We start from the raw sequence: 44,310 nt of genomic DNA, 5'->3' as shown, positions 1-44,310 counted from the left end.
GGTTGTCCTCGCGCTTCAGATAGACCGGGTTGCGCAGCCGCGCCGACAGGTTCGGCGCGCGTTCGAGTTCGGTCTCGCGCGCCACGTCGTAGACGCGCGCGGTCAGGGTCTTTTTCAGGTAGTCGTGAGACGGCGCGACGCGCCCGGCCGCTGCGGCGGCCTGTTCGAGTTCGTTTAACAGCACGGCAAGCTCCTGGGTGGCAACATTCGATACAACAACGCATCAACGGCGATCGACATCGAACGATAGCAATCGCGGCATGTTCGCCAGGAGGCAGGCAGAGAATGAACCTGAAAGCGGACATAAAAAAACCCGCCTCGTTTGGCGGGTTATGTGTGACTGCAAGTCGACGCGCACTAACCCACCATTCGATGAATGATGCTAGTAATCAGCGCAATACGGATGTCGAGGCAGTTCATGTCGGCGATCTTCGTCGACTCGGCAAGCTTTGTCAATCTCCGCGCAGTGCGGCAGTGCCAGACAAGAAAAACGGGGCGCACCGGCAAGCGCGCCCCGCAGAGACGACCAACACCGACATCAATCGCGCACGCCGCTCTGCTTTTTGAACGCCGCGAGAATGCGTTGCTCGAGCGCGTTGTAATCGCGGCCAAAGTGATGATCGCCGGTCGTGCGGATGACTTCGACGCCGGTTTTGTCGAGCGCCGGACACAGCGTGTCGGTCTCGCTCTCGCCATAGAAGCATTGAACGATCGACGGCGGCACATGCGTCAACTCGGGGCGCACGTTCAGCGCCTTGTCGCTCGCGGGCATGCCGAGCCAGCCGCCGACGCGGATCTGGAAATCGGCGTCGGGCGCGAAGCCGAGCAGCGAAATCAGCGACACCTTATCGCGCTGCGCCTGCGGCAGACGGTTATACGCGAACGGCAGCACGTCGGCGCCGAACGAATAGCCGATCAGCGCGATATGCTGCGCGTGCCAGCGCTCGCCATAGGTTTGCATCACGCGCGCGAGATCGCGGCTCGTTTGCGCCGGCGGCTTCTCGCTCCAGAAATAACGCAGGCTGTCCCAGCCGACCACCGACACGCCATCTTTCTGCAGTGCCTGCGCGATCGTCTTGTCGAGATCGCGCCAGCCGCCATCGCCGGAAATCACGATCGCCATCAAGCCGTTCGGATGCGCGGCCGGCAATTCGATCAGCGGCAGGTCGGACACGTCGTCGGCGCTGATCGAGACCGGCTGCAGATGCGGCGTCAGCAATGCAACGAGACGCGCGCGATCGGCATTGCCCGTGCTCGCCTTTTCGACGAAGCCCGGCACCTTGTCGCGAATCACGGTCGGGTCCGGCGGACACGGCTCGAAGCGCGCGTCGAGCGTGTGATCGGCGTCGACCGACACCGCGCCCGCGATCGTATTGGACGGCGCCTGCTCGAGCACGTGCATCGCGAGCGTCGCGCCCTGTCCCGTACCCGCGACGATCGGCGCGAAGTAGCGGCTCGACTGCGACTGCCGTTCGAGCTGATGGCTGAGCGCCTCGGCATCGCCCACCAACTGATGACAGGTTTCCTTTTTCGCGGCAAGGTTGGCCGCGTAGTGCGCGGTATCGACGCCGACCGTCATCGCGCCCGCTTTCGCGAGCGCATCGGCGCTCTGCTGATCGGCTGCGCTCCAGCCGCTTGCCTGCGAATACAGCACGACGAAGCCGCGCAGCGGCCCCTCGGGCTGCGTCACGCGCACGTCGCCATAGCGGCCGCCGGGCACGGTGGTGGTGGCCGCGTGCGCGCGCGCGCCGCAACTCAGAACGCTCGCCGCGACGGCGAGCCGGAACAACGGATGCAATGTCATGAACGCCGGCCTCCTGCCAGCAGCGACAGGTCCGCGAGCGTGAAGAACACGCCCGAACCGGATGCAGCGAGATAACGCGGCTCCCAGCGCGGCTGGAACTTGCTCTTGAAAGCACGCAGTCCGCGGAAGTTGTAGAAGCGGCCGCCGAAGCGCCACACGATGCCGGCCAGCCGATGCCAGCGCGACGCGAGCGGCGTCGGCTGCACGCCGGAGAGCGGCGCAATGCCGAGACTGAGCGAGCGGAAACCCGCCTGTTTCAGATGCAGCGCGAGCTGCGTGAACAGATATTCCATCGCATACGGCGACGCGCTTTCGACGTGACGCATGACGCCGACGGTCGCCTCGGTATTCATATCGGTCGTCATGAAGGTCACGAATGCGACCGGCTCGCCGTTCTGGCGCACCAGCATCACCGACTGCGCGGCCAGGTATTCGTCATGGAAAGCCGCGACCGAGAAGCTCTTCTCGCGCGCGTCGCGGCTGTCGAGCCAACCGTCGGAAATGCCGCGCAGCGTTTCGAGCGAGGCCGGCACATGGGCCTGATCGATCACTTCGACGCTAAAGCCGTCGCGCTCGCCGCGCTTGAGCGCATAGCGCAGATGCGCGCGATGCGAGCCCTTCAGATCGAAGTCGTCGAGCACGACGTGCGCTTCCTCGCCGAGCTTCATCAGCGTGAGGCCAGCGTCGAGATACAGTGGCAGCGCATTCGCGCGCACCTGGTAGAACGCGGCGCGGCCGCCATGTGCATGCGCGAGCGCGACGAACTTGCTGATGAGACCTGCCCACTCTTCGCGCGGCCCCACCGGATCGTGCAACGCGGCCCACGTGCGGCCGTATTTCGCGTACATCAGGAACGCTTCGCGCGACTCCGAAAACAGGAAGCTCTTGTCGCCCATCAATGCGAGACCGGCATCGCTGCGTTCCTGCGCGCGCACGATGCGCGCGGCGTCGTGCAGATCTTCGGGCGCCGGCTTCACGAAGCGGCCCGGCGCCGGACGCAGCAATTGCCAGAACGAGAAGGTCGCGGCGAATACGCTCGCGGCGAGCGTCGCGCGCAGCGCGCGCGGCGCGCGCTCGTCGAACGCGAATTGCCACCACAGATCGCCCGTGTACGGCACGTCACGGAAAGCGAACAGCATGACCCACGTCGCGAGCATCAGCACCATCGCGACCGACACGAGCCAGCCGGCCGTGAAACGCTCCGCGAACAGCGACGAATGACGGTTGAAGCGCTTGCGCGTCGCGAGCAGCAGCACGATCAGCATGCCGAGCACACCGGCTTCGACGAACGCGAGACCCTTGGTCAGCGACAGCGCGAGGCTCAGCAACGCGAGCGCGAGCGTCATCCACCATGCCGCATCGAGCCGCCGCAGCAGGCCGCGCGCGACGAACAGCAGCAGCACGCCGAGCACGCTGCATAGCATCTGCGAGCTTTCGAGCACCCACAGCGGCACCAGGTCGCGCAGCATATGAATGCGTTGCCAGAACGCCGGCGTCGCGCTCGAAATGACCAGCATGCCGCCGACCACGAACGTGACGAGGCTCAGAAACAGCGGCGCGAGTTCCGACACGCGCTGCGCCTGCAACATCGACAGACGATTCTTCAGCGCGCGCCCCTCGAAGCCCGCGAGCAGCGCCGCGGAGACGATCAGCGGCACGCCGAAATAGATCGCGCGATACGCGAGCAGCGCGGCGACCATCTGATGCATCGGCAAGCTGCCGCTCAGCGTGAACACCATCGCCGCTTCGAACACGCCGACGCCGCCTGGCGTATGGCCAATCAGGCCGAGCAGCATCGCGGCCGCGTAGACGGTGATGAAGCCGACGAAGCTCACGTTCGCATGCGGCAGCAATGCCCACAACGCGAGGCCCGCGGCGACCACGTCGAGCAGCGCCAGCGCAACCTGCGCGAGCAGATCGCGGCGCGCTGGAATATCGAACGAGAGCCACTGCCAGCGCGTGCGGATCGGCCGGGTTTGCCGACGGCACGCGGCCGCGGCGAGCGCCAGCCCGAGCAGCAGCGCAGCGCCGCTCCAGCGCAGCGCGACTGGCGACAGATGCAGCATCGGCGCGAGCTGGCCCGCCATGCAGACCATGCCCAGCGCCGTCATCAAGACGAGGGCGAGCGCGAGCGACACGCTCGTAAACACCGTCATGCGGCCGATCTGCGCGGGCGTGATGTTCGCGACACCGTACACGCGCGCGCGCACCGCTCCGCCCGTCAGCGCGCCGAAACCGGTCGCATTGCCGAGCGCCGAACCGGCCGTCGCGCCGACCCACAGCGCCGCGCGCGGCACGCTCGCGCCGAGATAGCGCAGGCCGACCGCGTCGCGCCCGACCAACGCGACGTAGCTGAGCGCGGTCGCGCCGAGCGCACCGATCCACTCGCGCGCCGACAACTGGCGCAGTTCGCGGATCACCGAACGGTAATTCACTGCTTCGGACAGATGCTGCAGCACGACCAGCAGCAACCCGCAAATGACGAGCGCGAGCACGGGCGACAGAAGGCCCCGGCTGCCAAGCGCTTTCGATGCACGGCCGAGCAGCGCGGGGAGGCGCTCGAAGCTGTGTTGAAGTCGGTGGAACATGGTCAATGCGGGCCTTGCGAGGAGCGGTCGCGGCGACGGGTCGTCACGCGCGGTATCGCCTGTGGCGGCGATTACAAAGTGATAACGGCAAAACGTGCAAAAGGTTGACAGCATTAGCAATTTTGCCGTCGGTTCACTTGCGCGTCGCGTGTCAAAAGCGCGCGATTGTAATGCTTCCTCGCGTGATGCGAGGCATCGGGCCGGCGCAACCGCGGCATCAAGATCACGGCTGGGCGTGCCGTCATCAGGAGCGGAAGCACGATATCAGGAAGGGAAACGGCGATGGCAGCCGGGAATTGGCTGACGGCGGGCGTCTATCTGGTGGGACTGGGGAGCCGACTCGCTGAACGTGCTCCGCTTGACGGGGCCAGAAAGCACAATGCCCGCTACTCGAGCGGGCATTGACACGACAGCAGGGGCTTGCGGGGCCCGCGCGGGAAACTCGCGCTTAGTTCGGGCGACGGTACGCTTCGGCGATCACTGCGCAGTTCCGCAGATGCAGGTTCAGCGCATGCAGCGCCAGCGCGCGCAGCTTGCCGAAGAACGTGTTGGCAGCGGGGGTGGAACGGACGGCATTCGATGCGGTGTTCATGGCGACTCCTGATCAGGGTTTATACCTACGGAATAACCCGATTATAGCGATCTCGTGCCGCAGCGCAACAAAACAATATTTTTGGCGACGTCGCGATGCCAACGTCGCGTACCGGATACGGAGAATTCGTAAAGGGGCGGCATCGGTCGTGCAGGTATTAACAATCCGCACCGTACAGGTGCATAATGCCCCCTTTGCCTGCGACGCTTCGCCGCGGGCTCGCCGATATGACCGTCGCCCAGACCCAAAAAGCTCTGATTGCGCCTCTTATCGTCGCGTGCGCGATGTTCATGGAAAGCGTCGACGCCAACGTGATCGTCACCGCGCTGCCGGCCATGGCACGCGATTTCGGGCGCGATCCGGTCACGCTGAAGATCGCGGTGACAAGCTACGTGCTCGGGCTCGGCGTGTTCATCCCGGTATGCGGCTGGCTCGCCGACAAGTTCGGCGCGCGCACGGTATTTCGCACCGCGATCGGCGTCTTCGTGACGGGTTCGCTGTTGTGCGCCGCGTCGAACTCGCTTGCCACTTTCACCGTTGCGCGTTTCATCCAGGGCGTCGGCGGCGCGATGATGGTGCCCGTCGGGCGCATCATCATCTTTCGCGTGGTGGAGAAAGCCGACTTCATCCGCGCGATGAATTACCTGAGCGTGCCCGCAATGCTCGGCCCCGCCGCCGGTCCGCTGCTCGGCGGCTTCATCACCACGTATCTGCACTGGCGGCTGATCTTCTTCATCAACGTGCCGATCGGCATTCTCGGCATCTATCTGACCAATCGCTATATCGCCAATACGCGCGAGCCCGACCCCGGCCCGCTCGACTGGATCGGCTTCCTGCTGTCGGCGGCGGGCGCGGTGCTGCTGTTGCTCGGCTTGTCGCTGGTCGGCGGCGAACTGATTTCGAATACGGACGCGTTCGGCATGTGCGCGCTCGGCGCGGCGCTGCTCGCGATCTACGTCGCGTATGCGCAGCGGGTCGCACTGCCGCTTCTGGATTTGCGTTTTTTCAAGGTGCCGACTTTCCAGGCGAGCGTGCTTGGCGGCTCGCTATTTCGCATCGGTCTCGGCGCGTTGCCGTTCCTGCTGCCGCTGCTGCTGCAGGAAGGTCACGGCATGAGCGCGTTCCAATCGGGGCTGATCACCTGCGCGTCCGCGTTCGGCGGCATGTTCATGCGCACGATCGCCTCCACGGTGCTGCGCCGCTTCGGCTTTCGCCAGGTGCTCGTGTTCAACGCCGCGCTATCGGGCATTTCGATCGCCGCGTGCGGGCTGTTTTTCCCGCACACGCCGACGTGGATCATCTGGATCGTCGTGTTGCTCGGCGGCTTCTTCCCCGCGTTGCAGTTCACGAGCCTCAATTCGCTGACCTACGCGGAGATCGCGAGCCGCGACGTCGGCCGCGCGACGAGCCTCGGCAGCGTCGTGCAGCAGATGTCGCTCGGCCTCGGCGTGACGGTCGGCGGCATCGTGCTGCAGATTTCGCGCGCGCTGCATGGGCATCCGAGCATCACCTGGTCGGATTTCTGGCCCGCGTTTCTCGTGGTCGGGCTATGCTCGTTCGCGTCGATTCCAGTCACGCTGCGCCTGCCGCGCGGCGCGGGCGCGGAGATTTCGCGAGGCGGGCGCGGCTGAGCCGGTTACCGTGTCACCGCGCGAGCGCCCCGCTCTTCACGGGTTCGGGCGCTCACGCGCGCTTGCGAATCACGCTCACTTCGCCATTGCGTTCGAGAATCGCGGCGGCCACGTCGTCCATCGAGCGCGAGCCGGTTTTCTGCCGCACGCTTTCCTCGATGTCGGTGCGCGTGACGAGCGCCGCGTGCATTTCGTTCGCGTGGAACTTGCCGTCGCTGAACACCTCGCGCTCGGCGCCGCCCACCAGCAGCTCGAAGCGGCGCGAGCGTATGAACGACCACGCGAGCACCCGGTGACACACGACGATCGCGAACGACGCGACGACGGTCGCGATAAACGGCGACGCACCGACGATCGCGCGGCTCAGCGTCGCGCCGAGCAGAATCACGACGACCGAATCGAACGGCGAGCGCTGCCCGAATGAACGGCGCCCCGAGACACGGATCAGCGCCAGCGCGATCACGAACACGGCGATCGAGCGCATACCCATCTGCAACGGATCGAGCTCCCTGCCTTGGCCGAATAGAACGAAAAACGCGTCCATCATGTTCGTCCTCCCCGCGGCGGATTGCCGTGCGAATGTTCTGGTGTCCGGATAGTTGCGAGCGAGACGAGCCCGCGACGCATCGCCGTCGCTCAGGCCAGCGCGCCGTCCGTCGCCCATGAGATGAGCGTATCGCCGAAACCGCCGCGCACGCGGGCCACGGTGCGCGCGCTCGTGGTCACGCGCGGCGCGGCGCTCCACGCGATGCGCGCGCCAGTCGCGATCAGGCGATCGACGAGCGCGGCATCCTCGCTGCACTTGAGCGGCGGAAAGCCGCCCGCGCGCCGATAGGCGTCCGCGGAAACGCCGAGATTCGCGCCGTGCACATGACGATGTCCGTCGGCGTCGACATACGTCTTGCGAAAATATTCGCGCACGCTGTGCGGATGCGCGCTCCAGTCGTCGACGGCGATCGAGCCGCACACCGCATCGGCGCCGAGCCCCAATTGCGCGGCCAGCCAACCGGGCGACACGCGGCTGTCGGCATCGGTAAACGCCAGCCAGCGCGCGCCGTGCGCGAGCAGCAGCGACGCGCCGAGCGCCCGCGCGATCCCGACGTTGCGCGCCTTCAGCGTCAGCGTCTGCACGCCGTAAGCGCGCGCGATCGCTCCGCTGAAATCGCTGCACGCGTCGAGCGCGACGACGATCCGCACCTCCTCGCCGGCGAGCGCTTCGTGTCGCGACGCTTCGAGCAAGGCCGCGAGGCACCGTGCGAGCAACGTCTCTTCGTTATGCGCCGGAACGATCACGCCGATCATAGAAGCCCCTCGCGCTGCGCGACCGAACGTGCGTCGCGCGACCACACGTCGATCAGCAAGTCGGCTTCGTCGTGATGCGCGAGACGCGCGAGACCGCAGCGCGCATCGAATAGCGCGTGCGCATGGTCGGCGGATTCGCGCGCTTCGGCGAACGACCGGCGCCAATGACAGGCGAGCAGCGTGCCGTCCGGCGTCAGCGACCCGGCGATGCGCGCGGCCAGCGTTTCGAGCTCGGCCGCGTCGAGGTAGTACGCGAACTCGCTGATCACGATCAGATCGAACGGCCCGTGCTCCGTCGGCCAGTCGCGCGGCACCCTGCGCTGCTCGATCCGCACGTTCGATGCGCCCGCCACGCGTTCACACGCAAGCTCGACGGCGCGCGCGTGCAGATCGGCGGCGAGCAGCGCGTCGCAGCGCGTCGCGAGCCCGGCCGTCAACTCGCCGTTCGCGCAGCCCGGTTCGAACGCGTTGCGATAGCGCGCCCGCGGCAGCAACGCGAGCGTCAGCGAACGCTTGCGGCGTTCGTACCAGCCTTCGCGCAAACGCCACGGATCGTCGCTGCGTCGGTAGAGTTCATCGAAGTACGGCGCCGTCGAGTTCATCTCAGCGATCCTCCCAAGGCAGGGGGAAAAAAGTCATGGCGTCCACGGCGCGAGTGTTTGCGAAGACGCCTGATGCGATGCCGGCGCGGCAGTCGTGTCAGCGGCCTCGACGAGCCGTTCGCCGAGCGCTGCGAGGTCGCGTTCCGCGTGGCTCTGCCGCAGAAACACCGGCAGGTCGGCAAGCGCCCGCGCGAAGCGCGCGTCGCGGCACAACGGGCCCGCGCCGAGCGCGCGTGTCGCGTGCTCGATCACGGCGCTCGCGGCCTGCTCGACGGCCAGACGCGCGCGCAACACGCGCGTCGCTGCATCGGCCGACGGCTGCGCGTCGATCCACGCGGCGGTTTCGCGCAGCAGCGCGGCGGCCGACTGCAAGGCGACATCGGTCGCACCGAGATGAGCGAGCCGATGCGCGTCCGCGTGCCGGGCGCACGCGTCGCGCAGCGTGCGCGCGATCTGCGCGGCCGCGCCGTACCAGCACGCGGCGATACCGGCGCCGCCATGCCAGAAGCCCGCGCGGCGCAGATACGCATGCGGCGCACCGACGAGCGTCGCCACGGTGTCTTTGAACGTGACATCCGCGCTCGCGGTCGCCTGCATGCCGACGGCCTGCCATTTCGATGTATCGATCGAGATCGAGCTCTGGTCCAGCGCGAGCGCCGCGAGCACGGGCTCGTCGTCGCGCCATGCGCTCACGAGCGCATGGGTGAGCGCCTGCGCGCCGGAGCACCAGGCTTTGGTGCCGGACAGGCGCACCTGCGCGCCCTCGCCGGCAACGGTCTGGATTCCTTCGTCGATGGCGCGCACCCGCGCGTGCGGCGCTTCGGCGGCCCACACGCCCCAGCGGCTTGCCGCGGGCGGCAGCGGACCATTGAGCTCGGCGAGAATCGCAAGCGCATCGGTATGGCCTTCGAACAGTTTGACGAGGCCGAGGTCGCATGCGGCAACGGCGGCCAGCGCGCGCCAGCGCACCAGCGTCTCACCATGCCCCGGCCATGGCAAGGTCGGCGCGCGATCGTAGCCGCGCTCGATCAGATCAGCGAGCAGTGCTCCGAGGGCAGCGGGATCGTTCGCATCGAAACGCGCGTCGCGCAGAAAATCGTCGAGCGAGATAGCAGGCTTGCCGGGCTGCGGCGCGCGGGCGCTCGCGCGTAGTGCGCGGCCACCGTGTTGATTTGAGACCTGCCGTGACTGGGCCTTGAAGCTGGCCGCGTGGTCGCGTATGTCGAGCATCGTGCCTCCCTGCACCGGTTCGATCCACGGCCCGCCGAGCGGCGGACCGGAACGTATGCAGAGTGGCAGCAAACACCGTGCCCCGGCTGGCGAGGCGGCCGCGCAGCGAAACAGCGGCTACGTCCCGCCGCTTCCGCTCAGACGTCCATCCGCCTTCACGAGCAACGCGTCGAGGACCGCCATCTCGACCGGCTTCACGAGGTGCGCATGGAAACCCGCGTGGCGAGTTCGATCGAGATCGCTCGCATGGCCGAAACCCGTCATCGCCGCGTACATCGTGCGCGACATCTCGGGCCGCGCGCGCATCGCCGCGAGCGTCGCATAGCCATCCATCTTCGGCATCGCGAGGTCGATCAGCGCGAGATGCGGCGAGAAGCGTGGCGAGATCTGCAGCGCCTGCTCGCCCTCGTAGGCGATACGCACCTCGTGGCCCTTCAGTTCGAGCAGCATCGCGAGGCTGTCGGCCGAATCGCGATTGTCGTCGACGAGGAGAATGCGCAGCGGCTGCACGTGGGGCGCGGCATCGATCGTGCCGCTCTCCGCGGTGTCGGACTGCGCGGAGGCGAGCGGCAGACTCAGCGTGAACGTGCTGCCGAGTCCCAGTCCTTCGCTGCTCGCGACGATGCTGCCACCATGCATTTCGACGAGCGACTTGCACAGCGTCAGGCCGATCCCAAGGCCGCCCTCGCCGAAACTTTGCCCTTCCTTCTCCTGCGCGAACAGTTCGAAGATCTTGTCGAGCGAGCGCACCGGAATGCCGCAGCCGGGGTCGCGCACTTCGAGCACCGCCATGCGAAAGTCGACACGTCCCTGCATCTCGATCGCGCTGCCGTTCGGCGAAAACTTCGACGCGTTGTGCAGCAGGTTTTGCAGGACCTGCACGAGCCTCGTCATGTCGCCGCGAATCGTCACGGGGGCGTCGGGTACATGCGCGACCACGCGCTGCTCGCGCGAGTCGGTGAACGGCCGCGCCGCTTCGATCGCGCGCGCGACGAGCTCGGCGAGATCGACGCGCGCAATACGCAGTTCGACCTTGTCGGACATGATGCGGCCGATATCGAGCAGATCGTCGACGAGTCGCGTCAGGTGGGTGACCTGGCGATCGATCAGATCGCGCGCCCGCGCGACCACCGGGCTCAGATCGGTTTCCATCTGCATCGTGCCGACCGCGTTGCGCACCGGCGCGAGCGGATTGCGCAGTTCGTGCGCGAGCGTCGCGAGAAATTCGCGCATGCGCTCCCCGGAGCGCTCCAGTTCCTCGCGCCGGCGCCGCTCGGTCAAATCGCGCGTGACCTTGGCGAAGCCGCGCAAGCGTCGCGATTCGTCATAGACGGCCGTGATGATCACGTTGGCCCAGAACGTCGAACCGTCCTTACGCATGCGCCAGCCTTCGTCTTCGACGGCGCCGATCTGGCGCGCGATCGCGAGCTCGCGCGCGGGCTTGCCGGCCGCGGCCTCCTCGGGCACATAGAACTGCGAGAAGTGCCGGCCGACGATTTCGTCGTGCGTATAGCCCTTGATGCGCGCGGCGCCCGAATTCCAACTGACGACGAAGCCTTGCGGATCGAGCATGAAGATCGCGTAGTCCTTCACGCTATCGACGAGCAGACGGAAGCGCTCCTCGCTCTGGCGCAGCGCTTCGAGGTATTCGCGCTGCGCGGTCAGGTCGCGCGTGATCTTCGCGAAGCCCGTGACCGCGCCCTTCTCGTTGCGTATCGCGGTGATCACGACGTTCGCCCAGAACGTCGTGCCGTCCTTGCGCACGCGCCAGCCTTCATCTTCGAAACGGCCGGTCAGCGCAGCCTGTTCCAGCTCGTAGGTCGGCCAGCCGCGCGCGACGGCTTCCCCGGTATAGAAGCGCGAGAAATGCTGACCGACGATCTCGCTTTCCGCGTAGCCCTTCAGCTTCTGGGCGCCGGCATTCCAGCTGACGATGTTGCCCTTCGCATCGAGCAGAAAGATCGCGTAGTCCGAAATCGCCTGCACGAGCGACAAATAATCGACGCCGACGGGCGCTGACGGCGCGGCCTCGGCCGGCACTCGAGCGCGCTCGGCGTGGTCGTGGGAAGAAGAAGCATCGAGCTGGGTCATGGCGGACATGTCATTGGAACTTTCGTTTTGAGCAAACCTCGCGCCTGGCCCGCGGCGAAGCCGTCGCGCAAGCGGTTGCGCGGTCCACGGAGGGGCCGGGATGCGTCGCCAAGGGCGCTCGCGCGCCGGCTGATAAGGCGCCAAGCTTATAACGGCGAGCCCCGCGATAGCTAGCGGGTCATGACGGAAAACGTCGCCGCGCTGCGGTTTCGGCTTTCCGTTTTGCCCTTCGTTGGCAAAAACAGGCGTGTCAATTGAAAAAGGTATTCACGACGCGGCGGGCTGCGCGATCGGCCACCATGAGGCCAGCAAGAAAGACAAGGCCGCGAGTCGACCCGCTGGAAAATACTGGCTGCCGCGAGGAACACGAGCAGATAACAGCGGGCCGACCGTCGCGTGATGCCAACGGCCGGCCCGGCTCGACATCGCTGCAAATCGGCACGCATCGCCAATCGAAACTGCTGCTGCGCTGGCGCGCCCGTCAAGCCGCCGCGTTGATCTTTTCCGCGAGCTTCGCGTCGTAGCTCGAATGGACATGCACGCGTTTCCTGTCGGGATACGCGTACGCGTACGCCTTGCGCAGCGCGAGCGACGCCTCGTGAAAGCCCGACAGGATCAGCTTCTGCTTGTTCGGATAGTTCGCGATGTCGCCGACGGCGAAGATGCCCGGCCGCGAGCTTTCGTAGTTCGAAGTATCAACGTCGACGCGCCCGCCATGAATCGTCAGTCCCCATTGCGCGATCGGTCCGAGATCGGCGACGAGTCCATACAGCGCGATCAGATGGTCGGCTTCGAGCTGTGTCTCGCCGTTGACCTGCCGCAGCGTCAGCGAACGCAGCGTGCCGTCTTCCACATCGAGCGCCGCGATCCCGCCGACGACGAAGTCCATCTCGCCAGCGTCGACCGCGCGCCGCATCAGCTCGACGCTCGAATCGGCCGCGCTGAAGCCGGCGCGCCGATGCACGAGGGTCACGCGCCGCGCGACCTTGCGTAGTGCCAGCGCCCAGTCGAGCGCCGAATCGCCACCGCCCGCGACGACCACGTTTTTGTCGGCGAAATCGGCGAGGCGCGGCACGCTGTAGTGCACGTAGCGCTTTTCCAGCGGCACGGCCTCGGGGAGCGGGAGCTTTTGCGGGACGAACGCGCCGTTACCGGCGGCCAGCAGGATCGCCGCGACGTCGAACACGAGGCCGCGCTGCGTGCGCACGGTCCAGCGTCCGTCGTCGCGCTGCTCGACCGTGTCGACGCGCTGTTCGAGATGAATCGGCACATCGAACGGCTTGCATTGCGCGACCAGTCGCTCGACCAGTTCGCGCGCGGTGCACGCCGGAATCGCGGGGATATCGTAGATCGGCTTCTCGGGATACAGCTCGATGCATTGGCCGCCGACCCGTCCGAGTATGTCGACGATCTGACAGGTGAGGCCGATCACGCCGGCCTCGAATGCCGCGAACAGAGCCACGGGACCGGCGCCGACGATCAGGACATCGGTGCGGATCGGCGAGGTGGGCACAGCGGACGGATCGGTGGCAACGGTCATGGGGCAGGTCTCCGGATCACGGTGAAAGGCGCAATGGAAGCGTCGATGACCCACCATACCGAATCGGCCCGCACGCGGCAACGATGCCATCGTCGACGGTAAGGGTGCTGGGCGTGCCCGCTCAACGCCCGAAAGTGGCTACCTGAAAATACCTGGAATCGGCCATTCTTATGATCCAAACGACGGACTAAGCTAACCCCAGTCCGATGCATCGCATCGTCCAACCCTCCCAGGAGCCCATCATGGAACAACGTCTCGACTTCTACAAAGCCAATCCCGCCGCGATCAAATCGCTGCTCGGCGTCGAAGAGCGCATCGGCAAATCGTCGCTCGAAAAATCGCTGACCGAACTGGTGCGGTTGCGCGCGTCGCAGATCAACGGCTGCGCGTATTGCGTCGATATGCATACGGCGGACGCGCGCAAGGGCGGCGAAACCGAGCGGCGTCTCGCGACCGTCGTCGTGTGGCGCGAAACGCCGTTCTTCACGGACCGCGAACGCGCGGCGCTCGAGTGGACCGAAGCGCTCACGCTGGTGTCGCACGATCATGTGCCCGACGCGGTATGGCAGGCGGTGCGGCCGCATTTCAGCGACGAGGAACTGGTCGACCTGACGCTGCTCGTCTCGGCGATCAATGCATGGAACCGCTTCGCGATCTCGTTCCGGAAGATGCCGGCCTGAGCGGCGGCATAACGGCAGCATGAGGCGACGCACTGCCCGCCTCACTCCCCGATCCACGACCCGCGCAGATCGCTGTCATGCAGCAATTGCAGCAGCGTGCCCGCCGGGCGACTCAAGCGCTTCGCCGCCAGCGCGATGAATTCCACCGACGGCAGCGTCGGCAGTCCGGCCGCATTCAACGGCGGCGCGAGGCCGCGCGCGGCCAGATACTGCGGCCGCACGGTGATGCCGAGTCCGCCGCGCGCGGCCGCGATACAGCCGGAATGACTGCTGCTCGTGCAGACGATCTGCCAGCTCGCGCCGGCTTCGGCGAGCGCATCGAGCACGACCGCGCGCGTCACGCTCGGCTCGGCGACCAGAATCAGCGGCAGCGGCTGACTCAGATCGACGAGCGTACCGGTCCGCGCGAGCCATTCGAGGCGCCCGGTGAAAAGCGCCACGCCGCGCCGGTCACCGAGCCGGCGCTTGCCGACCAGCAGATCGATCGCGCCCGCGTCGAGCAACTCGTAGAGCCTGCCCGTCATGCCGATCGTGATTTCCAGTTCGACGTCGGGATGCGCGTTGCGAAACGCCGCGAGCACGGTGGGGAGCGGGCCGAGCGCGATGTCGTCCGACGAGCCGAGCCGCACGCGCCCCTTCAGACGCGGCGCGCGAAACTGCGATTCCGCGCGCGACAGCGCCTGCAGGATCACGCTCGCATGCGCGAGCATCGCTTCGCCGTCGGGTGTCATCGCGAGCGAATGGGTGTCGCGCACGAACAGGCGCCGGCCCACGCTCTGTTCGAGGCGCCGGATATGTTCGCTGACGCTCGACTGCGTCAGGTCGAGCCGCCGCCCCGCTTCGGTGAAGCTATGGCAAGCCGCGACGGTCGAGAAGGTCTTGAGCCAGATTGGATTGAGCATGCGTGATTGTGGCGCTGCTTATCGGCATTGTCGATAACAGTCAGCGGGCTTAGTGGGGTTCCCGATTGACGAGGATGTCAATAAGATGACGGAATTCCGCCTGGCCCCGCTCTGGCGGCGCTTTGCCGCCGCCGCGCCCACTGTCGAAAACATGACCAAGGATTCCTCTCAAACTGCCCTACTATGGATCGTCGCCGCCGGCTTCTTCATGCAGTCGCTCGACACGACGATCGTCAACACCGCGCTGCCGTCGATCGCGAACAGCCTGCGCGTCGCGCCGCTCGCGATGCAACCGGTCGTCGTCGCCTACACGCTGACGATGGCGATGCTGACGCCCGCCTCCGGCTGGCTTGCCGACCGCTTCGGCACCCGCCGCGTCTATTTCGCCGCCATTCTCGTATTCGTGCTCGGCTCGATCTGCTGCTCGAGCGCGCACACGCTCGGCCAGCTCGTGATGGCGCGCGTGCTGCAAGGCCTCGGCGGCTCGATGCTGCTGCCGATCGGACGCCTCGCGGTGCTGCGCAGCGTGTCGGGCGAGCAATACGTGTCGGCGCTCGCGTTCATATCGATCGCGGGGCAGCTCGGCCCGATCGCCGGGCCAACGCTCGGCGGCTGGTTCGTGCAGGCGATCACGTGGCACTGGATCTTTCTGATCAACGTGCCGATCGGCGCGCTCGGTCTGTACGCGGTGCATCGCTTTCTGCCGTCGCATGACGAGGCGCAGGCGCCGCCGTTCGATGTGATCGGCTGCGCCCTGCTGTCGTCGTGCATGATCGCGTTTTCGCTCGCGATCGACGCGCCGGTCCCCTCGCATCGCGCGGCGTGGTCGGCGGGGCTGTTCGCGTTGGCCGTCGCCAGCGCGCTCGCCTACATTCCGTACGCCAGAAACCGCCGCGATCCGCTGTTCAAGCTGTCGCTGTTCGGCGAGCCGAACTTCAGCGTCGGCCTGATCGGCAACCTCGTATGCCGGGTCGGTTCGAGCGCGGTGCCGTTCCTCGTGCCGCTGCTGCTGCAATTGCAGCTCGGCTACTCGCCGCTGCACTCGGGTCTGATGATGCTGCCCGCGGCACTCGCCGGCACGCTCGCGAAACGCTGGATTGCGCCGCTCGTGCGCCGCTACGGCTACGACACGTTCCTGCTCGTCAACACGGTCATCGTCGGCTCGGCAATCGTCGCGTTCTCGCTGATTTCGCTCGGCACACCGCTCGTGATCGAAATCGCGATCCTCGCGGTGTTCGGCGCGGCCAACTCGATGCAGTTCGCGGCGATGAACAGTGTCACGCTGAAGGACCTGTCGCACGAAGACGCCGGCATGGGCAATAGCCTGTTCTCGATGGTGCAGATGCTTGCGATCGGGCTTGGCGTGTCGATCGGCGGCGGGCTCGTCAATCTGTTCGCGGCGCAATGGTCGGCGGCGCTCGGCTTCCGGCTCGCATTCGTGTGCGTCGGCGCGATCACGCTCGTGTCCGCGTGGATCTTTCGCCACCTCGACGACCCGTCTGGCACGCGCGTGATTCGCGGCCAGGCTGCGCCGAGCGCGGCGCGTTGAGACCCGACGCGTTTCATCGCGTGCCGGCGCATGCATTCGAAAGGTCTTAGCGTTAGCATGTCGGGCATCCATGGCTACCAGGCAGGGAGCCCCGATGCCATTTGATGAGCGCGTGCTGAACGGCATGGGCGTCCTGACTGCGATCGTCGATTGCGGCAGTTTCGCGGCCGCCGGTGAAGCGCTCGACATGTCGCAATCGGGCGTAAGCCGCTCGGTCGCCCGGCTCGAAGCACGCCTCGGCATTCGTCTGTTCGACCGCACCACGCGCTCGGTCACGCTGACCGACGAAGGCCGGCGTTTCTACGAGCAGATCGTGCCGCTGCTCGGCGGACTCGAGGAAGCGGCCGCCTCCGCCGCGCACGGCGCGACCGCGGTGCGCGGGCGTCTGCGCGTCAACATGGACCCGTTCTTTTCGCGGCTGGTGCTCGGGCCGCGCCTCGGCGGCTTCATCGACAAACATCCGGACCTGCAGCTCGAACTCGTCACGCGCGACCAGTTGGGCGACATGGTCGGGGACGGCTTCGATGTCGCGATCCGCTTCGGCGACCCGCCGGTGTCGACGCTCGTCGCCCGCAAGCTGCTCGATACGCGCATCCTGACCGTCGCGGCGCCGTCGTATCTGAAGAAGCATGGCAAGCCGGCGAATCCGGGCGAGCTCGAAGACGGCCGGCATATCTGCATCAAGTTTCGCGATCCGCTCACCGGTTATCCGTTCAGCTGGGAATTCCATCGCGGCCGCAAGCAGCTCGCGCTGACGCCGCAGGGGCGGCTGACCGTCAACGACGTCGGCACGCTGCATAGCGTATGCATCGCGGGCCAGGGCATCGCGCAGATTCTCGCGCTCGGTGCGGAGTCGCTGCTTGCGAGCGGCAAGCTGATCGAGCTCTTTCCGGATTGGGGCGACGAGGTGTACCCGCTGTATGCGCTGTATCCGTCGCGGCACCATCCGCCGGCCAAGGTGCGCGTGTTTCTCGACTTCATCATGTCGCTGACGGGCGGCAGGCCGCGCCACGCGGTTGCCTGAGCGCGGAACGTCTGTTTGCTCCCGCCCGGGTCCGCCTCTTGCTGCCGGAGGCTTGTCTTCCCTCCAGGAGAGCAGCGATGAGCAAAACGACGGAAAAATCCCAAGGCGAAGCAAAAAGCGCGGCCGACAACGAATCGAAAAGCGAGGCCAGCGCCCAGACCGAGGATTTCGCGCATCCGCACCGCGCCGTGCATAGCGACAACGCGAAGAGCAAGATGCCCGAGCGCCACGACGAAGGTCACAAGCAGTCTCCGGCGGACCGTCCGGGCAAAAAGCCCGGCGAGGGCGAACCGTCAGTCGGTTGAAAAAATAGAACCCTATATCGGAGCGGCCTTGGCTGCGTCGTGCATCCGGGCCGCATCACTTTTCCCTTCCAGCACCTTTCTGTAAGCAAACATTTCTTCCTCATTTTTACCGAATATTTTTTTGACGCCTTGGACTATTTTGCTGCTTGCAGCAAGGTGTGCGCCCTGCGAACCGGCTGCCGCTTTCCGCCGGTTTTGGCCGCTTCCGATCGATAAAAGGCGTCATCATGTCCAACGCGTCAAGTTCTCCCCTCGCCCGTGCGGCGCTCGCCCATGTGTCCGTCTGCGTGCCCACCTGCAATCGTCCCGACCTGCTGATCGAATGCGTCGACTCGTGCCTCGCGCAAAGCTATCCGCATGTCGAAATCGTGATTGGCGACGATTCGACGGACGCGCGCTCGCGGCAACTGGTCTTGCAGCGTTACCGCGACGAGCCGCGCGTGCGCTACGAGAAGCACGAGCCGCCGCTTGGCCAGGCGCGCAATGTGTCGAGCCTGTTCGAGCGGGCGCGCGGCGACAAGATCCTGCTGATCCACGACGACGATCTGCTGACGAGCGACGCCGTCGACAAACTCGTGTCGTTATGGCAGCGCTATCCGCGGCTCGATGCGGCATTCGGTGCGCAATACGAAGCGGATCACGACGGCGCGATCGATCTCGCCGCGAGCGCGCGCCTGAACGAGGCGTTCCGGCGCACCGAGGCCCGCGAGGGTCTCCAGCCGCTCGCGGGCCGCACCGGCCTGATCCAGATGTTTCCGAACAATGGCTGGATGGCCGACGCGCGGCTCGTCAAGCGGGTCGGCTACGACGCGCGGTATGGCGTCTGCTGCGACTACGTGTTCGGCACCGAGCTATGCCTGGCCGCGCGCGAGGTGTTTTATCTGCACGACTACGTGTCGGTGTATCGGAAGACCGCGACGTCGGTCTCGCACAGCTCGCGCGGCACGAGCATGGCCGCAACGTTGAGCGCCTATGCGTTCGTGAAGTCGCTGCGTCTGGCGGCGCCGCTCGAACCGTCGCGGCGGCAGGCGCTGCGGCGGCTCGTACCGATCGTGGTGTCGATTCACGCGAGAAACGGCGAGGCGCGCGCGGGCTGGCGCATCGCGCGCGCGCATCTGTTCGCCTACAACTACGGCTTTAGCGCGCGGCTTTACTACCATCTGCTGATGCTGGCGCGCGCGGCCTGGCGTGGCCGTCTGCCGATGCCGCGCGCCGCGGCCGATGCTGTCGCCGGCGTAGCGGCGACGCCGTCGATGGCGACCGTCGCGGCGGTTGGCGCGGTCACGGTGAATGAGGCCGCGAGGGTCGATGAGTTCGTCGACGATGGAACAGGCCGAGAGCTTGCGCGACCTGCTGCATGCGTGGGGGACACGGATCGTCGTCAATTAAGCGAAGCGCGCTGCTCCTCGCTTGCGGATTGACGCGCAAACGTCGATGCCATGAAAAACGGCGGCCCGGTTGCCCTGGACCGCCGCCTGAACGCTGCCATCGCGGCACGACGTTTCGCCGTGTCCGACTAGCGGTTCACGGCTCGTGCCGCAGATACCCTTCCGACGAGGGATCGCGCATGCGCAGCGACACGATACCCGCGAGTGCACACAGCGCCGTCACGTACCAGAAGAACATCGTCTCGACACCGGCGGACTTCAGCCACAGCGCGACATATTCCGCCGAGCCGCCGAAGATCGCATTGGCGAGCGCATACGACAGCCCTACGCCAAGCGCACGCACTTGCGGTGGAAACATTTCCGCCTTGATCAGGCCGCTGATCGACGTATAGAAGCTGACGATCGCGAGCGCCACCACGACCAACGCGAAGGCCGCATACGGGCTCGTCACGTCTTTCAGCGCATGCAGCAGCGGCACCGTGCCAAGCGTCGCGAACAGGCCGAAACACAGCATCGAGCGGCGCCGCCCGATGCGGTCCGACAATGCGCCGAACGCCGGCTGCATCAGCATGTAGACGAACAACGCGGCGGTCATCACCGAGCTCGCGGTCTTCGCGTGCATGCCGGCCGTGTTGACCAGGTACTTTTGCATGTAGGTGGTGAACGTATAGAAGATCAGCGAGCCGCCGGCCGTGAAGCCGAGCACCGTCATGAACGCGCTCTTGTGCTCCCACAGCCCGCGCAGCGTGCCCGCTTCCTTGCGCTGGCGCATCGCCGCGGTGGTGGTTTCATCAAGGGATTTACGCAGATAGAGCGCGATCAACGCGGCGAAGGCGCCAATCACGAACGGCACACGCCAGCCCCACGCCTTCAGCTCTTCGGTCGTCAGCGTCTGTTGCAGGGTCACGAGCACGAGCAGCGCGCACAGTTGGCCGCCGATCAGCGTCACATACTGGAACGACGCGAAAAAGCCACGCCGGCCCCTCAACGCGACTTCGCTCATATAGGTCGCGCTGGTGCCGTATTCGCCGCCCACCGACAGCCCCTGCAACAGCCGCGCGAGCAGCAGCAACGCCGGCGCGAGCGCGCCGATCTGCGCGTAGGTGGGGAGCATCGCGATCACCAGCGAGCCGCCGCACATCATGAATACCGACACCATCATCGCGGTGCGGCGACCACGTTTGTCGGCGAGCCGCCCGAAGAACCAGCCGCCAATCGGCCGCATCAGGAAGCCCGCAGCGAACACGCCGGCCGTGTTCAGCAACTGCGTGGTCGTGTTGCCGCTCGGGAAGAACGACGGCGCGAAGTAAAGCGCCGTGAACGAATACACATAGAAGTCGAACCACTCGACGAGATTGCCCGATGAAGCGCCGACGATTGCAAAAATGCGGCGCCGTGTGTCGTGCGCCGAGGCCACGACGTATTGTTCGGTTTGGTCGTTCATGCTGGTGTCTTTCCTTATTTAAACGAGGAGGACGGTCGTGGCGCCGCCTTGATGTCGCGCGCCCAGCCTGAGCGGCCGTCGCGGGTGCGCGAATTTTACATAAATGAAAGCACGGGAAGGTTCTTTGTCAGCGTGGCCTGATGAAAGCCCTGGGTCGGCCGGATTTGCGCACCAGAAGAACGAAGCCCCTGCCAGTTGGGGACTGGCAGGGGCTTGACGGGCGACACGGACCGCTCAGGCGGGAGTCAGGCGGCGCTCATATTCTCACGGACGGCGGCATATAGCGGCAGTCGTAGCGTTTTCTGACGGTACCGTTTTCGTCGACGCTCTCGAGGTACACGTCGAACTGCCACAAGCGCGCCATGTGCTTGAGCACCTCTTCGCTATCCGACGACAGGTGCCGGTTATCGCTCATGAAATGCCGCAACGTCAGGCTGCGATCGCCGCGTGTATTGACGGCCCACACCTGAATGTTCGGCTCACGGTGATGCATGTCGTACTGCCGCGACAACGCCTGGCGCACGTACTGGTAGCCGCTATCGTCGTGAATCGCCGACACTTCGAGCGCGTCGCGCATGTCGTCGTCGAGCACCGAGAACAGGCGCATTTCGCGGATCAGATGCGGCGACAGATACTGCGCGATGAAGCTCTCGTCCTTGAAGTTGCGCATCGCGTAGTGCATCGCGGGCAGCCACGGACTGCCGGCCAGATTCGGAAACCACTTGCGGTCTTCGTCGGTCGGCGCTTCGCAGATGCGCCGGATATCGCTCATCATCGAAAAGCCCAGCGCATACGGATTGATGCCGCTGTAATACGGCTTCGTGACCGGCGGCTGATAGACGACGTTGCTGTGTGAATGGAGAAACTCCATCATGAAGCCGTCTTCGAGCTTGCCCTGGTTGTACATCGTATTGAGCAGCGTGTAGTGCCAGAACGTCGCCCAGCCTTCGTTCATCACCTGGGTCTGCCGCTGCGGATAGAAGTACTGACCGATCTTGCGCACGATCCGGATCACCTCGCGCTCCCACGCTTCGAGCAGCGGCGCGTTTTTCTCCGCGAAATACAGCAGGTTTTCCTGCGGCTCGGGCGGATAGCGCCCCTCGACCTCTTCGGGCAGCGGCGTATGGCGCGTGGGCAACGTGCGCCACAACTCGTTGACCTGCGACTGCAGATACGCCTCACGTTCGCGACGCGCGGCGAACTCCTTCTGGAGCGACAGCTTCTGCGGCCGCTTGTAGCGGTCCACGCCGTAATTCATCAGCGCGTGGCACGAGTCGAGCAATTCCTCGACGCGATCGAGCCCATAGCGCTCCTCGCATTCCGCGATGTAATTCTTTGCGTAGACGAGGTAGTCGATGATCGCGTGCGCGTCCGTCCATAAGCCGAACAGATAGTTGCCCTTGAAGAACGAGTTGTGACCATAGGCCGCATGCGCGATGACGAGCGCCTGCATCGTCATCGTGTTCTCTTCCATCAGATAGGCGATGCAGGGGTTCGAATTGATGACGATTTCGTACGCGAGCCCCATCTGGCCGCGGCGATAGCTTTTTTCGGTAGCAAGGAAATGTTTGCCGAACGACCAGTGACGGTAGTTCACCGGCATGCCGACGGACGCATAGGCATCCATCATCTGTTCGGCGCTGATGAGTTCGAGCTGGATCGGATATACGTCGAGTTCGTATTGCTCCGCAACGCGGGCAATATGCGAGTCGTACTCTTCGATCAATTCGAAGGTCCAGTCGGACGGGCACGGCAGAGGCCGTCTATCGGCTACGTTCATACGGACTTCCCTTTGCCCTCGTTGGGCGTTCCGGTGTGTCCCGTGCTGCAGCATCGCGGACTGCTCCGGCGTGAGCGGCTCCCGTGCTGGCCGCTCACGCCTCGGCATGCCCCGACTGTCGCTGCGGCACGCCTTTGTTGCGCTGCGGCGCGATCATACGGCGGGTCACCCCTTGTCGTACGAATCGCCGCGCGCTTCGTCGTTCAGGCGCTTCGTGCGCCACCAGTATCCCATCAGGAAGTCGCCGCCTGCTTCTCGAACAGCTCGCGAAACACCGGATAAATATCGGCCGCGGTTTCGACCTTCTTCATCGCCATGTGCGGTTGCGACAGCGCCAGTTGCGCGTATTCGAGCCACAGATTCTGCTCTTCGGGCGTCACCTGAATATACGCAAAATACCGCACCTTCTCCAGGATGTCATCCGAGAGTATTTTGCGGCACTTCGGCGAGTCGTCGGTCCAGTTGTCGCCGTCGGACGCCTGGGCGCCGTAAATGTTCCATTCAGTCGGCGAGTAGCGCTCGTCCATCACCTTGCGCATCAGTTCGAGCGCGCTCGACACCACGGTGCCGCCGCTTTCGGTCGAGTGGAAAAACGTGTCTTCGTCGACTTCCTCGGCGCGCGTGTGGTGGCGGATGAACACGACTTCGATGCGCTCGTAGTTACGCTTCAGGAACAGGTACAGCAGGATGAAGAAGCGCTTCGCGAGATCCTTGCGCTGCTCGTCCATCGAACCGGACACGTCCATCAGGCAGAACATCACCGCCTGGCTCGACGGCGTAGGCTGCTTCACGCGATTCACGTAGCGCAGATCGAACGGATCGATGAACGGGATCCGCCAGATGCGTCCTTTCAGATGGTGGATGTCGTCTTCGAGCAGCTTGATCTCGTCGCGGCGATCGGCGGGATCGGCCTTCAGCTCTTCCAGCTGCCGCTCCATTTCGTGCAGCTGGTTGACGAGCGGCGCGCCGAGCGCGATGCGCCGGCCGAGCGCGCTGCGCAACGAGCGCACCACGTCGATATTGTTTGGCGTGCCCTCCGCGGCCCAGCCCGCGCGGACGCTTTTCCACGTCGGCACGGCCATCAGATGGGTCTTGACGAGACGCGGCAGTTCGAGGTCGTCGAAGAAATACTGCATGAACTCTTCGCGGCTCAGCTCGAACACGAAGTCGTCCTGACCCTCGCCCTCGTTGCTGGCCTGACTGCCTCCGCCGCCGCCACCGCCTTGCGGGCGCTGGATCTTGTCGCCGCGGATGTAGTCCGAGTTGCCGGGATGCACCATCTCGCGCCGGCCGCCCGGTCCATGACGGAACGACGGCTCCGCGATGTCCTTGCGCGGAATGGTGATGCTCTGGGTGTTCTGGATGTCCTTGATGCTGCGATCGCGCACCGCCTCCGAAACGGCACGACGAATATAGCTTTTGACGCGGCGCAAAAAGCGCTCACGGTTCGCAATACTCTTGTTCTTGCCTGCCAACCTGCGGTCGATGATTTGATGAAGCACGCCCGGTCTCCCGTCCATGCAACCGCGATTCCCTGCGGCCGCACTAATATTTCGGGTGCGCGAGACGCCCGCCGCGCAGTGCAATGCTATGCGGCTTGCGCCTCGCCGGTTGCCCGTACGGTCGAACCGTACGGGCGGCACACCATGAGTATCATGCGCGCATCATGACGACTTGCGCACGCGCAGATACCAATCGCACAGCAAGCGCACCTGCTTCGGCGTATAGCCCTTCGCCACCATGCGATTGACGAAGTCTTCATGCTTGCGCTGCTCTTCGGCCGAGCCTTTCGCGTTGAACGAGATCACCGGCAACAGCTCTTCCGTGTTCGAGAACATCTTCTTTTCGATCACGACGCGCAGCTTCTCGTAGCTGATCCACGCGGGGTTCTTGCCCGCATTCGCAGCCCGCGCACGCAGCACGAAATTCACGATCTCGTTGCGGAAGTCCTTCGGATTGCTGATGCCCGCGGGCTTCTCGATCTTCTCCAGCTCGGCGTTCAACGCGGCACGGTCGAAGCTTTCGCCGGTGTCGTGGTCGCGGAACTCCTGATCCTGGATCCAGAAGTCCGCGTACGTGACATAGCGGTCGAAGATGTTCTGACCGTACTCGGAGTACGACTCCAGGTACGCGGTCTGAATCTCCTTGCCGATGAACTCCGCATAGCGCGACGCGAGCACGTCCTTGATGAAGGACAGATACTTCTGCTCGGTTTCCGGCGGGAACTGCTCGCGTTCGATCTGCTGTTCGAGCACGTACATCAGATGCACCGGATTGGCCGCGACCTCGGTCGAGTCGAAGTTGAACACGCGCGACAGAATCTTGAACGCGAAGCGAGTCGACACGCCGGTCATGCCTTCGTCGACGCCCCCGAAGTCGCGATACTCCTGATACGACTTCGCCTTCGGGTCCGTGTCCTTCAGATTCTCGCCGTCGTAGACCTGCATCTTTGAGAACAGGCTCGAGTTCTCCGGCTCGTGCAAACGCGTGAGCACGGACAACTGCCCCATCATCTTCAGCGTGCCCGGCGCGCAGACCGCGCTGGCGAGCGACGAGTTGCGCAGCAGCTTCTCGTAGATCTTGACCTCTTCGCTATAGCGCAGGCAGTACGGCACCTTGACGACGAAGATCCGGTCGAGCAGTGCCTCGTTGTTACGGTTGTTGCGGAATGCCTTCCATTCCGATTCGTTCGAGTGAGCGAGGATGATGCCGTCGAACGGAATCGCGCCGAAGCCTTCCGTGCCCTTGAAGTTGCCTTCCTGGGTCGCCGTGAGCAGCGGGTGCAACACCTTGATCGGCGCCTTGAACATTTCGACGAACTCGAGCAGGCCCTGATTGGCGAGGCACAGGCCGCCCGAGTAGCTGTACGCGTCGGCATCGTCCTGCGCGTACTGTTCGAGCTTGCGGATGTCGACCTTGCCGACCAGCGACGAAATGTCCTGATTGTTCTCGTCGCCCGGTTCGGTCTTCGAGATAGCGATCTGGCGAAGGATCGACGGATAGCGGCGCACCACGCGGAACTTGCGGATGTCGCCGTTGTACTCGTGCAGGCGCTTGACCGCCCACGGACTCAGAATGCCTCGCAGGTAGCGACGAGGAATGCCATATTGCTCTTCGAGGATCGGACCGTCTTCCTCGTAGTCGAACAGACCGAGCGGCGATTCGTTGACGGGCGAGCCCTTGATCGCATAGAACGGCACGCGTTCCATCAATTGCTTCAGACGTTCCGCGATCGACGACTTGCCGCCGCCGACCGGTCCTAACAGATACAGGATCTGCTTCTTTTCTTCGAGCCCCTGGGCCGAATGCCGGAAGTAGGCGACCACCTGCTCGATCACCTCTTCCATTCCGTAGAATTCACGGAATGCGGGGTATACCTTGATGACCTTGTTCGCGAAGATACGCGATAAACGCGGATCGTTGCGAGTGTCGATCTGTTCCGGTTCTCCGATTGCCGTCAACATGCGTTCGCCCGCAGTGGCGTACGCGGCGGGATTGTCTTTGCAGAGCGCGAGATACTCCTCGAGCGAGAGTTCGTCCTCCCGTGTTTTCTCGAAGCGGGTCGCGAAACTGCTGTAGATATCCATGCTACCTCCTCGCCGAAGTCTGGGGCGATGTCGTGCGCGGCGCGCTATTCGGAAACGACATCGCTCGAATTCATCCTAAACCCTTTTAAATTTTTTTTCACGGACTACGTTGCGAAAATCGCGCCGTAACCGCCACCGCTACAATCCTCACTTGGAAACAGAGATTCGACCACCTACAATTTTTTTTACTCATGCAGCAACCAGTCACATCATCTGCTGCACCGCTGTATCGCTACTTTCTTCAGCACCGCATCGCTAGTCAGTGCTCCTGCACGACTTCGCCGGACCGCTGCATCGCGTCAAGTCACCGCGTTGCTATTGCACATCCCGTACCCGCACCGTCGACCCTCCGCCAAAATGCGGCTGTCTGCGCACGCACACTTCGTCACCAAAAGCATGCACGTGACGAACTCGCGGCGCTCTCATAGGTGTGGAAGCGGCAAAGTTGCAACAAATGCATTCGAACAGGTTGACGATTCAAAGACTGCCACCGTTTCAAATTCGCCAAAATAAAAACGGCTGCACGCGGGCAGCCGTTTGGAATCAAGCGTTGTAATTTGCGGTTACAAGCGCCGCAGCATCCGATCAGGTCAGTTCAATTTCCACTTCACCCAATCCGTCGATATGACCACGCACGATGCCGGGTTCGTCGATCTTGTGCGCGCCGACGTATGAACCGGTGGTCAAGGTCCAGTTGCGCTCGATCGTGATGCCCATCGCCGCGCAATGGTTGACGAACCACACGAGCAGCTCGCGCGGATCGCCTGCCGGATTGCCGGTCACTTCCGGTATCAGCGAGCGGCCGTTGAAACTCAGCTCCAGTTCCGGCGATACGAAGTCGAAGCCGCGCGCGAGGCTCGCATAGACGGCCGGATGGCCGGTGATCAGCGCGCCGTTGTTCTGCGCGTCGGCCAACTGCGCGAGCGGCGCGACGTTCGGCCATTCGGCGAAGCGGCTGTCGACGATCTCGATGGCCGGCAGCACGGCGCCGACCTTCGATAGTACCTCGTCGCGCGCATACGCCTGAGCGCGCGGCTCGATCGTCACGTCGAAGCGGAACGCGATCTCGAGCTCCACCAGCACGCGAAAGAAGCCGTCATGCGCGAGCCTCGCTGGCGACGGCATCACCAGCGAGGCCGGAATCGGTGCGCCCGACGCGGCGCCGCCCGGCGACTTCGCGCCGATCTTCCAAGCGCCGGTCGACTCGCCGAGGCCCTCGATCACCGCCTGCTGGATCGCGTAGGCGGTCGCCGCGTCGGGCGGCAGGCTGTCGGGTGCGGGCGCGTCGATCGGCCGGCGCTGCCGGCGCGCCTCGACGAGGCGTTGCGCAAGATCGTATCGCGTCATGTCGGTTCTTTGTGGCTGGCGCATGGCAGGGTTCGCAGGACGTAGCAATATGTGGGAACCACCTGTTGGAGGTGCGGGCAGCCGCGCGCCGCGCAAACGGATCGGGGCCGTGCCCGTCAATGTACCGGATCGCGACACGCGCCGGTGAAAGGCGGCGCCGCGCAAACGTTAATTCTTGCCGGAGCTGAAAAAAAACCGCGCATGGGGTGTCCAGGCGCGGCTTTTCGCGAAGCGATCGTCGCGGGTGCGACGCGGATGCCGGACAGCTAGCGAACGGGAACGCGAACGGCTGTTGCGCCGAACGTCGCGTCTCGACTCACCTGACGCACGACAGCGCCGCCGCCCATGTACACCTGATCCGAGCCAGCTCAGAAGGTCTCCCAATCCTGGTCGCTGCCGGCCGTCGCCGCGGACCTGGCCGGCGCGCGCGTGGGCGTGGGCGCGGCCGCTACCTGCGGCGCGACAGCGCCCCCGGCCGGGTTCGATGCCTTCGCCGGCAACGCCGCCTGCGCGGTAGCCGGCGCGAGCTTGCGTGCGCGTGTAGCGACCGGGCGCGTGGACACCGGGCGCTTCGGCGCCGCAAGCGCCGACGCCGCTTCGTGACCGCCACGGCCGCTGTCGTCGACCTGGAACACCGCGACCGCGCTGCGCAGCCGCGCCGCCTGCTCCTCGAGCGACGACGCGGCGGCGGCCGCTTCCTCGACAAGCGCCGCATTCTGCTGCGTGACCTCGTCCATCTGCGTGACCGCGCGCGCGACCTGGTCGATGCCGCCGCTCTGCTCCTCCGACGCCGCCGCGATCTCGCCCATGATGTCGGACACGCGCTGCACCGCGCTGATGATTTCGCTCATCGTGCGGCCGGCCTCGTCGACGAGCGCCGAGCCCGACTGCACGCGCTCGACCGACGTATCGATCAGCTCCTTGATCTCCTTGGCCGCCGCCGACGAACGCTGCGCGAGGCTGCGCACTTCGCCCGCGACGACCGCGAAGCCGCGCCCCTCCTCGCCGGCGCGCGCCGCCTCGACGGCTGCGTTCAACGCGAGGATGTTGGTCTGGAAGGCAATGCCCTCGATGATCGAGATGATGTCGGCGATCTTCGCCGAGCTCTGGTTGATGTCGCCCATCGTGCCGACCACCTGGCCGACCACCGCGCTACCCTTGTTGGCGATCTCGGACGCGTTGGCCGCGAGCGCGCTCGCCTGGCGCGCGTTGTCGGCATTCTGCCGCACCGTACCGGTCAGCTGCTCCATGCTCGAGGCGGTTTCCTGCAGCGCCGACGCCTGCTCCTCGGTCCGCGACGACAGGTCGATGTTGCCCGCCGCGATCTGGCGCGTCGCGGTCGCGATCGACTCGCTACCGCCGCGCACGCTGCGCACCGTTTCGGTGAGGCTGCGCTGCATTCTGGCGATTCCTTCGAGCAGTTGCCCCATTTCGTCGCGCGATGTCGCGATCACCGGACGACGCAGATCGCCGGCCGCAATCGCATCGAAGTGGCCGAGCGCTTCGTCGAGCGGACGCGCGATCGCGCGGCTCAGCGTCAGATACGACAGCGCCGCCGCCAGCACGCCGACCACCAGCGCGCCGATGCTGACCACGCGGAACGTCTGGAAACTGCTCTGCGCGGAGTCGTAGCCCTGCCTGGCCGAATCGAACTGGTATTTGCGCAGCGCGTCGTCGGCGCCGACGAGGTCGTTGAAGACGACCTGCAGATTCTTCGCGTGCTCGACCAGCTTGCCCTGATCGTTCGCCGTGATCGCCGCCGCGAACGTTTCGAGTTGCTGATGCAGCGCGTTGCGCTTCGCGGCGACGTCCTGCGCAAGCCGGTCTTCGTCCGCGTCGCGTGGCAAATCGAGATATTTTTTCCACCACGTGTCGGACGTGCCCCCGAGCATGCGCCCGCGCTCGATGGTGGTGGCCGCTTCCGGTGTGCCGACCAGGAACGCGGCGCGGTCGAGCGCGAGTCGTTCGCGCGCCGCGTAGATTTCCGCGTTGCCGATGTTCACCGCGCCCGGCATCGCGTTGGTGAACGTGTCCTCATAGGCGTCGTTCGAACGGCTCATGCCGAACAGACCGAAAACGCCGATCGCAACCAGCAACGCGGCGAGGAACGCCATCGTGAGGCCAATTCGCGCCTTGATCGTGATGCCTTTATTCAACATGCTTGGTCCTGTGTGCTGTACTCAATGAGAGGCTGCTGCCTACGCAGCGTGGGAGCGGCGTGTGTTGGGTCCGGCGCTTTTTTGAAAGAGCGCTCTAATTTCGTTTACGGCAGCGCACTCATAGACTTGAAGCATTTAAAAGTATGAACAAAGACGTTGTAAGACGTTGAAAGCAAGTTGACTGGAAATGAGTGTGTTCGCGGCGCGCAGGGAAACGCGGCGATATTCGTCAAAGCACGATTTTTGACGTTGTGTTGGCGGGAATGGGTGGAGATGCGAGCCGTTCGGAGTCGCCCGAAGCGGTGGCAGGACAGTTCGATCAGGCAGCGTGCGCGGTGCCAATGCCGCCGCGGCGTCAGTCCGATGCGTCGACCTCGGAGCGCGTCGGAATCGATGGCTGTGCGCCCGCGCGCGTCACCGATAGCGCGGCGGCGCGCTGCGCGAAGCGGATCGCCGCATCGACGCTCGCGCCCTGCGCGAGCTGCGCCGCGAAGCCGCCGATGAAGGTGTCGCCGGCCGCGGTCGTGTCGACCGCCTCGACGCGCGGCGCGTCGTACAGCGTCGCGGCCGCGCCTTCGAGCGACGCATGCACGCCGCGCGCACCGAGCGTGACCAGCACGTTGCGCGCGCCGGCCGCGCGCAATGCGGCGGCGGCCCGTGCGGCGTCCTCGGGCGAGTCGACGGGGAGACCGCTCAGCGCGGCGGCTTCGAGTTCGTTCGGAATCAGGTAGTCGATCAGCGGCAGCCAGTCGGCCGGCAACGGGCCGGTGGCGGGCGCCGGATTCAGGATCACGGTCTTACCGAGCCGCCGCGCCGCCGCCAGCGCCGCGCGCACTGATTCGGGCGGGGTTTCGAGCTGACAGATCACGACGGCGGCGGCGGCGAGCGTCGCTTCGTGTCGCGCGATGGTGGCCGGCGTGAGCTCGCCGTTGCTGCCCGCGACGATCACGATCGTGTTCTGGCTCGCATCGTCGACGACGATCAGCGCAACACCGCTCGGCTCCCTGCCGGTTTCGAGCGCGGCGCAGTCGATGCGCTCCGCTTCGAGGCCCGCGCGCAGCTGCGCGCCATTCGCATCGGCACCGACGCAGCCGAGCATCGACACCTGCGCGCCGAGCCGCGCGGCCGCGACCGCCTGGTTGCCGCCCTTGCCGCCCGCGACCTGCGCGAAGCCGCGGCCGGCCAGCGTCTCGCCCGGTTGGGGCAGGCGTGGCGAACGCACCACGAGGTCCATGTTCAGACTACCGACCACCGTGACGCGTGCGCGCGTTGGGTTTCTTGCCATTCGAGTGTCCTCCGTTGCGCGACGGGTCGCGTCGCGATTGCGCGCGCGTCCTTCGAGCACCCCTCATGCGTCCTTGATCCGGCGCATCAGGCCGCCAGATCCCGCCGTTCCTCGCCCGCCCATGTCGCGGTGGACTCCCGCACGATCAGCCGCGGCGACACCACGCGGCGGCGCGCAGGCGCTCGCGTGGTGCTGTTCGACGACGCCTCGGCGATCCGGTCGATCAGCGTCTGCGCGGCCGTGTCGCCAAGCGCGCGCACCGACTGTCCGACCGTCGACAGCGACGGGAACGTGAAGCGGCCCAGCTCGATATCGTCGAAACCGATGATCGAGCAATCGCGCGGCACGCTGATATTGCGCTCCGCCGCCGCGCGCAACGCGCCGATGCCCATCATGTCGTTGCCCGCGAAAACCGCCGACGGCCTGACCGTATCGAACAGCTGCGCGGCCGCGCGATGTCCGCCCGTCCCCGAAAAATCGCTTTCGACGATCGCATCGGCCGGAATCTCGATGCCACGCTCGGCCATCGCGCGAATGAAGCCGTGCACCCGCATCGCGCTGACCGCGGTCTGCACCGGCCCCGTGATGCAACCGATCCGCACATGCCCGAGCTCGAGCAGATGACGGGTGGCCAGATACGCGCCCTTCTCGTGATCGATCTGCACGAGGTCCGCGCTGACTCCCTCGATGTTGCGGTCCACCACCACGAGCGGCTCGCGCGCGTCGGCGAGCGCCTGCGCGAGCACGGCGTCGTCGCCGGCCGACGCGACGATCAATCCGTCGATGCGTTTTTCCTGCAGCACGCGCAGATAGTTGCGCTGCTTCGCGGGGTCATCGTCGGAGTTGCAGAAGAACACGCAGTAGCCATTGCGCGCGCAGCCGTCCTCGATGCCGCGCGCGAGCTCCGCGAAATACGGGTTCGTGCTGTTCGGCACCACCAGTCCGATCGTCGCTGTCGAGCGCGCCTTCAGCGAGCGCGCGACCGCCGACGGCACATAGTGCAGTTGACGGATCGCGTGCTCGACTTTCGCGCGCACATCGGCCGACACCGGCCGCGAGTTGTTCACGACGTGCGATACCGTCGTGAACGACACGCCCGCCACCGCCGCTACATCCTTGATCGTCGTCATAACCTGTTGCTCTCCTGTCGAACGGAGTTAGCGCTTTAGCGCTTACTCCGATCCCATGCAGTTTCATCGCGGTCGAACGGAGTTAGCGCTTTAGCGCTTACTCCGATCCCATGCACTCAATCATCGTTGCGCCGCGGCTCCCATCTCAGGCGCGTTTGCGACGGCTGCGGTACGTATCGAGCACCACCGCCACCACGATCACCGCGCCCGTGATCATGCGCTTGGTCGGCTCGTTCGCGCCGATCTGCGCGAGGCCCGCCGCCAGCACCGAAATGATCAGCACGCCAAAGAACGTGCTGATAACCGAACCACGCCCGCCCATCAGGCTCGTGCCGCCGATCACGACCGCCGCGATCACCTGCAGCTCCAGGCCGACACCCGCATTCGGATCGGCCGCCTCGAGCCGCGAGATCTGGAACAGCGCCGCGAGTCCGGACAGCGCGCCCATCAGCGCGAACACGATCACCTTGTACGGCCGCGGATTGACGCCCGCGAGCCGCACCGCTTCCTCGTTGGTGCCGATCCCGACCAGATAGCGCCCGAACACCGTGCGCGTCAGCACCAGTTGCGCGATCACCATCACCGCGACCGCGATCAGAAAGGCCGGCGAGATGCCAAGCGCGATCGGGTTCGACAGAAAATCGAACGCATCGCCGATATACGCGGTGCGCGAATTGGTCATCTGATACGCCATGCCGCGCGCCGCCTCGAGCACGCCGAGCGACACGATGAACGACGGAATTCGCCAGCCCACCGTCACCGCGCCGGTCACGGTGCCGGTCAGCGCCGCGACCGCGACCCCGAGCAGCGCGCCGGCAGCTGGCCCCCAGCCCCACTTCAGCGTCACCACGCTGACCACCGACGCCCCGAGCGCGAGCACCGAGCCCACCGACAGATCGATCCCCGCGATGATCAGCACGAAGGTCATGCCGACCGACATCACGACGAGATCCGGAATCTGGTTCGCGATCGTGCTGAACGTGTCGTAGGTCAGAAAGTGCGAACTCAGCAGCGAGAACAGCACGATCATCGCGAGCAGCGCGCCGGCGAGGCCCAGGTAGTTCGAAAAGCCGAGCCGCGTGCCGGCCGGCTTGCCGCTCGCGAGCGGGGCCGACCGATCGGCGGGCGGCGTCACGGCGGGCGCGTCCGGCGCACCGCCTTGCTTGCCGTCCTGCTTGCCGTCCTGCTGGCCGTCCAACTTGCCGTCCTGTTTGACACCCGCCGCCTCGCGCCACGATTGATCGGTCATCACAGACTCCCTGCTTCGTTGACGCCGTGCGTGTGCAGCAGCGCGTCACGGCCGCGGTAGCCGGCGAACGCAGCCGCGAGCAGCGCATCCTGGCTCCAGCTCGCGCGCTCGAACACGCCTGTCATGCTGCCCGCCGACATCACGCCGATCCGGTCGCAGATCAGCATCAGTTCGCGCAGATCGCTCGACACCACGACGAGCGCGCGGCCGTCGCGAGCGAGCGCGCCCATCAGGCCGTAAATATCGAACTTCGCGCCGACGTCGATGCCGCGCGTCGGTTCGTCGAACAACAGCACGCGGCAGTCGCGCGCGAGCCAGCGGCCGATCACGACCTTCTGCTGGTTGCCGCCCGACAGCTCGCCGACAACCTGCGCGGGCCCCGAGCTGCGAATCCGCATCGCGGCGATCTGCTTGTGCGCCAGCGCGTTCTCGCGCTTCGCGTCGACGAGGCCGTGCCGCGCGACGCTGCCGAGATTGCCGAGCGACAGGTTGGCCGCGATCGGTTGCGGCAGCAGCAGGCCTTCGCCCTTGCGGTCTTCGGTGATCAGCGCGATACCCGCGCGTACCGCGTCCGCCGGCGAGTCGATTCGCACCGGCGTAGGCGGCGCGCCCGGCGTCGCGGCGAGCGACACGCTGCCGCCGTCCTTGCGGTCGGCGCCGTAGATGAGCCGCATCAGCTCGGTGCGGCCCGCGCCGATCAGTCCGCTCACACCGAAAATCTCGCCCGCGCGCACCTCGAACGACACGTCGCGCACGAGCTTGCCGCGCGCGAGCCGCTCCACTTTCAGGAGCGGCGCGCCGATGTTGCGCTCGCCGAGATCGATATGCTCGCCGAGCTCGCGGCCGACCATCCACGTGACGATCTGCTCGCTCGTCAGGTTCGCCATCGCGTCGACATGCACGAGGCGGCCGTCGCGCAGCACCGCGACCCGTTCGGCGACCCGCGCCAGCTCTTCGAGCCGGTGCGAGATATAGACGAGCGCGACGCCGCGAGCCTTGAGCCGCCCGATCTGCTCGAACAGCAGATCGACCTCGCGCGCGGTCAGCATCGCGGTCGGCTCGTCGAGGATCAGCACGCGGCAGTCGTCGATCAGGTTGCGGGCGATCTCGACCATCTGCTGATGACCGATGCCCAGTTCGCCGACCAGCGTGTCGGGATCGATCGCGTCGAGCCCGACCTGCGCCATCGCCTCGCGCGCGTTCTCGCGCAGCTTGCCGCGATCGATCCAGCCGAAGCTGAACGCGCCCGCACGCGGCAGCCGGTTCAGGAACAGGTTCTCGGCGACCGACAGCGTAGGCAGCAGATTCAACTCCTGCATGACCATGCGCACGCCGAGCGCCTCGGCCTCGGTGCGGCTCGCGGGCGCGTACGGCGCGTCGGCAAGCCGCATCGTGCCCGCGCTCGCTTCGACCAGCCCGCCGATGATCTTCGACAGCGTGCTCTTGCCCGCGCCGTTCTCGCCGGTCAACGCCAATACCTCGCCCGCTCGCAGCGACAGCGATACGTCGGCGAGCACGGGTTCGGCATAGGTCTTGCCGATGCCGCTGACGCTCAGTACGACAGGCAAGGCGTCGTGGTCGGTCGAATCCATCGCGCTCCTGGTTACATGGCGCTTCTGGCGCCTTCGTGGCGCCCCACTACGCGGAATGCACAGCTGCTCATGGCCGCGCTCCCTCTCACCACGCGAGCCGCCGTCATGACGCTTATCTCTGGGATTAACGGCGGTGCGGCGGGATTCTTGAGCGTTCGTTGAATAAAAGCGGATCGCTGGGTGGTGGCTTGCCTCTAAAACACGCTATCCATAATTCGTGGTGATTTTTGCGGCTTCGCGTGCGCTTTTCCGGCTGCGCCCGGCTCGTGCTTCACGCCGGGCACGGCGCGCTTACTTCAGGGTGTCCTTCGTCACCAGAACGACCGGCGTTTCGACGACGCCCGACAGCTGCGACTGCTTCTTGTTTTCGCTCAATGCCTTCAACGCGGTATCGATCCCGAACACGGCCTGCTTCGCCGCGAACTGGTCGGCGGTGGCGAGCACGCGGCCGTCCTTCAGCATCGGATGGATCGCGTTGATGTTGTCGTAGCCGACCACCAGCACCTTGCCCTGCTTGCCGGCCGCGCGCACGGCCGACACCGCGCCGATCGCCATGTTGTCGTTGCCGGCGAGCAGCGCCTTCAGGTTCGGATACTCGTTGAGCATCGCCGATGCGACCGCGTTGCCCTTGTCGATTTCCCACTCGCCCGACTGCACCGACACCACTTTCGCGCCGACTGCCTGCATCGCGTCCTTGAAACCCGCGGTCCGCTGCTGCGCGTTGGTGGTGGTCGACACGCCTTCGAGGATGCCGACCTCGTCGCCGGCCTTCAGGCGCTTCGCGAGGTAGTCACCGACGAGCCGCGCGCCCTTGCGATTGTCGGGGCCGACGAACGGCACGTTCAGGTCTTTCGACTTCAGCACGTCCGGATCGAGCCGGTTGTCGATGTTGACGACGATGATGCCCGCGTCGACCGCCTTCTTGACGACCGGCACGAGCGCCTTCGAATCGGCCGGCGCGAGCACGATCGCGTCGACCTTCGACACGATCATCTGCTCGACGATGCGGATCTGGTTGGCGGTGTCGGTTTCGTCCTTGATGCCGTTGGTGATCAGGTCGAACTTGCCGGGGTTCTGCTTCTGATAGTCTTTCGCCCCGGTCTCCATGGTCAGGAAGAACTCGTTGGCGAGCGACTTCATCACGAGCGCGACCTTCGGCTTATGAGCCGGGGCGTTCTGCGCGTGGGCGGCGGAAAAAGGCAGGACGGCGGAGGCGGTGGCGAGAACTGCGGCGGCAAGAATGCGACGACGGGTTCGATGGCTCATGCGTATCTCCAAGGTTGTCAGGCTCGCGGGCGAGCCGTATTTTTTGTGATGCGCAAACGTTTGCGAGGGCCATTCTCAGCGCAAGCTCTTCGGAATGTCAACGATTCGCGCTGTTGCAACGCACCGGCGCGCAACATCTGCGGCGCCGCAATGCGCTCGATCGATCCGGGCAGCGTGTGGCAAGGTTCCCTCGCTCAGTTCGTGCAGTCGATGACGCCTGTGCGTCGCGTGCGGCGCGACCCACAGGCCGCTTATGCTGGCCTGGTATCGCGCGCGCCGCAAGTGAAACCCGAGGAAATTGAAAGGTGCGCCGGCTACAGCCAGCCGGCCTTGCGAAAACGCCGGTACAGCACGAAGTCGATCGCCAGCATCACCGCCAGCACGATCGGATAGCCGAACTTGAAATGCAGCTCGGGAATGCGCTCGAAGTTCATCCCGTAGATGCCGGCGATCATGGTCGGCACCGCGAACAGCGCGGCGAACGAGCCGAGCCGCTTGGTGACTTCGCTCTCGGCGAGCGAGATCATGCCGAGGTTCACCTGCACCGCCGTGACGACGATTTCGCGACGCCCCTCGATGGTTCTGACGATCCGGTCGAGGTGGTCGTAGACGTCGCGGAAGTACGCCTGCATGCCGGCGCAGACGCTCGGAATGCGCCCGCCCGTCAGTTTGCCGACCGCTTCCTGCAGCGGCACGATATGGTGCTGGAGGATCACGAGCCGGCGCTTCATCGTGTACAGGTCCTGCACGATCGCGCGCGAGGCGGCCGAATCGTTCTTCTCGAAGATGCGGTCCTCGAGCGTTTCGAGCTCGGTGCTCATCGCCTCCACGACCGGGAAATAACGGTCGACCACATCGTCGATCAGCGCGTACAACACGAACGCCGAGCCCTCCTTCAACAGATGCGGCTCGTGCTCGCAGCGCGCGCGCACGCTCTTGAAGCCGGTGCGCGTGCCGCGCCGCACCGACAGCACATAGTTGGCGCCGACGAACACGTCGACTTCGCCGATCACGAATTCGCCCTGCTCGTCCATCTCGACCGTGTGCATCACGGTGAACAGCGAATCGCCGTACTCCTCGATTTTCGGGCGCTGATGACCTTGTTGCGCGTCTTCGATCGCGAGCTCGTGCAGATTGAATTCGTCTTTCATGGCCGCGAGTTCCTCGGGCTCCGGGTCTTTCAGTGCGACCCAGACGAAGCACTCGGGCCGCGCGACGTAGTCGCTGATGCTGTCGATATCGATGTCGGCGAGTTTCCGGCCGTCCTGATAGGCGGCGCAATTGATCAGCATGTTCGGATTACCTTGCATACAAAAGCAGACCTCGCCACCCTCTTACGTAAGCATTGCGTAAGACGGTCGACGGGTCTGCATGAACGGACAAGCACGCTTCCAGCCGGCTTGAATCAGCCGCCATGTTAAGACGCGCCGCGTGAGCCGCGCGTTTCCAATTGTTAATGCTCGACGAAAGGCTACTGCGCGACCCGCTGCAGGCCGATGCGGTGATCGTCGTTGAACGTGACCGAGGCGCGGTTCGTGTAGCGCGGGTCGGCCGTCACGACGAAGTTCAGCTCGATGACCGGATCGAACTGCGTCGATACGCCGATCCGATGCGCGCCGGGCCGCAGATAGAACACCACGTGCTCGCCGTTCATCAGGTCGGTCACGCGCTCGCCGTCGATATAGACGAGCGCATTGCGGAACCGCACGATCACGTCGCGCGAACGCTCGCGCCGCACGTCCACCGCGACGAGGCCGGGGCCCGGCGCCGTATAGCCCTGTCTCACGATGCGCTCGGCAGGCACCGGTTTGAACGGTACCGGCTCGGCCGGCGTCGACGCGCAGCCGGCCAGCGTGAGCACGCTGAGCGCGACGCCTGCGGCCAACGCGGCGCGGCGTGCGGACCCGGCCATCCGTGCGGCCCGGCAGCGGCAAGACAGGCGCATCGGCATGCTGGTTCTCCCCTGTGCTCTCGATTGCGGCCCGAGTTTCCGACTACGCGGTGTGGGTCGCCGCTCCGTGTCCGCCGGTTCGGCGGACACGGTACGCTCGTACGCATGATCGTTGCGCATCATAGCAACGCGCGGACATTCCGCCAGCCACGGTGCACGGAGCTCGGGCGCCGCGCCTCTTGCATGGCGCGGCGTTCTTCTTCATGATCGGTGCAGGCGGCCGCGCTCGCGGCTGGCCATCATCGGTTGCCGGCATGCCTGTCGATCCGCGTCGCCGGACGCACGATCAAGGAGACTGCGATGTGGTATTTCACCTGGATTCTCGGCGTGGGTGTGGCGCTCGGCTTCGGCATCATCAACGTGATGTGGCTCGAGGCCAACGGCACGTTCGCGCGCGACCCGCGCCCCGATGACGCCGCCGCGCCGCGTGAGGACAAGCCTGCGTGACTTCTCTGGTTTTCTTTTGCGGTCATGCGGGCACGGGCAAGACGACGCTGGCGAAAAAACTGCTCGGCCCGCTGATGAAAGTGAGCGGCACCCCCTTCTGCCTGCTCGACAAGGACACGCTGTACGGCGGCTATAGCGCGGCCGCGATGGCGATGCTGACCGGCAATCCGAACGATCGCGACAGCCCTCTTTTCCTGCAGCATCTGCGCGACCCCGAGTATCGCGGCCTCATTGATACGGCGCGCGACAATCTCGAACTCGGCATCAGCGCGTTGGTCGTCGGCCCGCTGTCTCGCGAGGTGCGCGAGCGGCGGCTGTTCGATCATGCGTGGCTCGGCGTCGCGCCGGACGTGAGGTTGCGTGTCGTGTGGGTGCGGACCTCGGAGGACGTGGCGCGGCAGCGGATCGTCGCGCGCGCGAATCCCAACGATGCGTACAAGCTAGCGCACTGGGACGACTACCGGCGGCGGCGCTTCGAGCCGAGCGGCGCGAGCCGCGAGGGTCTGCTGATGTTCGACAATACCGCGCCCAGTTCGGCGGACCATGAAGCGCTCGTCGCGCAAATCGTGGCTGGATGACGGCCCTCCCTTGTGTCTGGCGAGTGCCGCGCCGGCCCGATGATGGCTGAAAAACGGAAAATCCCCGTACGTCGGCGACGTACGGGGATTTTTCATTCGACGCGAGCCATGCCGGCCTCAAACGGTCGCCATCGCCTCCAGCGACTGCCCTTCGTACAACTTGCCGAAGCGGTTCGCCAGAAAATCACCGAGCGACACCTGCTCCTGGCGCACGAAGCCCTTTTGCGGCAGCTTGCGCTCGCGGAACAGATCGAGCACCGCGCACATCGCGCCAGCGGTCGTGATCTGAATCGCGCTCATCGGCACGCCGCAGACGGTCTTCGCGAAGATCTTGCGCGTGAACACCTCCTGCACGAGCTGACCGTCGCGCATGCCGCTCACGGTGATGAACACCAGCACGACATCTTGCGCGGTCGACGGCACCGAGCGGCGCATGATGGTCTTCAGCGTATCGCGGTCGCTCGACAAACGCAGGTCTTCGAGCAGGAACTGCATCAGGTTGCGATGACCCGGATAGCGCACCGACTTGTAGTCGAGCGATTCGACGCGGCCCGCCAGCGTTTCGCACAGCGTGCCCAGCCCGCCCGACGTGTTGAACGCTTCGTACTCGGTGCCGTCGAGCGAGAAATGCTCGAGGCCTTCGAGCGGCTGCACCCATTGCGTGCGGCCATCGCGGATGGCCTCGCACGGCTGGCAGTACTCGTTGATCAGGCCGTCGACGCTCCACGTCAGGTTGTACTTCAGCGCATTGGTCGGAAACTCGGGCAGCGCGCCGACGCGCATCTTCACGTCGCGGATTTCCGTGAAGCGATTCGCGAGCTCGTGCGCGGCAATGCCGATGAAACCCGGCGCGAGACCGCACTGCGGCATGAATGCGTGATCGGCATCTGCGGCGATCGCGCGGATCGCGTGCGTCGCGCGTACGTCCTCGGTCAGGTCGAAATAATGGACATCCGCGCCCTTCGCGGCCGATGCGACGTTGACCGCGAGGTAGTACGGCAGCGCGTTGATCAGCACATCGAAGCCCTGGATCGCGGCGCGCAGCACGGCGGCGTCGGCCGAATCGATGCGGCGGGTGGGAATGCCCTGGGCGGCGAGCTTGTCGAGCGCGTGCTGATCGCGGTCGAACGCGACGACTTCGTAGTCGCCCGTCTCGCGCAGCATATGGGCAATGGTGTGACCGATCAGACCTGCGCCGACGATAGCTACTTTCATCTGCTTCTCCTTGTTATCCATGTGCTGTCTCTGAGCTTGGGAAGTGCGCCGCGTGTTGCGCGCGGCGCCTGCGGGCCGAACCCTTGAATGACAGTGTAGGAAGAAGCAAAAACAGTTCATACGCGCAAAATGCTGCGGTATGACCATCCGGTTCGACGTTCTGACGAACCGGTCAAACGATTTGTCGAAGCAGCGTAAAAAAGGCATCAACGATGGACTCTCGCAGCACTCGCGAAGAAGTTACGCCGCGCGCCGACTCACACCGTGCCGCGGTCGATCTTGCGCGCGAGAATGATTGACGTCGTGGTCCGCTCGACGCCCTCTAGCCCGCCGATCTGATCGAGCAGATCGTTGAGCCGCTCGGGCGAATCGGCGCGCAGCCATGCCACGTAGTCGAACTCGCCGCTGACCGCGCACAGCATCTGCACTTCGGGCATTTTGCCGAGGCGTTTCTGCACGGCCGGTCCGTGCTTCGGCGCGATGATGATGCCGACATACGCAACGATGCTCGAATCGAGCACATCCTGGCCAAGCCTCACGCTGTAGCCGGCGATCACGTTGCTGCGCTCGAGCCGCGCAATGCGCGCGATCACGGTCGTGCGCGCGACGCCGAGCTGCCGCGCAAGATTCGCGACGCTCTCGCGCGCGTTGGCTTGCAGCAGTGCAACGAGGTTGCGGTCGAGGTCGTCGAGCTGGTCGAGGCGCGGAGGTCTCATCGAAGGGGAAGGAAGTTGGTGTGGAATGTCGCGGATTATCGCGCGTCTGCACGCAGCGGCGCCATGTCACGCGGTACGGTCACAGATGCACGGCACACTGTGAGGCGGCCTCGGCGCAGTATGTCGGCGCGATTGCCGCTCAGGCGCGAGCCGTTTCGCGTTCGTTTCGGTTGTAAGCGTTTGTCGCACACGCACCGTATTGTAGGGTTAACGTGTTACTAATAGCGGCGCCGGGCGAATGCGGCAGCCGCTTGCGGTGCGGCGCCATTCGCCGCTGGCGCGGGGCAAGACGCTCGCCGCGCGCCGTGTCTCAATAACGAACAGACATCAGGAGTTTCGATGAAAAAAGCACTGGTTATGCTGGCTACGGCCGTTTCGATGGGCGGCGCGTTCGCCCAAACCGCCGCGCCGGCCGCCGCGCCGGACACCACGGCCTCGGCTTCCGCGGCCAAGGCCGGCCACGAACGCAACGTCGAAGACCGCATCGCTTATCTGCACTCGCAACTGAAGATCACGCCCGCGCAGGAAACGCAATGGAAGGCGTTCGCCGACGTCATGCGCAGCAACGGCGAAACGATGGGCCGGCTGTTCGAGCAGCGCAAGGCGGCCACCAACGTGAGCGCGCTCGACGACATGAAACAGTACGCAACGATCGCGCAGGCGCATGCGGACGGCATGAAGAAGCTCGTCGATGCGTTCGATCCGCTGTATAGCAGCCTGTCGCCGGAGCAGAAGAAGCTCGCCGACGCGACGTTCCACCAGGGCGGCCCCGAGGGTCATCATCGCGGCCACCATGGCAAGGGCAAGGGCGGCAAGCCCGCGGCAGCCGCGAGCGACGCGACTGTCAAGCCGTAATGAAAGAGCGCCCGCGGCGGGGGTTGCCCCGTTGCGGGCGCGGGTCCGTTCGGACGCGGTTGATTTCGGCAATTCCGCCGGCGCCCGAACTGCGGCTGTCTCACCACGCCTCAGCCTTTCGCCTCCCCCCTGACTCATGCATCTGGCATTATTCGGGGCCGCGCTGTCTGGGCCGGCTACCCGTCCCAGCGACTCGACGCACGATCGCCGCAAAGCGGCAAGTCTCGCCGCAACGCTCACCCGCTAATCTTCCACCCGCTTCATGACCGAACTCAGGAATCTCGATTTGCGTGACGATCCGCACGCCCAACGCGTCGTCAAGGACGAAACGGTAAGCGTCGAATTCGCCGCCGCCGAAGGCCAGTTGATGAGCCTCGAAGGCCCGAACCGCTATGTGCGCGGCGATGCGCTGATCACCGGCTCGACCGGCGAGCGCTGGGTCGTGTCGCGCGAGCGCTTCGATGCGAAGTACCTGCCCGCCGATGCCGCGCTCGCGCACGGCGAAGCCGGCGCCTACCGCAACCGCCCGGCGGTCGTACTCGCCCGCCGGATGGACGAGTCCTTCTCGCTCGCGCGCTGCGCGAGCGGCGGCGACGTGCTGCACGGCGCGGCCGGCGACTGGGTCATGCAGTACGCGCCCGGCGACTACGGCGTCGTGCAGGCCGCGCGTTTCGCGAAGGTCTATCGGCTTGCGGATTGAATCCGCGTCGCCCGCGCTTCATTCGCGCTTCATTCGCGCTTCATTCGCGCTTCATTCGCGCGTCACGCGAACTCTTCGCCGAGATCGACCGTGACTTCGCGCGGGACCGCCTGGCCGTTCGCGTACATTTCTTCGAGCGAGCCCAGGCTCGCTTCGACGTACGCGCGCAATACCGCAAAGCTGCGGCCACGCAACCGCGCCGGCATCGCGCGATAACGCGCGAGCGCCGCCGGCGCGATCGCGACCGTCATCGCGATACGGCGCGCGGTGGAACCGAAGCGCATTGCTACCCAGTGAACCGTCAGTGTGGGCGTGCCATCGTCGGCGGCACGCTCGATGAACTGCGTCTGCTCGGGAAACAGATCGCTGATGACGCGCGCGAGCTCGTCGAACTCCGGATGCGCGCAGTCGTATTGGTAAGCTTCCATGAAGGCTGCCGGGAAAAGAAGGTCCTGAAACGTAGGCGCATTTTAGAGAAACGCTGAAGGGATAGCGAGGCGCCTGCTGTCCAGCGGCTCATCCGCTCACGCCGCCGCCGGCCGCCGGTAAATCCGTATCAGCAGTCCCGCGACGAACACCGCCGCCACCCCATAGATCGTATCGGCCGCCGCGAGCGGCAGCAGCCGCGCCTGCGTCATTGCCGCAGGCACGTCGATCAGCGCGTGCACCCCGATCGCGAGCGGCAGGATGCCGCGCGAGCCGGCCCGCACGCCGCGCCACATCAGCACCGACAGGCCGATCTGGAACACCAGCGCCGCGACGCGTTCGAGCGCGAAAATGCCGGCCAGTTGCGGCGTCAGGCTCGCGAGAATCAGATGCACGCGCATCACCGCTTCGGCCGGCAGATTGCCGAGGTAATCGCCGAGCCGGCCACGGTTTTCGAGGACCGCGAACACGAGCCACTGGAACTGCACGAACACGCCGACCATCCACGCTTCTGCGCCGCCGTGGCCGAGGCCGTAGCTGAGCGCGGCGCCATCGTCGGCGCGCAATGCGGCGGTGCGCGTGTCGGCGGTCGTGCTGGCGGCGGGGCTCGCGCCCGCGCTTGCATCGACGCCGGCGGGCGCGTCGACGTTCGCCTTTTTGCGCACCGCCGGCCGCGCCGCCGCGCGCTTCATGAGCAGCCGCATGCCGACGAACCGCCCCACTTCCTCGCAAACGCCCGCGGCCAGCGCACCATAGACGACGAACGCGAGCGGCTGCGAAAGGAACGCCGCGGTCGTTTCGTTGCCGCGCAACAGATAGTCGTGCAGCGCACGCTCGATGACCATCGCGAACAGCGCGAACACCGCGACGCCGGCGATCGCGTCGCGCGGCCGAAGCGCGAGCGGACGGCGCAATTGTCGGTAAATCAGAAACGGTAAAGCGGCGATGACGAGCGTGGCGAGCGCGAGACTCGCGAGGGTAAGCGGTGGCACGACCATGAGTATCCTTGCGGGGTTCCTTGCAATCCCCGGCGCGCAACCGCTGCGCGCCGCAGCCCGCATCATCGCAGATTGGCCGGAAATCAGCGTGCGGTCGACGCACGCACGATCAGCTCGCCGGGCAGCAGGCAGTCGCGCGCGCCCGTCTGCGCGCCTTCGATGCGCTCGTGCAGGAATTCGACCGCGCGATAACCGATGTCGTAGGTCGGCTGGCGGATCGTCGTGATGCCGGCGAGCTCGGCCCACTCCGGATCGTCGATGGAAAGCAGCGCGACGCGGCTCTGCCAGTGCGCGCCGTAACGCGCGTTCAGATGCAGCGCGAGCCGCAACGCGACCGGTGCGTTGGCCGCGAACAGC

At 65.4% G+C, this 44,310-nt stretch carries 39 protein-coding genes and 1 pseudogene (1 of these 40 running past the window's edge); 11 read left to right on the top strand and 29 right to left on the bottom strand.

What is annotated here, in order from left to right; all coding sequences use genetic code 11:
• Window positions 1–184, bottom strand: a pseudogene (locus tag F6X37_RS05255) (threonine ammonia-lyase, biosynthetic); the annotation flags it as partial.
• Window positions 185–285: 101 nt separating this feature from the next.
• On the opposite strand from F6X37_RS05255, the gene F6X37_RS05250 reads away from it, so the two are divergent.
• On the top strand, window positions 286–567 hold the full coding sequence (locus F6X37_RS05250) for a hypothetical protein (RefSeq protein WP_187610553.1): 282 nt from the start codon (window positions 286–288) through the stop codon (window positions 565–567).
• Here the strand turns inward: F6X37_RS05250 and F6X37_RS05245 are convergent.
• The 3 genes from F6X37_RS05245 to F6X37_RS05235 all read right to left on the bottom strand — a co-directional run bounded on the left by F6X37_RS05245 (window position 539) and on the right by F6X37_RS05235 (window position 4,984).
• On the bottom strand, window positions 539–1,804 hold the full coding sequence (locus tag F6X37_RS05245; RefSeq protein ID WP_187610552.1) for a virulence factor family protein: 1,266 nt from the start codon (window positions 1,802–1,804) through the stop codon (window positions 539–541). The two genes, F6X37_RS05250 and F6X37_RS05245, sit on opposite strands and share 29 nt — an antisense overlap.
• The gene (gene mprF, locus F6X37_RS05240) at window positions 1,801–4,392 is read right to left on the bottom strand and encodes a bifunctional lysylphosphatidylglycerol flippase/synthetase MprF (RefSeq protein ID WP_187610551.1); all 2,592 of its coding nucleotides are present in this window, start codon (window positions 4,390–4,392) and stop codon (window positions 1,801–1,803) included. The genes F6X37_RS05245 and mprF overlap by 4 nt, the downstream gene beginning before the upstream one ends.
• 448 nt (window positions 4,393–4,840) lie before the next feature.
• Window positions 4,841–4,984: a hypothetical protein gene (locus tag F6X37_RS05235; RefSeq protein WP_187610550.1), complete on the bottom strand. Its 144-nt coding sequence runs from the start codon at window positions 4,982–4,984 to the stop codon at window positions 4,841–4,843.
• Window positions 4,985–5,211: 227 nt separating this feature from the next.
• Between F6X37_RS05235 and F6X37_RS05230 the strand changes: the two genes are divergently transcribed.
• Window positions 5,212–6,615 carry an MFS transporter gene (locus tag F6X37_RS05230; protein ID WP_187610549.1) on the top strand — a complete coding sequence of 468 codons (1,404 nt, stop codon included), beginning with the start codon at window positions 5,212–5,214 and terminating at the stop codon, window positions 6,613–6,615.
• 52 nt (window positions 6,616–6,667) lie between these two features.
• Here F6X37_RS05230 and F6X37_RS05225 read toward each other — a convergent pair whose 3' ends face one another.
• The 6 genes from F6X37_RS05225 to F6X37_RS05200 all read right to left on the bottom strand — a co-directional run bounded on the left by F6X37_RS05225 (window position 6,668) and on the right by F6X37_RS05200 (window position 13,380).
• Window positions 6,668–7,162: a DUF421 domain-containing protein gene (locus F6X37_RS05225; protein WP_090805813.1), complete on the bottom strand. Its 495-nt coding sequence runs from the start codon at window positions 7,160–7,162 to the stop codon at window positions 6,668–6,670.
• Between the two features lie 89 nt (window positions 7,163–7,251).
• Window positions 7,252–7,917 carry a glycosyltransferase gene (locus F6X37_RS05220; RefSeq protein WP_187610548.1) on the bottom strand — a complete coding sequence of 222 codons (666 nt, stop codon included), beginning with the start codon at window positions 7,915–7,917 and terminating at the stop codon, window positions 7,252–7,254.
• The gene (locus F6X37_RS05215) at window positions 7,914–8,519 is read right to left on the bottom strand and encodes an SAM-dependent methyltransferase (protein ID WP_187610547.1); all 606 of its coding nucleotides are present in this window, start codon (window positions 8,517–8,519) and stop codon (window positions 7,914–7,916) included. The genes F6X37_RS05220 and F6X37_RS05215 overlap by 4 nt, the downstream gene beginning before the upstream one ends.
• A 33-nt stretch (window positions 8,520–8,552) precedes the next feature.
• On the bottom strand, window positions 8,553–9,749 hold the full coding sequence (locus F6X37_RS05210) for an acyl-CoA dehydrogenase family protein (protein WP_187610546.1): 1,197 nt from the start codon (window positions 9,747–9,749) through the stop codon (window positions 8,553–8,555).
• Window positions 9,750–9,866: 117 nt separating this feature from the next.
• Entirely contained in the window at window positions 9,867–11,840 is a 1,974-nt protein-coding gene (locus tag F6X37_RS05205; protein WP_187610544.1) for a PAS domain-containing sensor histidine kinase, read from the bottom strand.
• 481 nt (window positions 11,841–12,321) lie between these two features.
• Entirely contained in the window at window positions 12,322–13,380 is a 1,059-nt protein-coding gene (locus tag F6X37_RS05200) for an NAD(P)/FAD-dependent oxidoreductase (protein WP_187610543.1), read from the bottom strand.
• Between the two features lie 242 nt (window positions 13,381–13,622).
• Here F6X37_RS05200 and F6X37_RS05195 point away from each other — a divergent pair, with 242 nt between their 5' ends.
• Entirely contained in the window at window positions 13,623–14,060 is a 438-nt protein-coding gene (locus tag F6X37_RS05195; RefSeq protein WP_184022732.1) for a carboxymuconolactone decarboxylase family protein, read from the top strand.
• A gap of 41 nt (window positions 14,061–14,101) precedes the next feature.
• On the opposite strand, the gene F6X37_RS05190 is transcribed toward F6X37_RS05195, so the two are convergent.
• Window positions 14,102–14,962, bottom strand: a complete 861-nt coding sequence (locus F6X37_RS05190) for a LysR family transcriptional regulator (protein WP_187610542.1) — start codon at window positions 14,960–14,962, stop codon at window positions 14,102–14,104.
• Between the two features lie 151 nt (window positions 14,963–15,113).
• On the opposite strand from F6X37_RS05190, the gene F6X37_RS05185 reads away from it, so the two are divergent.
• The 4 genes from F6X37_RS05185 to F6X37_RS05170 all read left to right on the top strand — a co-directional run bounded on the left by F6X37_RS05185 (window position 15,114) and on the right by F6X37_RS05170 (window position 19,261).
• The gene (locus tag F6X37_RS05185; protein WP_222944762.1) at window positions 15,114–16,511 is read left to right on the top strand and encodes a DHA2 family efflux MFS transporter permease subunit; all 1,398 of its coding nucleotides are present in this window, start codon (window positions 15,114–15,116) and stop codon (window positions 16,509–16,511) included.
• 94 nt (window positions 16,512–16,605) lie between these two features.
• Entirely contained in the window at window positions 16,606–17,535 is a 930-nt protein-coding gene (locus tag F6X37_RS05180; RefSeq protein WP_187610541.1) for a LysR family transcriptional regulator, read from the top strand.
• A gap of 77 nt (window positions 17,536–17,612) precedes the next feature.
• Complete coding sequence (locus F6X37_RS05175; RefSeq protein WP_018417758.1) at window positions 17,613–17,840, top strand: hypothetical protein; 228 nt, start codon at window positions 17,613–17,615, stop codon at window positions 17,838–17,840.
• A gap of 227 nt (window positions 17,841–18,067) precedes the next feature.
• Window positions 18,068–19,261 (top strand): glycosyltransferase family 2 protein, encoded by a 1,194-nt coding sequence (locus F6X37_RS05170; RefSeq protein ID WP_262419806.1) that lies wholly within the window; start codon window positions 18,068–18,070, stop codon window positions 19,259–19,261.
• A gap of 103 nt (window positions 19,262–19,364) precedes the next feature.
• Here F6X37_RS05170 and F6X37_RS05165 read toward each other — a convergent pair whose 3' ends face one another.
• From F6X37_RS05165 to F6X37_RS05105, 13 genes are all read right to left on the bottom strand, one after another.
• A complete protein-coding gene (locus F6X37_RS05165) occupies window positions 19,365–20,672 on the bottom strand; it encodes an MFS family transporter (RefSeq protein ID WP_187610540.1) in 1,308 nt (435 codons plus the stop codon).
• A 256-nt stretch (window positions 20,673–20,928) separates the two neighbouring features.
• Complete coding sequence (locus F6X37_RS05160) at window positions 20,929–22,452, bottom strand: SpoVR family protein (RefSeq protein ID WP_184049337.1); 1,524 nt, start codon at window positions 22,450–22,452, stop codon at window positions 20,929–20,931.
• Between the two features lie 233 nt (window positions 22,453–22,685).
• Window positions 22,686–23,954, bottom strand: coding sequence for a YeaH/YhbH family protein (locus tag F6X37_RS05155; protein WP_187610539.1), 1,269 nt, complete (start codon window positions 23,952–23,954; stop codon window positions 22,686–22,688).
• Between the two features lie 162 nt (window positions 23,955–24,116).
• Window positions 24,117–26,039, bottom strand: a complete 1,923-nt coding sequence (locus F6X37_RS05150) for a PrkA family serine protein kinase (protein WP_184056670.1) — start codon at window positions 26,037–26,039, stop codon at window positions 24,117–24,119.
• Window positions 26,040–26,624: 585 nt separating this feature from the next.
• Window positions 26,625–27,386 carry a 2-keto-4-pentenoate hydratase gene (locus F6X37_RS05145; RefSeq protein WP_187610538.1) on the bottom strand — a complete coding sequence of 254 codons (762 nt, stop codon included), beginning with the start codon at window positions 27,384–27,386 and terminating at the stop codon, window positions 26,625–26,627.
• Window positions 27,387–27,754: 368 nt separating this feature from the next.
• Window positions 27,755–29,545, bottom strand: a complete 1,791-nt coding sequence (locus tag F6X37_RS05140; RefSeq protein WP_187610537.1) for a methyl-accepting chemotaxis protein — start codon at window positions 29,543–29,545, stop codon at window positions 27,755–27,757.
• A gap of 355 nt (window positions 29,546–29,900) precedes the next feature.
• On the bottom strand, window positions 29,901–30,830 hold the full coding sequence (gene rbsK / locus F6X37_RS05135; RefSeq protein ID WP_187610536.1) for a ribokinase: 930 nt from the start codon (window positions 30,828–30,830) through the stop codon (window positions 29,901–29,903).
• Window positions 30,831–30,916: 86 nt separating this feature from the next.
• Complete coding sequence (locus F6X37_RS05130; RefSeq protein ID WP_187610535.1) at window positions 30,917–31,960, bottom strand: LacI family DNA-binding transcriptional regulator; 1,044 nt, start codon at window positions 31,958–31,960, stop codon at window positions 30,917–30,919.
• 145 nt (window positions 31,961–32,105) lie between these two features.
• Complete coding sequence (locus tag F6X37_RS05125; RefSeq protein WP_187610534.1) at window positions 32,106–33,209, bottom strand: ABC transporter permease; 1,104 nt, start codon at window positions 33,207–33,209, stop codon at window positions 32,106–32,108.
• The gene (locus tag F6X37_RS05120) at window positions 33,209–34,801 is read right to left on the bottom strand and encodes a sugar ABC transporter ATP-binding protein (RefSeq protein WP_187610533.1); all 1,593 of its coding nucleotides are present in this window, start codon (window positions 34,799–34,801) and stop codon (window positions 33,209–33,211) included. The genes F6X37_RS05125 and F6X37_RS05120 overlap by 1 nt, the downstream gene beginning before the upstream one ends.
• A gap of 291 nt (window positions 34,802–35,092) precedes the next feature.
• Entirely contained in the window at window positions 35,093–36,067 is a 975-nt protein-coding gene (locus F6X37_RS05115; protein WP_184022717.1) for a sugar ABC transporter substrate-binding protein, read from the bottom strand.
• A gap of 314 nt (window positions 36,068–36,381) precedes the next feature.
• Window positions 36,382–37,359: a magnesium/cobalt transporter CorA gene (gene corA / locus F6X37_RS05110; RefSeq protein ID WP_187610532.1), complete on the bottom strand. Its 978-nt coding sequence runs from the start codon at window positions 37,357–37,359 to the stop codon at window positions 36,382–36,384.
• A 179-nt stretch (window positions 37,360–37,538) separates the two neighbouring features.
• Complete coding sequence (locus F6X37_RS05105; protein ID WP_262419805.1) at window positions 37,539–37,979, bottom strand: hypothetical protein; 441 nt, start codon at window positions 37,977–37,979, stop codon at window positions 37,539–37,541.
• Window positions 37,980–38,318: 339 nt separating this feature from the next.
• Between F6X37_RS05105 and cydX the strand changes: the two genes are divergently transcribed.
• Window positions 38,319–38,465 carry a cytochrome bd-I oxidase subunit CydX gene (gene cydX / locus F6X37_RS05100; RefSeq protein ID WP_184056699.1) on the top strand — a complete coding sequence of 49 codons (147 nt, stop codon included), beginning with the start codon at window positions 38,319–38,321 and terminating at the stop codon, window positions 38,463–38,465.
• The gene (locus tag F6X37_RS05095) at window positions 38,462–39,043 is read left to right on the top strand and encodes an AAA family ATPase (RefSeq protein ID WP_187610530.1); all 582 of its coding nucleotides are present in this window, start codon (window positions 38,462–38,464) and stop codon (window positions 39,041–39,043) included. The genes cydX and F6X37_RS05095 overlap by 4 nt, the downstream gene beginning before the upstream one ends.
• Window positions 39,044–39,160: 117 nt before the next feature.
• On the opposite strand, the gene F6X37_RS05090 is transcribed toward F6X37_RS05095, so the two are convergent.
• On the bottom strand, window positions 39,161–40,258 hold the full coding sequence (locus tag F6X37_RS05090; RefSeq protein ID WP_187610529.1) for a saccharopine dehydrogenase family protein: 1,098 nt from the start codon (window positions 40,256–40,258) through the stop codon (window positions 39,161–39,163).
• A gap of 257 nt (window positions 40,259–40,515) precedes the next feature.
• Window positions 40,516–40,974, bottom strand: a complete 459-nt coding sequence (locus tag F6X37_RS05085; protein WP_090805298.1) for an Lrp/AsnC family transcriptional regulator — start codon at window positions 40,972–40,974, stop codon at window positions 40,516–40,518.
• 339 nt (window positions 40,975–41,313) lie between these two features.
• Here F6X37_RS05085 and F6X37_RS05080 point away from each other — a divergent pair, with 339 nt between their 5' ends.
• Together F6X37_RS05080 and F6X37_RS05075 are read left to right on the top strand one after the other, a co-directional pair.
• Window positions 41,314–41,829, top strand: a complete 516-nt coding sequence (locus F6X37_RS05080) for a Spy/CpxP family protein refolding chaperone (protein ID WP_187610528.1) — start codon at window positions 41,314–41,316, stop codon at window positions 41,827–41,829.
• 262 nt (window positions 41,830–42,091) lie between these two features.
• On the top strand, window positions 42,092–42,529 hold the full coding sequence (locus F6X37_RS05075) for a PGDYG domain-containing protein (protein WP_090805302.1): 438 nt from the start codon (window positions 42,092–42,094) through the stop codon (window positions 42,527–42,529).
• Between the two features lie 62 nt (window positions 42,530–42,591).
• Here the strand turns inward: F6X37_RS05075 and F6X37_RS05070 are convergent, their stop codons facing one another.
• From F6X37_RS05070 to F6X37_RS05060, 3 genes are all read right to left on the bottom strand, one after another.
• On the bottom strand, window positions 42,592–42,957 hold the full coding sequence (locus tag F6X37_RS05070) for a DUF3022 domain-containing protein (protein WP_018417736.1): 366 nt from the start codon (window positions 42,955–42,957) through the stop codon (window positions 42,592–42,594).
• A 96-nt stretch (window positions 42,958–43,053) separates the two neighbouring features.
• On the bottom strand, window positions 43,054–43,953 hold the full coding sequence (locus F6X37_RS05065; protein ID WP_187610527.1) for a YhfC family intramembrane metalloprotease: 900 nt from the start codon (window positions 43,951–43,953) through the stop codon (window positions 43,054–43,056).
• Between the two features lie 83 nt (window positions 43,954–44,036).
• Window positions 44,037–44,310, bottom strand: partial view of a LacI family DNA-binding transcriptional regulator gene (locus F6X37_RS05060; RefSeq protein WP_187610526.1) — the 3' end only. 821 nt of this gene lie beyond the right edge of the window; the window shows 274 of its 1,095 coding nt (coding positions 822–1,095); its start codon lies beyond the right edge, outside the window; the stop codon is at window positions 44,037–44,039.

Source organism: Paraburkholderia sp. 31.1, from assembly GCF_014397645.1.
Lineage (GTDB): Bacteria > Pseudomonadota > Gammaproteobacteria > Burkholderiales > Burkholderiaceae > Paraburkholderia > Paraburkholderia tuberum.
This window is presented reverse-complemented; position numbering and strand designations above follow the sequence as displayed.

Coding starts and splice junctions, on each gene's coding strand:
- F6X37_RS05250 (WP_187610553.1), top strand. CDS start 286: ATGAACCTGAAAGCGGACATAAAAAAACCCGCCTCGTTTGGCGGGTTA.
- F6X37_RS05245 (WP_187610552.1), bottom strand. CDS start 1,804: ATGACATTGCATCCGTTGTTCCGGCTCGCCGTCGCGGCGAGCGTTCTG.
- mprF (WP_187610551.1), bottom strand. CDS start 4,392: ATGTTCCACCGACTTCAACACAGCTTCGAGCGCCTCCCCGCGCTGCTC.
- F6X37_RS05235 (WP_187610550.1), bottom strand. CDS start 4,984: ATGAACACCGCATCGAATGCCGTCCGTTCCACCCCCGCTGCCAACACG.
- F6X37_RS05230 (WP_187610549.1), top strand. CDS start 5,212: ATGACCGTCGCCCAGACCCAAAAAGCTCTGATTGCGCCTCTTATCGTC.
- F6X37_RS05225 (WP_090805813.1), bottom strand. CDS start 7,162: ATGATGGACGCGTTTTTCGTTCTATTCGGCCAAGGCAGGGAGCTCGAT.
- F6X37_RS05220 (WP_187610548.1), bottom strand. CDS start 7,917: ATGATCGGCGTGATCGTTCCGGCGCATAACGAAGAGACGTTGCTCGCA.
- F6X37_RS05215 (WP_187610547.1), bottom strand. CDS start 8,519: ATGAACTCGACGGCGCCGTACTTCGATGAACTCTACCGACGCAGCGAC.
- F6X37_RS05210 (WP_187610546.1), bottom strand. CDS start 9,749: ATGCTCGACATACGCGACCACGCGGCCAGCTTCAAGGCCCAGTCACGG.
- F6X37_RS05205 (WP_187610544.1), bottom strand. CDS start 11,840: ATGACCCAGCTCGATGCTTCTTCTTCCCACGACCACGCCGAGCGCGCT.
- F6X37_RS05200 (WP_187610543.1), bottom strand. CDS start 13,380: ATGACCGTTGCCACCGATCCGTCCGCTGTGCCCACCTCGCCGATCCGC.
- F6X37_RS05195 (WP_184022732.1), top strand. CDS start 13,623: ATGGAACAACGTCTCGACTTCTACAAAGCCAATCCCGCCGCGATCAAA.
- F6X37_RS05190 (WP_187610542.1), bottom strand. CDS start 14,962: ATGCTCAATCCAATCTGGCTCAAGACCTTCTCGACCGTCGCGGCTTGC.
- F6X37_RS05185 (WP_222944762.1), top strand. CDS start 15,114: ATGACCAAGGATTCCTCTCAAACTGCCCTACTATGGATCGTCGCCGCC.
- F6X37_RS05180 (WP_187610541.1), top strand. CDS start 16,606: ATGCCATTTGATGAGCGCGTGCTGAACGGCATGGGCGTCCTGACTGCG.
- F6X37_RS05175 (WP_018417758.1), top strand. CDS start 17,613: ATGAGCAAAACGACGGAAAAATCCCAAGGCGAAGCAAAAAGCGCGGCC.
- F6X37_RS05170 (WP_262419806.1), top strand. CDS start 18,068: ATGTCCAACGCGTCAAGTTCTCCCCTCGCCCGTGCGGCGCTCGCCCAT.
- F6X37_RS05165 (WP_187610540.1), bottom strand. CDS start 20,672: ATGAACGACCAAACCGAACAATACGTCGTGGCCTCGGCGCACGACACA.
- F6X37_RS05160 (WP_184049337.1), bottom strand. CDS start 22,452: ATGAACGTAGCCGATAGACGGCCTCTGCCGTGCCCGTCCGACTGGACC.
- F6X37_RS05150 (WP_184056670.1), bottom strand. CDS start 26,039: ATGGATATCTACAGCAGTTTCGCGACCCGCTTCGAGAAAACACGGGAG.
- F6X37_RS05145 (WP_187610538.1), bottom strand. CDS start 27,386: ATGACGCGATACGATCTTGCGCAACGCCTCGTCGAGGCGCGCCGGCAG.
- F6X37_RS05140 (WP_187610537.1), bottom strand. CDS start 29,545: ATGTTGAATAAAGGCATCACGATCAAGGCGCGAATTGGCCTCACGATG.
- rbsK (WP_187610536.1), bottom strand. CDS start 30,830: ATGGCAAGAAACCCAACGCGCGCACGCGTCACGGTGGTCGGTAGTCTG.
- F6X37_RS05130 (WP_187610535.1), bottom strand. CDS start 31,960: ATGACGACGATCAAGGATGTAGCGGCGGTGGCGGGCGTGTCGTTCACG.
- F6X37_RS05125 (WP_187610534.1), bottom strand. CDS start 33,209: ATGACCGATCAATCGTGGCGCGAGGCGGCGGGTGTCAAACAGGACGGC.
- F6X37_RS05120 (WP_187610533.1), bottom strand. CDS start 34,801: ATGGATTCGACCGACCACGACGCCTTGCCTGTCGTACTGAGCGTCAGC.
- F6X37_RS05115 (WP_184022717.1), bottom strand. CDS start 36,067: ATGAGCCATCGAACCCGTCGTCGCATTCTTGCCGCCGCAGTTCTCGCC.
- corA (WP_187610532.1), bottom strand. CDS start 37,359: ATGCTGATCAATTGCGCCGCCTATCAGGACGGCCGGAAACTCGCCGAC.
- F6X37_RS05105 (WP_262419805.1), bottom strand. CDS start 37,979: ATGGCCGGGTCCGCACGCCGCGCCGCGTTGGCCGCAGGCGTCGCGCTC.
- cydX (WP_184056699.1), top strand. CDS start 38,319: ATGTGGTATTTCACCTGGATTCTCGGCGTGGGTGTGGCGCTCGGCTTC.
- F6X37_RS05090 (WP_187610529.1), bottom strand. CDS start 40,258: ATGAAAGTAGCTATCGTCGGCGCAGGTCTGATCGGTCACACCATTGCC.
- F6X37_RS05085 (WP_090805298.1), bottom strand. CDS start 40,974: ATGAGACCTCCGCGCCTCGACCAGCTCGACGACCTCGACCGCAACCTC.
- F6X37_RS05080 (WP_187610528.1), top strand. CDS start 41,314: ATGAAAAAAGCACTGGTTATGCTGGCTACGGCCGTTTCGATGGGCGGC.
- F6X37_RS05075 (WP_090805302.1), top strand. CDS start 42,092: ATGACCGAACTCAGGAATCTCGATTTGCGTGACGATCCGCACGCCCAA.
- F6X37_RS05070 (WP_018417736.1), bottom strand. CDS start 42,957: ATGGAAGCTTACCAATACGACTGCGCGCATCCGGAGTTCGACGAGCTC.
- F6X37_RS05065 (WP_187610527.1), bottom strand. CDS start 43,953: ATGGTCGTGCCACCGCTTACCCTCGCGAGTCTCGCGCTCGCCACGCTC.